At 54.7% G+C, this 57,671-nt stretch carries 44 protein-coding genes, 1 pseudogene and 1 riboswitch (2 of these 46 running past the window's edge); of the genes and pseudogenes, 28 read left to right on the top strand and 17 right to left on the bottom strand.

Features of this window, described 5'->3' with window-relative positions; all coding sequences use genetic code 11:
- Positions 1-1,025, bottom strand: partial view of a cache domain-containing sensor histidine kinase gene (locus HQN87_RS19540; protein ID WP_173136793.1) — the 5' portion only. 814 nt of this gene lie to the left of the window's left edge; the window shows 1,025 of its 1,839 coding nt (coding positions 1-1,025); its start codon is at positions 1,023-1,025; the stop codon falls past the left edge of the window.
- 131 nt (positions 1,026-1,156) lie between these two features.
- Here HQN87_RS19540 and HQN87_RS19535 point away from each other — a divergent pair, with 131 nt between their 5' ends.
- From HQN87_RS19535 to HQN87_RS19525, 3 genes are read left to right on the top strand one after another with little or no spacing between them, the layout of a single operon-like run.
- Positions 1,157-2,038 carry a carbohydrate ABC transporter permease gene (locus HQN87_RS19535; RefSeq protein ID WP_173136791.1) on the top strand — a complete coding sequence of 294 codons (882 nt, stop codon included), beginning with the start codon at positions 1,157-1,159 and terminating at the stop codon, positions 2,036-2,038.
- Positions 2,038-2,871: a carbohydrate ABC transporter permease gene (locus HQN87_RS19530; protein WP_173136789.1), complete on the top strand. Its 834-nt coding sequence runs from the start codon at positions 2,038-2,040 to the stop codon at positions 2,869-2,871. Before HQN87_RS19535 ends, HQN87_RS19530 begins: the two co-directional genes overlap by 1 nt.
- 58 nt (positions 2,872-2,929) lie before the next feature.
- Positions 2,930-4,240: an ABC transporter substrate-binding protein gene (locus HQN87_RS19525; RefSeq protein ID WP_173136787.1), complete on the top strand. Its 1,311-nt coding sequence runs from the start codon at positions 2,930-2,932 to the stop codon at positions 4,238-4,240.
- Positions 4,241-4,385: 145 nt separating this feature from the next.
- Here the strand turns inward: HQN87_RS19525 and HQN87_RS19520 are convergent, their stop codons facing one another.
- Positions 4,386-5,222: an AraC family transcriptional regulator gene (locus HQN87_RS19520; protein WP_173136785.1), complete on the bottom strand. Its 837-nt coding sequence runs from the start codon at positions 5,220-5,222 to the stop codon at positions 4,386-4,388.
- A 120-nt stretch (positions 5,223-5,342) separates the two neighbouring features.
- Between HQN87_RS19520 and HQN87_RS19515 the strand changes: the two genes are divergently transcribed.
- Entirely contained in the window at positions 5,343-7,373 is a 2,031-nt protein-coding gene (locus tag HQN87_RS19515) for a beta-galactosidase (protein WP_173136783.1), read from the top strand.
- Positions 7,374-7,877: 504 nt separating this feature from the next.
- Here HQN87_RS19515 and HQN87_RS33215 read toward each other — a convergent pair.
- The 4 genes and pseudogenes from HQN87_RS33215 to HQN87_RS19500 form a co-directional block, all read right to left on the bottom strand.
- A pseudogene (locus HQN87_RS33215) lies at positions 7,878-8,022 on the bottom strand (transposase); the annotation flags it as partial.
- Between the two features lie 216 nt (positions 8,023-8,238).
- A complete protein-coding gene (locus HQN87_RS19510) occupies positions 8,239-9,423 on the bottom strand; it encodes a Ger(x)C family spore germination protein (RefSeq protein ID WP_173136781.1) in 1,185 nt (394 codons plus the stop codon).
- A complete protein-coding gene (locus HQN87_RS19505) occupies positions 9,416-10,519 on the bottom strand; it encodes a GerAB/ArcD/ProY family transporter (RefSeq protein ID WP_173136779.1) in 1,104 nt (367 codons plus the stop codon). Before HQN87_RS19505 ends, HQN87_RS19510 begins: the two co-directional genes overlap by 8 nt.
- Positions 10,520-10,547: 28 nt before the next feature.
- Positions 10,548-12,215 (bottom strand): spore germination protein, encoded by a 1,668-nt coding sequence (locus tag HQN87_RS19500; RefSeq protein ID WP_436836477.1) that lies wholly within the window; start codon positions 12,213-12,215, stop codon positions 10,548-10,550.
- 192 nt (positions 12,216-12,407) lie between these two features.
- On the opposite strand from HQN87_RS19500, the gene HQN87_RS19495 reads away from it, so the two are divergent.
- Both HQN87_RS19495 and HQN87_RS19490 read left to right on the top strand, forming a co-directional pair.
- Positions 12,408-12,965 carry an SLOG family protein gene (locus HQN87_RS19495; RefSeq protein ID WP_173136777.1) on the top strand — a complete coding sequence of 186 codons (558 nt, stop codon included), beginning with the start codon at positions 12,408-12,410 and terminating at the stop codon, positions 12,963-12,965.
- An 11-nt stretch (positions 12,966-12,976) separates the two neighbouring features.
- A complete protein-coding gene (locus HQN87_RS19490; protein WP_173136775.1) occupies positions 12,977-13,300 on the top strand; it encodes a YciI family protein in 324 nt (107 codons plus the stop codon).
- A gap of 11 nt (positions 13,301-13,311) precedes the next feature.
- Here HQN87_RS19490 and HQN87_RS19485 read toward each other — a convergent pair whose 3' ends face one another.
- On the bottom strand, positions 13,312-14,769 hold the full coding sequence (locus HQN87_RS19485) for an amidase family protein (protein ID WP_173136773.1): 1,458 nt from the start codon (positions 14,767-14,769) through the stop codon (positions 13,312-13,314).
- A 208-nt stretch (positions 14,770-14,977) separates the two neighbouring features.
- Here HQN87_RS19485 and HQN87_RS19480 point away from each other — a divergent pair, with 208 nt between their 5' ends.
- Positions 14,978-15,916, top strand: a complete 939-nt coding sequence (locus HQN87_RS19480) for a DUF6612 family protein (protein ID WP_173136771.1) — start codon at positions 14,978-14,980, stop codon at positions 15,914-15,916.
- A 94-nt stretch (positions 15,917-16,010) separates the two neighbouring features.
- On the opposite strand, the gene HQN87_RS19475 is transcribed toward HQN87_RS19480, so the two are convergent.
- The 4 genes from HQN87_RS19475 to HQN87_RS19460 form a co-directional block, all read right to left on the bottom strand.
- On the bottom strand, positions 16,011-16,751 hold the full coding sequence (locus HQN87_RS19475; RefSeq protein ID WP_173136769.1) for a hypothetical protein: 741 nt from the start codon (positions 16,749-16,751) through the stop codon (positions 16,011-16,013).
- A gap of 75 nt (positions 16,752-16,826) precedes the next feature.
- A complete protein-coding gene (locus HQN87_RS19470) occupies positions 16,827-17,330 on the bottom strand; it encodes a hypothetical protein (RefSeq protein ID WP_173136767.1) in 504 nt (167 codons plus the stop codon).
- A gap of 103 nt (positions 17,331-17,433) precedes the next feature.
- Entirely contained in the window at positions 17,434-18,846 is a 1,413-nt protein-coding gene (locus HQN87_RS19465) for a sensor histidine kinase (protein ID WP_216857369.1), read from the bottom strand.
- A complete protein-coding gene (locus tag HQN87_RS19460; protein WP_173136763.1) occupies positions 18,834-19,514 on the bottom strand; it encodes a response regulator transcription factor in 681 nt (226 codons plus the stop codon). Before HQN87_RS19460 ends, HQN87_RS19465 begins: the two co-directional genes overlap by 13 nt.
- Before the next feature lie 141 nt (positions 19,515-19,655).
- Between HQN87_RS19460 and HQN87_RS19455 the strand changes: the two genes are divergently transcribed.
- From HQN87_RS19455 to HQN87_RS19425, 7 genes are all read left to right on the top strand, one after another.
- Entirely contained in the window at positions 19,656-20,372 is a 717-nt protein-coding gene (locus HQN87_RS19455) for a YceI family protein (RefSeq protein WP_173136761.1), read from the top strand.
- A gap of 317 nt (positions 20,373-20,689) precedes the next feature.
- A complete protein-coding gene (locus HQN87_RS19450; RefSeq protein WP_173136759.1) occupies positions 20,690-21,688 on the top strand; it encodes a Gfo/Idh/MocA family protein in 999 nt (332 codons plus the stop codon).
- 53 nt (positions 21,689-21,741) lie between these two features.
- Positions 21,742-22,665 carry an ADP-ribosylglycohydrolase family protein gene (locus HQN87_RS19445; protein ID WP_173136757.1) on the top strand — a complete coding sequence of 308 codons (924 nt, stop codon included), beginning with the start codon at positions 21,742-21,744 and terminating at the stop codon, positions 22,663-22,665.
- Between the two features lie 542 nt (positions 22,666-23,207).
- Complete coding sequence (locus tag HQN87_RS19440; protein WP_173136756.1) at positions 23,208-24,086, top strand: hypothetical protein; 879 nt, start codon at positions 23,208-23,210, stop codon at positions 24,084-24,086.
- Positions 24,087-24,114: 28 nt separating this feature from the next.
- Complete coding sequence (locus HQN87_RS19435) at positions 24,115-24,633, top strand: NUDIX hydrolase (protein ID WP_173136755.1); 519 nt, start codon at positions 24,115-24,117, stop codon at positions 24,631-24,633.
- The gene (locus HQN87_RS19430; protein WP_173136754.1) at positions 24,630-25,379 is read left to right on the top strand and encodes a WecB/TagA/CpsF family glycosyltransferase; all 750 of its coding nucleotides are present in this window, start codon (positions 24,630-24,632) and stop codon (positions 25,377-25,379) included. The genes HQN87_RS19435 and HQN87_RS19430 overlap by 4 nt, the downstream gene beginning before the upstream one ends.
- Positions 25,380-25,438: 59 nt before the next feature.
- On the top strand, positions 25,439-25,771 hold the full coding sequence (locus HQN87_RS19425) for a hypothetical protein (RefSeq protein WP_173136753.1): 333 nt from the start codon (positions 25,439-25,441) through the stop codon (positions 25,769-25,771).
- Between the two features lie 355 nt (positions 25,772-26,126).
- Here HQN87_RS19425 and HQN87_RS19420 read toward each other — a convergent pair whose 3' ends face one another.
- Genes HQN87_RS19420 through HQN87_RS19410 form a run of 3 tightly spaced genes read right to left on the bottom strand, consistent with a single transcriptional unit; the run spans position 26,127 to position 29,067 of the window.
- Entirely contained in the window at positions 26,127-27,941 is a 1,815-nt protein-coding gene (locus HQN87_RS19420) for a hypothetical protein (RefSeq protein ID WP_173136752.1), read from the bottom strand.
- Positions 27,942-27,998: 57 nt separating this feature from the next.
- Positions 27,999-28,922: a hypothetical protein gene (locus HQN87_RS19415; protein ID WP_173136751.1), complete on the bottom strand. Its 924-nt coding sequence runs from the start codon at positions 28,920-28,922 to the stop codon at positions 27,999-28,001.
- Positions 28,915-29,067: a hypothetical protein gene (locus HQN87_RS19410; protein WP_155991665.1), complete on the bottom strand. Its 153-nt coding sequence runs from the start codon at positions 29,065-29,067 to the stop codon at positions 28,915-28,917. The genes HQN87_RS19415 and HQN87_RS19410 overlap by 8 nt, the downstream gene beginning before the upstream one ends.
- Before the next feature lie 244 nt (positions 29,068-29,311).
- Here HQN87_RS19410 and HQN87_RS19405 point away from each other — a divergent pair, with 244 nt between their 5' ends.
- The 13 genes from HQN87_RS19405 (at position 29,312) to HQN87_RS19335 (ending at position 54,513) form a co-directional block, all read left to right on the top strand.
- On the top strand, positions 29,312-31,135 hold the full coding sequence (locus tag HQN87_RS19405) for a vWA domain-containing protein (RefSeq protein WP_173136750.1): 1,824 nt from the start codon (positions 29,312-29,314) through the stop codon (positions 31,133-31,135).
- A 46-nt stretch (positions 31,136-31,181) separates the two neighbouring features.
- A complete protein-coding gene (locus tag HQN87_RS19400; RefSeq protein ID WP_173136748.1) occupies positions 31,182-34,571 on the top strand; it encodes a tubulin-like doman-containing protein in 3,390 nt (1,129 codons plus the stop codon).
- 4 nt (positions 34,572-34,575) lie between these two features.
- Entirely contained in the window at positions 34,576-36,999 is a 2,424-nt protein-coding gene (locus tag HQN87_RS19395) for an FtsZ/tubulin family protein (RefSeq protein ID WP_173136746.1), read from the top strand.
- A gap of 54 nt (positions 37,000-37,053) precedes the next feature.
- A complete protein-coding gene (locus HQN87_RS19390) occupies positions 37,054-38,325 on the top strand; it encodes a vWA domain-containing protein (RefSeq protein WP_173136744.1) in 1,272 nt (423 codons plus the stop codon).
- A gap of 29 nt (positions 38,326-38,354) precedes the next feature.
- On the top strand, positions 38,355-38,990 hold the full coding sequence (locus HQN87_RS19385; protein ID WP_173136742.1) for a beta-mannanase: 636 nt from the start codon (positions 38,355-38,357) through the stop codon (positions 38,988-38,990).
- Between the two features lie 265 nt (positions 38,991-39,255).
- Positions 39,256-40,518: a hypothetical protein gene (locus HQN87_RS19380; RefSeq protein ID WP_173136740.1), complete on the top strand. Its 1,263-nt coding sequence runs from the start codon at positions 39,256-39,258 to the stop codon at positions 40,516-40,518.
- Complete coding sequence (locus tag HQN87_RS19375; RefSeq protein ID WP_173136738.1) at positions 40,515-43,787, top strand: GAP1-N2 domain-containing protein; 3,273 nt, start codon at positions 40,515-40,517, stop codon at positions 43,785-43,787. Before HQN87_RS19380 ends, HQN87_RS19375 begins: the two co-directional genes overlap by 4 nt.
- Positions 43,788-44,938: 1,151 nt before the next feature.
- Positions 44,939-45,134: riboswitch (cobalamin riboswitch) on the top strand.
- A 193-nt stretch (positions 45,135-45,327) separates the two neighbouring features.
- Entirely contained in the window at positions 45,328-47,508 is a 2,181-nt protein-coding gene (locus HQN87_RS19370; protein WP_173136736.1) for an S-layer homology domain-containing protein, read from the top strand.
- Between the two features lie 764 nt (positions 47,509-48,272).
- Positions 48,273-49,280 carry a DUF4430 domain-containing protein gene (locus tag HQN87_RS19365; protein ID WP_216857368.1) on the top strand — a complete coding sequence of 336 codons (1,008 nt, stop codon included), beginning with the start codon at positions 48,273-48,275 and terminating at the stop codon, positions 49,278-49,280.
- Positions 49,277-50,221, top strand: coding sequence for an energy-coupling factor transporter transmembrane component T (locus HQN87_RS19360; RefSeq protein ID WP_173136734.1), 945 nt, complete (start codon positions 49,277-49,279; stop codon positions 50,219-50,221). The genes HQN87_RS19365 and HQN87_RS19360 overlap by 4 nt, the downstream gene beginning before the upstream one ends.
- Positions 50,137-51,993, top strand: a complete 1,857-nt coding sequence (locus tag HQN87_RS32090; protein WP_216857367.1) for an ABC transporter ATP-binding protein — start codon at positions 50,137-50,139, stop codon at positions 51,991-51,993. Before HQN87_RS19360 ends, HQN87_RS32090 begins: the two co-directional genes overlap by 85 nt.
- On the top strand, positions 51,966-52,652 hold the full coding sequence (locus HQN87_RS19340) for an ECF transporter S component (protein ID WP_173136730.1): 687 nt from the start codon (positions 51,966-51,968) through the stop codon (positions 52,650-52,652). Before HQN87_RS32090 ends, HQN87_RS19340 begins: the two co-directional genes overlap by 28 nt.
- A 151-nt stretch (positions 52,653-52,803) precedes the next feature.
- Positions 52,804-54,513 carry a methyl-accepting chemotaxis protein gene (locus HQN87_RS19335; protein ID WP_173136728.1) on the top strand — a complete coding sequence of 570 codons (1,710 nt, stop codon included), beginning with the start codon at positions 52,804-52,806 and terminating at the stop codon, positions 54,511-54,513.
- A 1,124-nt stretch (positions 54,514-55,637) separates the two neighbouring features.
- Here the strand turns inward: HQN87_RS19335 and HQN87_RS32775 are convergent.
- On the bottom strand, positions 55,638-55,769 hold the full coding sequence (locus HQN87_RS32775; protein ID WP_301953196.1) for a hypothetical protein: 132 nt from the start codon (positions 55,767-55,769) through the stop codon (positions 55,638-55,640).
- A gap of 92 nt (positions 55,770-55,861) precedes the next feature.
- Here HQN87_RS32775 and HQN87_RS19330 point away from each other — a divergent pair, with 92 nt between their 5' ends.
- The gene (locus tag HQN87_RS19330) at positions 55,862-56,989 is read left to right on the top strand and encodes a TolB family protein (RefSeq protein ID WP_173136725.1); all 1,128 of its coding nucleotides are present in this window, start codon (positions 55,862-55,864) and stop codon (positions 56,987-56,989) included.
- 128 nt (positions 56,990-57,117) lie between these two features.
- Here the strand turns inward: HQN87_RS19330 and qoxD are convergent, their stop codons facing one another.
- Complete coding sequence (qoxD, locus tag HQN87_RS19325) at positions 57,118-57,411, bottom strand: cytochrome aa3 quinol oxidase subunit IV (RefSeq protein WP_173136723.1); 294 nt, start codon at positions 57,409-57,411, stop codon at positions 57,118-57,120.
- A 1-nt stretch (position 57,412) separates the two neighbouring features.
- Positions 57,413-57,671, bottom strand: the end of a protein-coding gene (locus HQN87_RS19320) for a cytochrome (ubi)quinol oxidase subunit III (protein ID WP_173136721.1). It continues 338 nt past the right edge of the window; only the last 259 of its 597 coding nucleotides appear in the window; the start codon falls outside the window, past its right edge — the gene reads right to left on this strand; the stop codon is at positions 57,413-57,415.

The raw sequence follows: 57,671 nt of genomic DNA, 5'->3' as shown, positions 1-57,671 counted from the left end.
ATCTCCAGATTCCCGGTCTGCACCTGATTCATGTACCGGACCAGCTGCTTGATCGGGGCGGTGATCCGGAAGGAGACCAGCACGGTTAAGATAATGATCGTAATGAGCAGCAGAACCAGCAGCAAGATATTGATGCCTGCGGCCTCCTTGGCTTCCCGGAACAGATAAGAGACGGGGATCTGCTTGACGAGCGTCCAGCTATAGCCGATGCTGCTGATCTGCTGATAGATGAACACAGCGCCTTCCTGCTCGAAATAGCCCTGGGTCCCGGTGCTGTCAGCAATCTGCCTGTTGTACCACGCTGCATTCAGCGGTTTGCCCAGAGCCTTGGCATCCTGGCCGTATACCAGCTTGCCGCTGCTGTCCAGCAGATAGATCTGCTCCTGATCCTGGTCGTACAGCTCGTCCACAATATCGCCGAGGGCGGCCAGCTTGACATCAATCGACAGATAGCCGATGGCCTCTGAGGAAGGGATACGCTCAATCCTGCGGTGCATCGTAAAAACCGGCTCCGGCACGAACTGTGTTAACGGCAGGTTCAGCCCGTAAGCATTGCTCAGATGGGTGCTTTGCACCTTCACCGGGGGGCTGCCTGTAATCCGGGATTCCCGGTACGGCGTACTTCTCAGCCAGCGCTTGGGCGTGGTGTTGTCGGTAATCAATGTAGCTTTGGCGTCTTTCACGCCATATAAGTACACCTGCGAGATATTCGGAAGTGAAGTAGAAATGTAGCTGAGCGAGTTGTAAATGGCAATGTCGGAGGACAGATCGTCGTACCCGGCTTCAAGCAGCCGGTAGAAATCCCCGTCGGCGTATACGTTCAGCGACAGGCGGTTGATCTCCTGAAGCAGACTGTTAATGTTCTTGGAGCCCTGATACAGCAGATTCGTATTCTCATCAACCGCGCGGGTTCTTAGCGACTTGGTGGTATGAGAATAGCTGACGTACATAGTAGCCATTATGCAGATTAAGGTGGGCAGGAGCAGGAAAACAATCAGTTTCGTGCGGATACTGTTCCATTTCAAGGGGCTTGTCACTCCGATCAATATTTTACACCCTAAAGATCACTTGCGTAGGTGTAAGAGGCGCTCTAAAAAACAGATAATATCTTTAGATCATAAACAAGTAAGTGAGCAAAAGAAAGGGGGGCCTTTAAATGCGCGGCAATAAGTTGTCCCAGTTCGGTCAACAGGCATTTTTCGTTGGCCCGGCATTATTGTTTTTTACCTTGATCACGATTATTCCGTTTCTGATGGGGATGTACTACTCCTTCACAGACTGGAACGGGGTATCTGGTCAGGTTAGCTGGGTCGGCTTTGAGAATTTTAAAAAGATTTTTACCCATGATCCCGATTTCTGGTCATCCTTCTGGTTTACCGTGAGATTCACCGTGCTGGGCGTTATATTGACTAATGTAGTAGGCTTCTTCCTGGCCTATCTGCTGACCAAACCTTTAAAAACACGCAATATGCTCCGGACGATCTTCTTCATGCCGAATGTGATCGGGGGCTTGCTGCTGGGCTTCATCTGGCAGTTCATCTTCATCAAAGGCTTCGCCACCATGGGCGATATTACAGGCTGGTCCTTCTTCAATCTTCCTTGGCTTGGGGATGCGACAACCGGGTTCTGGGCGATCGTCATGGTATTTATCTGGCAGTCCTCCGGCTATCTGATGGTCATCTATATCGCTTCGCTGAGCAACGTGTCCAAAGAAGTGCTCGAAGCGGCCGAGATTGACGGCGCCTCCCGGATGCAGGTGCTGCGTAACATTATCGTTCCGCTGATCATGCCTGCGGTAACCATCGGTCTTTTCCTGGCGATCTCCTGGTCCTTCAAAATGTTCGATCTGAACTTGTCGCTGACCAAAGGCGGGCCGTTCAAATCGACGGAGTCTGTAGCCATGAACATCTATAATGAAGCCTTCCTGAATAACCGTTATGGTCTGGGTACGGCAAAAGCGCTGTTGTTCTTCCTCATCGTGGCGCTGATCACTGTCATTCAGGTTCGTATAACCAAGAGTAAGGAGGTAGAAGCTTAATGAATGCCAAGTCCAAAAGCCGATGGAATATCGGAATTGAAGTCATCATGATTCTGCTGGCGCTTCTGTTCCTCTCTCCGTTCTATTTCCTGATTGCGAACTCGGTGAAATCCTTCGGTGAAATTCTGAGCGACGCGGCAAGCTGGCCGCAGACCTTCATGTGGTCGAACTATGCGAATGCCTGGAAGCTGGCCCGCTTCTCTGAGGCTTTCCGCAACTCGCTGATTGTTACGGTGATCAGTGTGGTGCTAATCTCATTGTTCAGTGCGATGGCGGCGTACCGTATGGTGCGTGCCAATAACCGGTTAAATCAGATTCTGCTGCTGCTGTTCGTAGCGGCCATGGTGGTTCCCTTCCAGACCATTATGATTCCGATTCTGAAGGTCGTGAACATCCTGGGCGTTAACAACTCCTTCACGGGTCTCATTATCTCCAATCTGGGATTAAGCATTCCGATGGCGATCTTCCTGTTCCACGGCTTCATCAAGTCCGTGCCGCTGGAGATCGAAGAGGCGGCTACAGTGGATGGCTGTAACCCGATCTCGGCGTTCTTCCGGATTGTATTGCCTCTGCTGAAGCCGATGCTGATGACCATCATCGTGCTGAATGCCCTGGGGATCTGGAATGACTATCTGCTGCCATCCCTGATTCTACAGGCACCTGAACTGCGGACCATTCCGCTGGCGACCTTCTCCTTCTTCGGCCAATATACGAAGCAGTGGGATATGGCGCTTCCGGCATTGACCATCGGTGTAGCTCCAATCGTAATTTTCTATCTGTTCATGCAGCGTTATATTGTTGAGGGAATAGCGGCCGGCTCGGTGAAGGGTTAATCACCGGGCTCCCGTTCCACATATTAAGCAGTTACATTATTTCAAGGGGGAAATACAAATGATGAAGAAACGCTCTGCAGTGATGCTGTCCAGCGTGATGCTGATGTCGCTCGTGCTTGCGGCATGCGGCGGCAACAGCACTAATAATAATGCTTCGAATAGTGCTTCTAATGGAAGCGCTGGCAAACCTTCCGGTGAAGTGAAAACGGTTAAGATCTTCCAGTTCAAAACCGAAATCGTAGAAGGCCTGAATGAGCTGAAGGTTGAATTCGAGAAGGAGCACCCGAACATCAAGCTGGACATTCAAACCGTGGGCGGCGGCGCAGACTATGGTGCAGCGCTGAAGACCAAATTCGCTTCCGGCGATGCTCCTGATATTTTCAGTAACGGCGGGTACGCTGAAATGGAGCTGTGGGCTGACAAGCTTGAGGATCTGTCCGATCAGCCTTGGGTGAAGGATCTGATTCCACTTGCAGCGGAGCCGATGACCAAGGACGGCAAAACCTACGGGATGCCCATGAACCTTGAAGGGATCGGTTATGTCTACAACAAGGATCTGTTCGCCAAGGCCGGAATCAAGGAAACGCCCAAAACAATCACAGAGCTTGAAGAAGCCGCCAAGAAGCTGCAGGCCATTGACGTTACACCTTTCGGCAACGCCTATCAGGAATGGTGGCTGCTGGGTATCCAGGGCATTAGCGTAGCTTTTGCACAGCAGGATAATGTGGATGAATTCATCAGCGGTCTGAACGCCGGAACAGCATCCATTGTGGGTAACGAGAAATTCAAGGATTGGAGCAACCTGCTGAATCTGACGGTAAAATACGGCCAGAAGAATCCGCTGACTACCGATGCAAACACTCACCTGGCGCTGTTCGCCAACGGCGAAACGGCTATGATGCAGGAAGGCAACTGGGCACAGACTCTGGTGGACAACATTACGCCTGACATGAACATCGGAATGTTCCCTATGCCAATCAACGACGACGCTGCGATGAACGACAAGCTGTCGGTGGGGGTTCCTGCGAACCTGGTAGTGAACAAGGAATCCGGCTCCAAGGAAGAAGCCAAGACCTTCCTGAACTGGCTCGTCACTTCGGATATGGGCAAAGAGTATATCGTCAAAAAGTGGAAATTCATTCCTGCCCTGTCCACCATTCCGGCAACGCCTGAAGATATCGGTCTTCTGGGTGCGGACGTCTGGAACTACGTTCAAGAAGGCAAGGTCTACGGACTGCAGGCTTCCAAATTCCCTGATGGGGTGACGCAAGAATTCGCCAGCTCCATTCAAGAGATGATCGCCGGCAAAGTTGACGAAGCAGGCTGGGAAAAGAGCATGCAGGCCGCCTGGGATAAGCTTAAGAAATAATCTGAATGGATAAAGTGGATTTGCCCGGACGCTCCCGTCTATCTCAGCATATGAGGTGAGGCGGGGGCGTTCTTTCCGGTTGGGTGGCGGCGGAGCTGTGGAGCAAGAGCGGAAAAGACGTAGAGAAGGAAGAGACGGCTATCGGCTAGTGCAGCCTTCTGAACTGCTCCGGCGTAACGGCCGACTGCTTGCGGAAGGTGGCGACGAAATGGCTGACATCGCGGAAGCCGACCCGCTGCGAGATGGCTTTTACCGTAAGCTGGGGCTGGGCGACAAGCAATTCCTTGCTCTTGCGGATACGTAGCCGGACGAAGTAGGCATAGGGCGATAGCCCGAAGGTCTTCAGGAACAGGCTGTTCAGATATCTCCCGGATACTCCAAGCTGGGAAGCGAGATCATGGAGACCGAGCCCGGGATCGCCATAATGGCTGTCCATCCATTTCAGCAGCGGCTGAAGCTTGTCTACATTGCGGGAGATCGCGGTGTTATTATGCAGTTGCCCGTAGGTATTCAGGGTCAGCAGGAAGCGGTAGGCATCGCTGGATTCACCCAGGCTGAACATATCGCTTGAAGCATCGTGGCGGTCCAGCATCTCCTTCAGCATCTGGTGCAGCGGCGCCTCACTCTCCCAGCGGAAGAGGAGGCTGGTATTCATGCCAAGCGAATCCAATATATGCCGGGCTGATGTCCCGCCGAAGGTGAGATAATAGGTGCGCCATGCCTCGGAGGAGAGCGATTCATAACGATGCGGCGTACCCGGCATCAGGAGAATGCCGCTGCCTTCGGGAAGGGTGATCTTTTTGTTGTCGAAGTGGACAAGCCCTTCGCCATTCGCAGTCTGCAGCCAGTGATAGGTGTGATAGCCTTGCGGACGGGAGACTTTCTCCTGATCGGGGTTATAGCCCATACTGTCCAGGGTAATGGGGAGCAGCTGGCCGCTCTCCTGGGCGAATACGATTCTGCGGACGGCGTCTACTGACATAGAAGGGTCATCTCCTGTTGTTCCATATTATTATATAGGATTTCATTAATATTATATTTATAGCGACAAGAATAGAGATTAGAATAAGAATATACTTATACTATAAAGGATGTGCTAAGTGTGATCAACGAGAGGTTACCTAAGATTTGGTACGGTGGAGATTATAACCCGGAGCAATGGGATGCACCGGTATGGGCAGAGGACGAGCGGATGTTCAAGCTTGCCGGAATTGACGTTGCCACCATTAACGTGTTCTCCTGGGCGTTGATCCAGCCGTCTGAGGATACGTATGATTTCACCGGTCTGGATGAATTAATTGACCGCTTATATAAGAATGGAACCTATGTATGTCTGGCTACCGGTACCGGCGCCCATCCGGCTTGGATGGCACACCGCTATCCTGAGGTTACACGGGTAGATGTCCAAGGCCGTAAGCGTAAATTCGGCGGACGCCATAACTCCAACCCGAACAGCGCGGTCTACCGCAAATATGCAACCTTGCTGGCTGGCAAGCTGGCTGAACGCTACAAGGATCATCCGGGACTGGTGGCCTGGCATATCTCCAATGAATACGGGGGATATGATTATTCCGAGCAGTCTGAAGCGGCCTTCCGCGTATGGCTGAAGAACCGTTATGGAACGCTTGAAGCGCTCAACAAAGCCTGGAATACCCGGTTCTGGGGCCATACCTTCTATGACTGGGAGGAAATCGTAGTCCCGAATGAGCTCAGTGAAGAGTGGAACGGCAACCGGACGAACTTCCAGGGCATATCCCTGGACTACCGGAGATTCATGTCGGATAGCCTACTGGAATGCTATATCCTCGAGTATGAGGCCATTAAGCAGCACAGCACGGATATCCCGGTTACGACCAATCTGATGGGCTTCTACCCGGAGCTGGACTATTTCAAGTGGGCCAAATACCTGGATGTGATCTCCTGGGACAACTATCCGTCCCTCGACACGCCGGTCAGCCACACAGCCATGACGCATGATCTTATGCGCGGCCTGAAGAACGGCCAGCCGTTCATGCTGATGGAGCAGACGCCAAGCCAGCAGAACTGGCAGCCGTACAATACGCTGAAGCGTCCCGGCGTCATGCGCCTCTGGAGCTATCAGGCGGTTGCGCGCGGTGCAGACACCGTGCTGTTCTTCCAGCTCCGCCGGTCCATCGGGGCCTGCGAGAAGTATCATGGTGCAGTGATTGAGCATGTAGGGCATGAGCATACCCGGGTATTCCGTGAATGTGCCGAGCTTGGCCGGGAGCTGGAGCAGCTTGGCGATGAGCTGCTGGATGCACGCAGCGCGGCGCAGATCGGGATTATCTATGACTGGGAGAACCGCTGGGCCCTTGATCTCTCCAGCGGCCCGTCCGTAGCGCTGAATTATGTGAACGAGGTTCATAAATATTATGATGCGCTCTATCAGCAGAATATCGAAGCGGATATGATCGGCGTGGAAGAGGACCTGTCGAAATACAAGATTGTCATTGCACCCGTGCTGTATATGGTGAAGCCGGGGTTTGCCGAGAAGGTCGAAGCCTTCGTTCAGGCAGGCGGAACCTTCATTACAACTTATTTCAGCGGCATCGTGAATGAGAATGATCTGGTCACGGTTGGCGGTTACCCTGGAGAGCTGCGCAAGGTTCTCGGCATCTGGGCCGAGGAGATCGACGCCCTGCTGCCGGGCATGAGCAATGAGATCGTGATGAACAAGGAATGGGGCTCCCTTAACCGTTCATATGGCTGCGATCTGCTCTGTGACCTGATTCATACCGAAGGCGCAGAAGTCCTCGCTGAATATGGTACGGACTTCTATAAAGGAATGCCGGCCCTGACCGTGAACCGCTTCGGTGCAGGCCAAGCCTATTATGTGGCGACAAGCCCGGATTCCGCCTTCCTGCGCGGATTCCTGGGTAACCTGTGCGCTGATAACGGCATTGCTCCACTGGTCAGCGCACCGGAAGGCATCGAGTCTGTTCAGCGTGTGAAGGATGGCGTATCCTACCTGTTCCTGCTGAACCACGCCGCAGAGGAGCTTAGTGCGGATATCGGCACCGGCGAGCGGACCGATCTGCTTACCGGCAAGAAGTTCAGCGGCTCCACTGTAGTTCCTGGCCGTGGAGTGCTGATTCTCTCAGACAAACAGTAATCGGCTAGACCGACGTTAAAAAAGCAGCGATTCCCGTAATAGGAGAATCGCTGCTTTTTGTTTTTGTATACTCCAGCATGAAAATGAGCAGCGCGCCTAAAAACAGAACGTCGTCTGTTCATCTATTTAACAAATTTAACGAAAAACCTAACACAATTGGACTGTGAGCGCCGCGTAGGCCGAATGTAAACGAAAAACCGAACACAATTGGACTGTGAGCGCCACGTAGCCCGAATGTAATCGGAAAACCGAACACAATTGGACTGGGAGTACCGCGTAGGCCGAATGTAGACGGAAAACCGAACACAATTGGACTGGAGGCGCCGCGTAGGCCAAATGTAATCGGAAAACCGAACACAATTGGACTGTGAGCGCCACGTAGGCCGAATGTAGACGGAAAACCGAACACAATTGGACTGGGAGCACCACGTAGTCCGAATGTAATCGAAAAACCGAACACAATTGGACTGGGAGCGCCGCGTAGGCCGAATGTAATCGGAAAACTCGCATGGCCTTAGCGATTTGACGAACGAACAGATTCGCTGAGTATAGGCGTAAATCATGACTTTGGTCAGCATCTTAGGTTGATAGCTGTCGCGGTCTCCGCCGTGATAAGCAGCGTCAAAGTAGCGTCGTCCAGCCGTTTAACAAAGGACGATTTTTGTGATTTTAGAAAGATTGAAGAACCTTTTCCCGCTTAAACAGCGGAGAGGACGGAACGAATGTGGAAAAGCGATAGCGGTCGCCTTGGTCTCCGGATTCTCACCGATTAGGAAAATAAATAAAATCTGGAGATCACAGCGATTGGAACATCGGTCCGTTCACGCAGCGTCCATCCAAGTGCTTAAGTTGATCCTGCTTTGTGCTATAGCGTAAAAGAACCGAAGTCCGTAATCTTCAAATCAACTTCAAGGTGGATGGGCGTCCGGCTGAACACCTCGTCCCAGTGATCCTCCAGCTTGCGCCATAAGGCGGGTTCCTGAATCTTGAGCATGCTGGAGAAGCCGATGGCATCTGCTTTGTAATCCGACTGCAGCTTGTGAAATAGGCTCTGCATCATCTGCTCCAGCCGCTTATTGAACAGCTTCTCAGCTTTTTGGGGAAGATGTGTGGCCGCAGGGTATTCCTCTTCGTTCCAGGTCTCACTCAGCCGTCCTTCCGTGGTCAGCTTGACGTCGAAGGACAGATGGTCACCGTCTACTTTGGCAGTGATTTTACTTTTCAGAGACTTTACTTCGTAAGTGATCGGCTCATTGCTCCAATCATAGGTTTTGATGACACCGCTCTGCCCCCTATTGGTCAGCCAGGACAGGCATTCGGTATCCTCCTGACTCAGCGCTCCCACCCAGTGCCCGGTATTTCCCTTGATCACCCCGGCTCCGGAGAACTCCACCTCGCCGTTCGCTGTCACCAGGTTCTGCAGCGCATAACTGCGTTTGGAATACATGAAGGAATCCAGCTTGGATAAAATAACCGGGGCCAGTACCTTGCTGGTTCTCTTCTGATTCCGCATCATATCTCTGATGTGAAAGGCGGGAATGACACCCTTTTGCTTGGAAATCATCGTCTCCTCCGCCCGGCCGTGGCTGATGAATACCATCGTACTGGGGCGGATGTCATTGTCCCGAAGTACAAAATCCATTAGCTGGTTCATACTCTGCTGCTTAAGCAGCTCGCTGGACACGACAATCACCTTCAGGTGATGCCCGATAATGGGCCGTTCCCGCAGGATGGAATACTGGCGGAAGATCTCCAGCACAGAGTCACCGGTTCCTGTTACATTCATATAAGGAGACACGCTCCCGTCCGTACTCTCTATACCCCCTACAGAATTAGCCGGAACCACCTGAACCGTGGCTGTAATCCTATTCCGCTTGGTATAAGTCGAGCCTTGCTCCTCCAGCTTCTGCTCTGTGGGAGACAGCTCCGCAGTATCGAGAGCCAGCCCGGCGTATAACGCCAGATCCTCAATCTCCTTGCTGCTCCAGCAGGAGGTCTGCGTAGCAAGGATCATCAGGCTGGATAGCAGTACCAGAATTCGTCTACACATGCTGCTTCAGCCCCTTCGCCCGGATGAGCCACACAATGGACAGCAGGACAGGCACGAGCAGGAACAGAACCACGCCCATCCTGCCGATGGCATCCCCCAGTGCAAACAGGTCGCTTAAGGACTTCGGCACCATCGCCGAGATGAACAGAAGCGGAACCAAGGCATAGATAATCGGATGGACCTTAAGCTTGAAGATCTGTGAAAGGCCCAGCGAGGCCTGAAAGAAAAAGCTGCTGAAGTTGCAGAACATCTGCATCAGCCAGATGACCATGAACGGGAATTCCATCCGCTCGAAGAAAAATCCCGGCACCTCAAAGCTGCGCATCAGGTCGATGGTGGGCCAGGTGCTGGTGCTGGCGGAACCAATAGAAATCCCGCCGATGACTATAACAACGGTAAGGAGATAGATTCCCATCAGAACGGCAAGACCTCCCAGAATAGCTTTGACAGCTTGCTTAGGGTCCTGCATGAATGCTACAAGCGTCATAGTAACTTCACAGCCCGTGAAGATAAGCACTGTGGATTTCAGGCCTGCGAATACGGGGGCTACTCCATTCCCAAGCACAGGCCGCAGATGCTCAATGTCAAATATCCGCAGGCTGAGCAAGAAGGAGATTAGCAGAATCATAATGCTAATGGGAAACACAATAGTATAGACACGGGCAATAGAGTTGATCCCTCCAGACACCAGATAGGTGCTCAGCCAGAGAAAAGGCAGAATCACCGCCCAGATGGGGGTCCCCTCCAGCAGGAAGAACAGGGTGACCTCAGCCAGTGTGCGGATCTCAAAGCCGGCGATCGTGATGAAATACAGAATGAGCAGCAGGGATAGGGCTCCCCCGATGAACCGGCCGGTGAGCCGGCCGGCATACTGGAAGACGGTTTGTCCCGGGAACTGCTGGCTGATCTTCACCATGACAAGTACAGCGAGCATCACAATCACTCCGCCCAGCAGGACGGAAATCCAGGCATCCGGAGTTTTGACAGTCTGGCTTACACTGCGCGGCAGCGTAAGAATTCCCGCGCCCAGCAGCGTATTGTTCAAGAAAACGGCGGTTTGTGCAGCAGTGATTTTGTCATCAGTACGTATGAACATGATACGTCCTCCTTACGCGCGGGCGCGGTTATGACTTACGTTTGTTCTGCCGGGTCTTCATCATGACGGGTCTGCGTTTCATCAGAGCCATCGGGGCGCGCAGGAACAGATCCTTCCAGTCACTTATCCGGAAAGGGGAGATCGGCGACAGATAAGGCACGCCGAAGCTCTTGAGCTTGCTCAGATGGCAGCAGATCAGCAGGAAGAACAGAATGGTACCGTACATCCCCAGCACTGACGCAAACAGCATGCCAACGAAGCGCAGCATCCGCAGTGTAATCCCCGCACTGTACATGGGAATGGAGAAGGAGGAGATGGCGGTTACGGCAACCGTAATCACCAGGAACGGACTGACGATACCCGCCTGTACCGCAGCATCGCCGATAATCAGACCGCCGACGATGCCCATCGCCGGACCGATCGGCTTCGGCAGCCGGATGCCGGCTTCGCGCAGGATCTCGATGGAGATCTCCAGAATCAGCACTTCAATTAATGAAGGGAAGGGCACGCCCTGCCGGGTCTTGATGATTGTAATCGCCAGCTCCGTAGGAATCAGTCCCGGATGATAGGAGATGAACGAGATATACAGGGCCGGAGCCATCAGGGCCAGGAAGGAGGCGGTGAACCGCAGCAGCCGCAGCAGGGTGCCCGGAAGCCAGCGTTCATAGTAGTCTTCCGGCGACTGCAGCAGCATACTGAAGGTCACCGGCGCGATGAGCACGAAGGGCGTACCATCCAGCATAATGGCAATCCGTCCTTCGAGCAGGGCGCTGATGACTCTGTCCGGCCGTTCGGTGTTCTGAAGCTGCTGGAAGGGACTGAGGTAATTATCCTCAATCAGCTGCTCGATATAACCGGATTCAGCCAGGAAATCAAAGTCGATTTTGCAGATCCGGTTCTTGACCTCCTCCAGCAGGTCGGGATTGACGATATCCTTCATGTAGGCGAGCACAATGTCCCGCTGAATCGTGTTGCCTGCCCGGTAAGACTTCATCTCAAGCTGGTCATTGAAGCCCTGGCGGCGGAGCATGGCCGTATTCTCGCTGAGCACCTCCGAGAAGCCCAGCCGGGGGCCGCGAAGCAGCGCTTCGGAGACCGGCTCGCCAATCGTGCGGTTAGCAGATCCGGGCAGCTCTACCAGGAGCCCGCAGGGCAGGCCCTCAATCAGCAGGCCGCCATGTCCGAAGAGGAGGAGTTTATTGAAGTTGTCTATAGCCGCCTCTTCTTTAAGCTCACTGAAGGGGAGCAGCCGGCCGGCAATTTCTGCGGAAGACAGAGAACCGGCGGGCAAGTCGTACATCAGAAACTGCATGATTTGCATATTCAGCACCCGGTCATTCTGCATGCCGCTAATATGGATAAGCACGGCCCGGGCACCGGAATGGGCGATCGTGAATTCTCTGAAATGCAGATCGCTATTGCCTCCGATGGCGGCTCTCACTGCAAGCAGGTCCGAATTGTAGTTACCGCTGAAGGAAGCCGGGCGTGGTGTGTCAGAATGCGCAGGAACCGGCGGCTGTGACTGGCGGGCGGTTTTGGTGCCATGGCCAATCTGCCCCCGTCCGCTTCCTACGAACCGGTAGAGCGATCTGTATATATATCTAAGGAACAATGGAACAAGCAGAGCCGCACCCGCCTGACCAAAGACTGCCCAGCCGGGTACAAACGATACAATGGTAGCGAACAGTATGATCATCCCCAGCCGTAGAAATTAAGAATCCTTGACGCGAACATATCCTTGTTCATGAAGTTTTCCAAAGTTTGTTTGAATTTAGTCATTTTACCGAAAAATATAAATCAAAACCGGATGAGTTACAGGGTATATAATATTTAATAGAGCTGATTGTTCAGCACAGCGGAAATTATGCGTTCAGGAAAGAGGCAGCACATGAAAACGTTACTAGTCACAGGCTACCGTGCCCACGAGCTGGGCATTTATGACAGCAAGCATCAGGGCATTCCCTATATCAAAAAAGCGCTCACGAACCGGATTGTACCGCTGGTGGAGGAGGGGCTAGAATGGATCATCACGCCCGGACAATATGGCGTCGATCTGTGGGCCTGCGAGGTGGTACTGGAGCTGAAGCAGCAATACCCCGGACTGAAGCTGGGCATTATTACGGCACATGCGGCGCCGGAGGAGAAGTGGAAGGAAGAGAAGCAGAATGAGTACCGCCGTATTATTGCCGGAGCTGACTACTACGGTGCCGTAAGTAATGCGCCCTATGACGGAAGCTGGCAGTTCCGGGCCAGAGATGATCTTCTCTTCCGGAAAAGCGACGGGATACTGTTGTTCTATGACGAGGATGCTGCAGAAGGCACTGCGAAGTTCACCAAGGAGCGCGCCATGAAGCTGCATGCCGAAGGCGAGTACGAGCTGTATCTGATGCACGCAGAGGAGATTCAGAACATCGCTGACGAAGAGAGCCAACGGGATTATGAATAAGGGGGAGATTTATGAACCGGGAAGCAGTATACACTGAGGATGTTTGTTATGTTATTCTGCTGAGTCCAACAGCGCAGGACCGCAGGGATATGGATATTATCCGGGCGCATGTCAAGCATCTGCAGGAGCTGGAGCGCAGCGGACAGCTGGTGCTGTGCGGACCGTTCAGCGACAGTCCCGGCGGGATGGTCATTATCCGTGCTGCCTCCCGGGAGGCAGCGGAAGTCATCGCCCAGCGGGACCCGTATGTTACATCAGGTATCCGCAGCTACGAGCTGCGCACCTGGGGCCTGTCCCATGAAGGCAACAGGCATATGGGTATAGCCGCAGATTAGGGCGGGCCGGGTCAGATGAAGCTTTTCAGCGAGGGGGCCTTCCGCACCTTATAGTTCTGTTCATACGCGTAAGCGAGCCTGATCAGCACCGGCTCCTCATAAGCGCGGGCAGAGAAGGTTACGCCAAAAGGGGCCCCGGCTGAGGTATAGCCTGACGGTACAACGATGGACGGGTAGCCGGCTCTTGAGGTAATCCGTGCGCCGAAGTCAGCGGGAAACAATAGGGCGTCGAGCTGATGCTCACGCATCGTGGCGTCGATCCCCTGCTCCTTGCAGAGCCGGAGATCCGTCATGCGGTCACGCAGATATTGCGGCTCGGTGAAGGTGCCCGAGGTCGTATATTCAGCATCCAGCAGCGTAGCTTGCCCGAACTTCAGCGTTTGCACCGGATGGGCATGGTTGAAGTCTATAATATCCTTCAGGGTGCGCATGGGGGCACCCGGACCCAGGCGCGCCAGGTAAGCGTTCAGCGAGGTTTTGAATTCATTCAGCACCACGGACGAATAGCTGATCTCCCGCGCCGTGGTAATCTCTGCCGGATCTATGATAGTTGCTCCAAGCTCGCGCATTCTGTCCACAGAGGCATTGAACAGCGCCAGCTGCTCCTCTGTCAGCTCCTCGAAGTAATAATCGCGCGGAATTCCGATGCGGGCCCCTTGCAGTCCGTTGGCATCCAGGAAGACAGTATAATCCTCATGAACCTTGCCTCTGTTAGTGCCCATGGCGGCATCCTTCTCATCCTGCCCGAGCAGGGCATTCAGCAGAAGCACAGCATCACGGACCGTTCTAGCCATAGGTCCAGCGGTATCCTGCGTACTGGAGAGCGGCAGAATGCCGGAGCGGCTGATCAGCCCCACCGTGGGCTTAATACCTATAATAGAGCCGAGGTTGCCGGGGTTGAGGATGGAGCCGGAGGTTTCTGTTCCAACGGATACCGTGCAGAAATTGCAGGCGACCGCTACCGCAGACCCGGCGCTGGAGCCGCCTGTCGGAGTGGAGATATTGTAGGGGTTAAGCACCTGCCCGCCCCGGGAGCTGTAGCCGGAGGGCATGCCGTTCGTCATGAAGTTGGCGAATTCCGTCATGTTGGCTTTGCCCATAATGATAGCTCCCGCCTCGCGCAGCCTGCTGATGATGAAGGCATCCTCTCCGGCAAAAGAATCCGCCAACGCGAGCGAGCCCGCACTGGTATGCATGTTGTCCCCGGTATTAATGTTATCCTTCAGCAGCACCGGGATGCCGTGCAGCGGTCCGCGCGGACCCTGAAGCTGGCGCTCCGTGTCGAGGGATTCAGCGATGAACAGCGCATCTGGATTAATCTCCAGCACGGAGTTAACCGTCAGGCCGCTTTTGTCATGATCGGCTATGCGTTCAAGATACATCAGGACTAATTGTCTGGAAGTGATCTCTCCGGTATCCAGAGCAGCCCCAATCTCAGATATAGTAGCCTCTACGATTTCAAAACTCATGCGGGTTCACGCTTCTTTCCCTTTATGATTGTGTAGTTTCTCCTACATCTAAACACAGTTTTGGCTGTGTTCATAGTGTTGTTTTTGCCGTCCGGCGGACCTTCACTTTGCGTGTTAACTTTAAAAGGTGATTAAGAAGTACCCTACTGTGGTTAAATACATGACATGATTTAACAAGACTTGCCAATATCACTAGGAGGAATCGAACTTGAAGAAATGGACTACGTTATGTATGGGTGTTGCTCTATCCGTTGCCCTGGCTGCCTGCGGCAATAATGAGGAGGCCAAACCATCGGAGGGGGCTGCAACCGCCGCTCCATCTTCAGCTGCTGCAACCACGGCGCCTGAAGCTTCCGCATCGGCAGCGCCTGCTGAACAGACTACGGATGGAGTTCCAACGGTAGATGAATTGATTCAGAAGACGGCTGCTGCCGGAGCAGAGCTGAAGGGCTTCGCTATGGATTCGCAGGTGAAGCAGAAGATCGTGATGAAACAAGGGGATCAGAACACAGAGCAAGCTACAGATATGACTATTAAATCTCAATTCACGAAGGACCCGCTGCAAATGCATCAGGAGATTGAGATGAAGCTGGCAGGCCAAGGCGATCAGAAGATGGAGCAGTACGTGACTGCGGACGGCTTCTACTCCATGACGAACGGCCAATGGATGAAGATGCCTTCTTCGATGAGTGAGCAGGTTGTTGCCGCGATGCAGCAGTCCGCAAGTCCTGAGAAGCAGCTGGAGCAGTTCAAGGCGATCTCCGAGCAAACGAAGATCACTGAGGATGGCGATAATTATCTGCTGGCCGCAGAGGTATCCGGTGACAGTGTCAAGGAACTGGCGAAGAGTTACATGAACCAGGGCGGCAGCGCTGACCCGCAGATGGCTGCGATGATGGAGCAGATGAACATCAAGAGCATGAACATCTCTTACGCTGTAGACAAGAAGACGTATTATCCAACCAAGACGGATGTTACCATGGTCATGGATATGACCAGCGGAGAACAAACCATGTCGATGGATATGAATATGACTGCAACCATCAAAGATCATAACAAGGTTACCGAAATCAAGATTCCGCAGGAAGCACTGGATGCCAAAGAAATCGAGATGCCGGCAGCTCCCGCAGCTCCGACAACTCCTTAATCGAGCGTATCGAGCTGAACAATAGAACAACAAGCAGAAACGGCGTTGCCACCCTCTTAAGGGGCGGCAACGCCGTTTCTGCTTGTAAAGCGGATTATAGACCAAACGGCGAGATACTGTTCAACAGTCCGAAGGCTGCTCCGGCAATGACGGATGCGATCAGCTTGTAGAAAATATATCCGGTAACCATATTGGCGATGGCAATCAGATACAGCGTGTCAAATCTGCGGCTGGTGGTATGGAGCGGATATTGGAACATCACCGTGTTGATGCTGATGAAGACAAACAGGAAAGACAGCACTAGCAGTGTAGTCGAGAAAGAGTGCAGGCTGATCATCAGCGACAGAATAGCCAGTACCAGCAGCGCCACTGCTGGAACGAGTAGAGTCCCTAGCCGTGTGATCAGCAGTTTGAGCTCGAAGCTGACCTTCTCCACCCGGAGTACGGCATAGGTAGCTGCACAGGCAACAGCAAGGCCTACTGCAGTTAATAGAAGCGGCTTCAGAAATCCGGGACCGAAGACTGCCGAGACGTCCCACTTGATGAACCAGGTAAGGAAATACAAGGCTGTCAGTACTGCCGTCAGACCCATTGTGATCAGACTGTTCATGAAATGAGCCGCCGTGACTTCTTTCATGGTGCTGTACGGACGGGTAAGGGCGTTCAGATAAAAGCTCCAATACTGTTTGCCTACCTGCTGCGCCTGCTGTACACGTTCATCTTGGAGCAGGGTGTTCCATTGCTCGGATACTTTACGCTGGGGCTGAGGTCCTCCAGGCTCCTGGCCCGGCCCCCCTGGGTTCGAGAAGGGCGTTCCGCCTTCCGGGTTGTTCATTGCTGTTCCTCCTTGTTGTGAAATATATGGAAATCACCATTCACTTTAGTATAGCATATGCTATAGCTGGAGCTGTCAGTCTTCTGTGCGGACAAAACCCTCTTCAGCCAAGTATTCCTCGGCCTCCTCTACCGTTTCAAACGCCATCTCCAGCTGGAGCCCGGCATAAAGGTACCACAGATCCTCCTCGAATCTCAGACTCAGCGTATGTCCGTCTTCGTTGTTCCACAGCGATTCCGCTTCGGCAGCACCCTGCTGCGCTTTTTTCTTTCTTTTGGCTGGAGCAGGGGCCACGGGAATGTACATCAGCAGCGAAGTGATCGAAGCATCCAGCAGCTCGCGCAGCGCAGCCTCCGAATAATCGCGGATATTCACCAGTCCCTTATCATCGGTCTCGTAGCCCCGCAGCAGACCGGCATAGACAAAGCCGTTGCCGTTAGGATGAATATGCGAAGCCACCGTCTTCTTGTCATGCCGGCTCTGCTCCAGGTGGTAATTCACCCGTCCTAGCGAGACCTTGCGCGCCTCAAGCTGGGGATAGGAATCAAGAATCGCTAATTTCTGTTCAAAAGTAAGCATATACAGCCTCCGGTTTCCATTTGAATATAAATCATCAGTTGATTATAGCATGGCAGTGGGGGCTGAACTACATAGCAGCTTGCTGTGCCCGCTCCCCAAGGCTTCACACTACAAGCGGCAGCCGCAGCACGAAGGAGCAGCCCTGCTGCGGAGTGCTGCCAAGCTCCAGAGTGCCACCCATCGCCTCGGCCAGCAGCCTGCTGAAGGTGAGGCCAAGCCCGAGTCCGCGCAGCACGCTCTGCTTGCCGGAGCTGCGGAAGAAGGCTTCGAATATCCGCTCCCGGTTGTCCGGATGGATACCCGGCCCGTTATCCGAGACAATGATTTCGGCCATTCCCTGCGGTGTGGCTGTAAGCGTAAGCTTCAGCTGAAGCCTGCGGTCCGGGGCCTTCGCCTGCACGCTGTTGTTCAGCAGATTCACGATAATCTGCTGGATACGCAGCGGATCACCCCGCAGAAGGAGGTGGGCCTCCGGCAGATGAAGGATGGGCTCACAGACGTCTTCACTCTGGGTCAGCTTCCATTGATAGAGAATTTCCTCCAGCAGCGGGGCAGCCTCCAGCTTGTCGTGGCGGACGGCAACCATGCCGGCGGTCAGCGCATTGTAGTCCAGCAGATCGGCAACCATATGCTGCAGCCTTCCGGTTTCAAGCAAAGCGATATCAAGGAATTCTCCGGCCTCTTCGCCTTCAACGACTCCCTCGCGGACCGCATGAAGCAGTCCTTTGATCGAGGTAACCGGGGTCTTGAGTTCATGGGACACTCCGGCCAGCATAATGGCCCGCGACTGCTCGAACTGCTGCAGCTTGGCGGCCATCTCCTGGAAGGAGACCAGCAGTTCATGAATCTCCCGCTCTTTGGCTCCGGTCTCAAGCACAATATTATACTGGCCGCTGCTGATCTGCGCGGCGGCAGCGGCCACCCGCTGCACCGGCTTGGCCAGCTTGATGGATAGGAGGTAGATCGTCAGCCAGCTTAAGATGATCAGAAAGACGATGATAATGGAGAAGAAGGTAATCTCCTCCTGCGGGATGTGACGCAGGGAGCGTTTGGACTGCATGACCAGTACTTGCCCGAGTGTGGCCTGGTCTCCCCGGATCTGTGCCGCAGCAGCTTTGTATTCCGGAGTACGTGAATCGGTCAGGCTATCGTTCAGCTTATAACGCATTTCTTCTCCGGTCATCGGTGGCGAGGAGTATAGCAGTTCGCCCGCAGGTCCGGTGATGATTACGCACATCTCTGTGGTCACTTTGAAAAAGCGCTTGCGGTCCTCAACCAGCTTATCTAGGCTGGGGTTAATGGCTAATTTGCCGTCTGTACCCACGCTGCGGTCGGCAATCTCCTGTGCCAGCAGACCGGTAGTCTGCATCCGGTTGTTCATGGCCTCCTGCTGTATCCACCAGAAGGTGAACAGCGCGGTCAGCAGCAGCCCGATGCTGATGATCAGCAGATAACGCAGCGTCCAGTACGAGAGGATGGAGGTATGCTTCCTGGCTCTCTTATTCATGTTGTCCATAATTGATAACCTGTTCCTCTCAGGGTGCGGATTTCGCCTTCACTGTCCGGCCAGTGGGAGAGCGCCTGGCGCAGTCTTTTGATGGAGAGATCGACGGCCCGGTCACTTCCCTCATAATCCATCTCCCACACATGCTCCAGCAGCTGGTCCCGGGTGCAGATCTGATTCGGGCGCTCGGCCAGGAACAGCAGCACCGACATGTCACGCGGGCTAAGGCTGACCTCCGCCCCGTTCAGAAATATACTGCGGGCCGAGTAATCAATGAACAGGCTGCCGAAATGGCGTTTGCGGCTGCCGTCCGACCACTGGGAGGGGCGGCGCAGCACTGCATTCACCCGTGCGACAACCTCCTCGGGAATGAAGGGCTTGGACATATAGTCATCGGCTCCCCCGTCCAGCCCTGCGAGCCGGTCCTTGATGCCGTCCCGGGCAGTGAGCATGATGACAGGGCAGCTGCTTTTCTCGCGGATCTGTGCGAGCAGCTCGAAGCCGTCTATCTCCGGCAGCATAATATCGAGCAGGATCAGCGAGGGCGGCGCTTCCTCGAAGGCTTCCAGGGCACTCCGGCCGTCTGCGGCACGGGTAACGTGGAAGCCCGCTTTTCGCAGATAGGCACTAAGCACCCGTGCGATGGCCTCCTCATCCTCTACAATTAGAATTGATTTCATAGCATTCAATCTCCTAGTTAAAATTACGACAATTCTATCATATTGCCGGCTTGTCTGCTTTGACTTATTCCCGACATATTGCTTTGTTAGAATAGGAATCAAGCCTGATAGGGATACAGAGAAATAGGATGGAGGAATACAATGAAGAAGAAAACCATTGCCTTAAGTGCAGCCGTAGTCGTCATCGCAGGAGCCATCACAGCATTCGTGTTACTTAACAATAGTCTGGGCAATAATGTTGAGATCGAATCTGTTATTCCTGAGCAGAGCCAGGGAACGGAGACCCAGAAGGCGGGAACTGCAAATGCGGCCGCAGCAACAGGTGCTGCGGTTACGGCAGAACAGCTGAACGGTGCCTGGACCATTGCCGAACCGTCCAAAGTCTACTTGTCCGTGACCACATCCAAAGAAACCGTGAACTTCGTTGACCCTTCCGTTAAGGGAACCTGGAATGTACAGCTGGAGGATGCCAGCGCCATGACGGGCGAAGGGACGGTAGAGATGAGTGCGCTGGATTCCGGCAACGGCCAGCGGGACGAGCATGTCAAGGGAACGGACTTCCTGTCCGTTGCGGAGTTCCCGGAGTCCACCTTTGTGGTGAAGTCCTTCTCCGAGCTTCCGAAGGAATGGACGGAGGGCACAGCAATGCCGGTTCAGTTGCAGGGTACGCTGACAGTTAAAGGCATAGCGAAGGAAGTTACGTTCGACTCACAAGCCGTATACAGCGGCGGACAGCTTAAGCTGTCCGGCACCACCATGGTCACGTTTGAAGATTTCGGCATGAGCAATCCGCATTCCATCGTGCTGGACACCGAGAATAACCTTGAGGTGCGTCTGGAGCTTGTACTGAGCAAATAATATAAAGTTGCAAGAATGACAAAGGGAACTCTCCCCGTTACCGTGGATTCGCGGCTGCGGGGGGAGTTTTTTGATGTAATAGGAAAATAAGATATCGAGGACATCCTCTAGCTCCGCCGGAAGTGGGAGGTACTTAAATAGGAGAGGGACAAATCCCTCTGATTGCGCAAGAAAGGCCAAAAGTGGTCTGCATGGCAAAATCAAAATGGAGCGATATGACTAAATGTTGGGTCAGGCAGGATGGGAACATGTACACGCCGGAGAGATTTTGATAGAATCAGAGGGACCTGAGCTTCATTAAGAGGAGGATCACACTAATGACAGAAGATAACGCTTACACGATAAAATGGGGCATTCTCAGCACAGGCTGGATCGCCCATCAGTTCGCAACAGATCTGGCCCATGCCAGCAATGGCGTGGCTTATGCGGTAGGCTCACGTACGCAGGCAAGCGCAGATGAGTTCGCCCGGAATCACGGCATCCCGGTGGCGTATGCAACCTACGAAGAACTGGTGAACGATCCTGAAGTAGACGCTGTATATATCGGAACGCCGCATCCGTTCCACAAAGAGAATGCGCTGCTCGCGCTGCGTGCAGGCAAGGCTGTGCTTTGCGAGAAGCCTTTTACTGTGAACAGCGCCGAACTGGAAGAAGTCGTAGCCTATGCCCGGGAGCAAAAGCTGTTCCTGATGGAAGCCATGTGGAGCCGCTATCTGCCTGCCAATGTCAAGGTTAGAGAATGGCTGGGGGCAGGACGTATTGGTGAGGTTCGGCTGGTTAAGGCGGATCTGGGCTTCCGTGCGGACTGGAACCCGGAAGGGCGTCTGCTGAATCCGGCTCTTGGCGGCGGGGCACTGCTGGATGTCGGGATCTATCCTGTCTCCTTCGCCTCGATGGTCCTCGGGCCCCATCCCGAAGCGGTATCCAGTACCGTTCATATCGGGGAGACCGGTGTGGACGAGCATTTCTCGCTGCTGCTATCCTACGGCGATGGTGTATCGGCATCACTGAACGGCGGCATCCGTCTGAATATGCACGAGGAAGCCTATGTCTACGGAACCGAAGGTCATATCATAGTCAAAGGCACTCTGGTCAATCCGAAATCGGCTGAGCTCTATGTGGACGGCGAATTGGTAGAGACCTTTGAAGATGACCGTTCTTCGGTCGGGTATTCCTTCGAGGCGGAAGAGGTGGGCCGCTGTCTCCAGGCTGGGCTTACCGAGAGCCCGGTGATGACATTGGATGAATCCGTGGCGCTAATGAAGCTGCTGGATAAAGTCCGTGAACAGTGGGGGCTGAAGTATCCCGGTGAATAAACCCGCTGTTCGTGTTATCCATCTATAAGCTGATGAGGAAGGGGGGATATCAGATGACATTGATTGCTGACCGCTATCAGGGTTGCCTGCAAGGTCTGGCCGCTGGCGATGCGCTGGGAACTACTGTGGAGTTCCAGGCACCTGGAACCTTCGAGCCGCTTACGGATATTGTGGGCGGCGGGGTTTTTGCCCTGCAGCCGGGTCAGTGGACGGACGACACCTCGATGGCGCTCTGCCTTGCGGAGAGTCTGCTAACGGTGCAGGCCTGTGATCCTGTAGATCAGATGAAGCGTTATGTGAAGTGGTACCGCGAAGGCGTCCTTAGCAGTACAGGGAAATGCTTCGATATCGGGAATGCGACGCGTGCAGCACTGCATCAGTTTGAAAGGAGCGGTGAGGGGTTCAGCGGTTCAGATGATCCTCATTCGGCCGGTAACGGTTCGATTATGCGCTTGGCTCCGGTGGTGATGTACTATGCGGAGCATCCCGCCGAGGCCATCCGCAAAGCGGCGCTTAGTTCAAGGACCACGCATGGTGCGGCTGAGTGTGTCTCTGCTTGCCGGTTGCTGGCGGCGTATATTCTCGCCGGGCTGCACGGCTGGAGCAAGCAGGATATGCTGGCTGCGGATGCTTTTGGCGGGTGGCTGCAGGAGGATAGTCTGACGCCGCATATGCTGAATATTAAGCATGGCTCCTACCGGATGAAAGAGCCGCCGGAGATTCAAGGCTCGGGTTATGTGGTTGAGTCGCTTGAAGCGGCGCTATGGGCTTTTCACAAATCCTCCAGCTTCGCTGAAGGCGCACTGCTCGCCGTGAATCTCGGCAATGACGCCGACACCACCGGTGCAGTCTACGGCCAGATCGCCGGTGCGTACTACGGGCTTGAAGGCATCCCCGCCGAATGGAGCCGCAAGCTGGCGATGCGTGAGCGGATCAGCGACTACGCCGGGCGGTTGTATACCGAGCGGGTGAAATGACGGGGAATAGTTGGCATAACGGGTAAAATAACCGGGAGCTGGCATGAGGCAGGCTGGGTGCATCTGTAATGGGGCACTCAGCCTTTTTTTGCATAAGGAGAGAGAGGGGACGGGACGGGGCTACAGGAAAAAGTAAGGAGGCGGAAAGTGCTGGTATGGCTGCGGCTCTGGCGACTCTGGCGACTCTGGAAACTCTGGAAACTCTGGAAACTTTAAGGTGCCCTTAACTCCATTAAGTGGAAAAACGTCATTTAATTCTGGGCGAACCCGTAATGTAGGGGCAGTAGTTGGAAAAATGCAGCTTACTTCGGCTTGATTTAGCTGATATGGCAGATATGGCTATAATTAAGTGTTGAAAATCCAACTAAATCCAATAAAGCAGAAATGCCAGAATCAATAAGTGTTGAAAATCCAATTAATGGTTCGTCCGTAAGGACAAGACTGCGACTCTCCTAAAATATGTTATAATACTCGGACACCCTTAGCTGTGCGGATTAGTTGCAGGCTGAGGCTATTCATTTATGCGGAGGGGGCGTGTATTGTTGACTGCAAGTCTATCCAATCTGTTACTGAAGCCGGATAACCACCAGCAGAATAACGAATTACTTCAGGAAATCGGCAGCTATATCCTAACCGACATATTGAATCATCCGCTTATCGTAGAGGATTCCATGAATATCAGCATACTGCTGGATGGATCAACCGCCCTCGGAATCGTAGATGACATCTCGGATATCGATATTATCCTTATTTGCCGGGAGGAATGTTATGAATCCATTACTGGACGATTCGAACGAGCGGGGCTGATCCCGGAGCAGAGCAGTCTATTTGTTGATGTGCATCTGCCCGGCGGGAAGACGGGACACTATACCCTTTTGAGATTATCCGGGCTGGAGCAGGCACTATTGAAGGGGCAAATGGATTGGCTGTGGAACGCCTCTGTCTCCTGTATATACCATGACCCGCTGGACGTGAAGGCGCTGTTCGCGCAATTCCTCCCGCTTCCTCCGGAGCTTCTAATGAGCATACGGAAAAATGCCTACATAGACCTTCGAAGTGCTGCCAAAAGCCTGGATAACCCGGTGCGCCGCGGAGCTGCCTTTCCGATTCTTTTTCAGGCGGTGGAGGTGTTCAAGTGGGCTCTACGTTGTGCGATCACAGTGGAGGGGTACCCCTACCCGTATGACAAATGGCTTGTGCCAGTAGCGGAGCAGCTCCCGGTGGGGAAGAGGGTACTTGATTGTATGAACGACTTCTGGTTATATCTCAGAGAAGATGCATCCTATGTGGCAATGTATCAGGAGGATAACAGCTTTGTGAAGATGGAGAAGCGGGTCCGCAAGGTGCTACTGGAGGAGTTACGCCTGCGCGGCATAGAGGAGCCTTGGCTGGTGGAGTGGTGGAAGTATATGGAGGGATGATTGTCATATTTGCTGGAGGCGATCCTTAATGCAGTTAAGACAAATGGCTGTGGCATTGTTATTCAATGAGCAGCAAGAGATATTATTTCTTCAAAAGAAAACAGAGGCTACATTCCTCTCCGGGCATCTCGTCCCTGTTGGCGGGCATCTCGAAGAGCAGGAAATCAGTGATCCGCAGAAGGCCTGCCTGAGAGAGATTGCGGAAGAAACCGGATTAACTTCTCACAGTATTAATGATCTGTCACTGCGTTATATTATTCACCGGGTGAAGGAGAATCGGGAGATTCGTATTCAGTATGTTTTTATAGGCAGGGTAGTAGTGGGCAGTAGAATACTTGAGAGTGACGAGGGACGGCTGATGTGGGTGAACGGCAGTGCGCTTAATCAATATCCTGTAACCGCCTCCACCAGAGAAGTGATAGCACATTATCTTGAGACAGGGATACATAACAAGCAGTTATATACGGGTACGATGCATTCGGTTCTGGGAGAGCCTGCGATACAGTGGGCAATTCTGCAGGATTGGGAAGGACAGGTGATAGAATGAAGGACAAGGTTTGCATTCTTGGAGTTCCATTCTCCAAACTTACGCTTGAACAGACGACCTCGCTGCTGGACGAACATATTATGGACGCTCAGGGAGGAATGTTTCATCTCATTACGGCGAATCCGGAGATAACACTTGCGAGCCAGACAGATGAACAACTCCGGGAGATTATCGGCTCGGCAGATCTGATTGTGCCTGACGGGATCGGCATTGTGATGGCGGCAAGAAGACAAGGAGAGCCTATTCCGGAACGGGTAACCGGCTACGATTTGCTGCTGAGCTTACTTGCACAGGGTAATGAGCGTGGGTGGAGTTTTTATTTTCTGGGGACAGATGAACTAACGAGCGTACAGGCGGTGGAGCAGATTACCCTGCGCTATCCGCAGGTGAAGATTGCCGGAAGGCATCATGGATTCTTTACACTAGAAGAGGAATCCGATATCATCACCGATATTCGGCAGGCCAAGCCGGAGGTTCTCATTCTTGCCATGGGTGCACCCTATTCCGACAAATGGCTGTATAAGAATAAAGAAGAATTGCGGGGGGTTAAGGTTGTGTTTGGTGTTGGAGGGAGTCTGGATGTGATTTCGGGCAAAGTAAAGCTGGCACCGGCCATCTGGAAAAAGCTTAATCTGGAGTGGGCGCACAGGCTGTTGTTCTCACCTGTCGCCAAAGGCCAGAAATCACGCTGGCGCAGACAATCTGCTCTGCCCAAATTCGTCTTCCGGACGATGATACGCAAGTAATGTAAACCGCCCCTCCATTTTGGGTAATATAGTTATAAGAGAATTGAGGAGGAGACGACATGGGCAACCCGCTGAAGGAATTCAAGAGCAGCATCAATGGCCTGAAGCAGTCGCTGGACGGTGTGAAGCAATCAGTGGACGGGCTGAAGGCCCCGGTGGATGAGTTCAAGACGAATGTGCAGGAGACGCTGGATGAGGCGAAGCTGAGACAAGAAGGGGTCAAGTCAGAGCTGGGACGGATGAAGCAGGCGGTGAAGGAAACGCAGGCCGTACTCGTCGAGGTAAAGGACACCCTTACGGCATCGGCGGATGTGCTGTATACCAGGAAGCGATATGTAAGACTGTTCGGCCGTAAAAGAAAACCGCTAACCGCCAAGGCCCGGCGTTTGTAAACCAAGCACCTGCCTGCGGCAGAGCAGCTGCTTCGCCTATGAAGTTATCGTTCCAATGTAAGCAGCAGTTTAACAGGGGATGGAAGTTTGCCTTGCCTGAAGACAGCAAGCTGCGCGTTAACCAGCCCCATGCAACAAGTGGAAACGGCCACGCTGTCCTCCAAAAGGATGACATACGTTTCAGCGAGAAAGATGAGGGATTTTTATTGCGCGAAGCCTATAAATCCTTATATTGCCAAAAAGACGCAAGAGTCAAACGGTATAAATACCGTTCCGCTCTTGCGTCTTTTTGAATGATGCGAACTGGAGAGCCGTTAGTTCAGCCGGTTACGCCGCTTCCGCAAGCCCCGCAGAATCAAGGTAAGGTCAAGCTTAGACTCCCCAGCGAATCTACCATAAACACAGGTACAGACTGCTCACCGATCTCAGTCTCTACATTATTATAGCTGTTCTCGAACTGGCCGCTGATCATGGCTGGTCCGGTGAGCTGGCCTACCTCGCCCTGGAGCACCAGGTAACGGCCGTTCGAGCGGGCAACGGTTCTTCCGGCAGAGTCGATATACATTTCCTCGCAGGATAACGTTACTTTCTCATAAGGATGAAGCTCAAGCTGCGAAGCATCTATCGTGGTATAGGTGAACTCCTGGTAGATTTCCAAGAATTCATAGACCCCGTTCACCTGACGGAAGATGGCGGTCCGATCCGCTGCGCCATCTGTCAGATCCGTATTCATTACCCGAATGGAGCCGTCCTCTGCCATTAGCTCGTAGCCGCTGCCGGTGAAGCTGAACAGCAGGGCGATGCCCTCCGGCCGGATCGTATAAGCAGTGAAGGTGCTGCGTTCGTTAGCTGGGCTGCCGGTAGCCACAACTACCGGAACCTCAGAGTAAGCGGACAGCGCTTCGTCAAAAGCAAGACTGCTCAGTGCCGCCGCATCCGGGATGACGTCTCCGGTACGGGTGGAGACCGTCCCGTCTCCGCTCATCTCAGCGTAGACCAGCCTGCTGCCGGAATCCACTCCGGCTACAGCAATCTGGGCCCCGTAGCGTCCGGTGACGGAGGCTGTAAGGGAGTAGCTGCCCGGGACTTCGCCGCCCGGAAGCAGTCTTACCGGCTCGGCGGTATTCCAGGCCAGGGTTGCGGCAGCGATGGCCCCGGAGGTATCCTGCACCGGGGCCAGCCCGGTATAGAGCCTGATCGCTTCGGCATACTGGCCGCTGCGCACTTGCCGCGCTCCGGCGCGAAGCAGCCGGGTAATGCCGTTGTCGATCAGCTTCAGCACCTTGGAGGAGGTAATGCCTGCTGATGCGGCATAGCTGCGGTAGCTGAGCGCGTGTCCGGCGAAGGCTGCGGTATAATCGCCGTCCAGATCTTTGTTCAGGATGAGCGCTGCGCTCTCCTGCACCTGCTTCCTGATCCAGGGCGCCGTATAACTATGACTCCTATAAGCTTCTTCCATAGATAAGGCACTGTCCAGCATAGGCCCGAAGCTTCCGGCTGCGGCGAGCGCCTGGAGTCTGGCGGTATCATGGGCCTTGAACTCCGCCGCCAGCAGTTCTTCCTTGGCTGCTTCTCCTCCGTAATAGCCATCCGGAATCTGCAGCAGGCGCCATTTGAAGCTGTCGGTATTATCGCTATTGCCGCTGCCCGTACCGGCGGACGTTCCCGTCTGCGGTCCCGCCGCGAGTCCGGCAAGAAACTGCTCCTTGAACTGCCGGAACCCTGCTGTCATCTTGTCCGAAAGGCCTGATTCGGCTGAGAGCTGGCGATAATAGACCTCATAAGGCCCGCCCGCAATCATATACTTGCCCTTCAGGCTGAGCAGGGCGGCATAACTCTCCATGTATCCGGTGAAATCCTTAACGGTCAGCTGGTCTTCCAGGGTTAAGGAAAGTCTGCTCAGACTGCTGCGTATATCCGTAATCGGGGCAAGCTCTGCAAGTCTTGCGGCAACCTCTTCTTCCTTATAGGAAATCGCCGTATTGGCCGCTGCCAGCCGGTACCGGTTCTCGGCGGCGATCAGCTCTCCGGCAGCGTATAGCCGCCCGGCTTCCTGTATGTCCTGAATCTTGTCCCTGATCCCCAGAGCCTTCTGTCCGAGCAGGACCAGCATGAAGATACACAGAATGATCATAATATTCCGCAGGGTTAAAGCCTGTTTGATCGTCATATAATATAGCCCCTTTATTCATATATAAGGATTAGAGCGGCAGACAGCTTCTAAACCTTACATTTCAGGGTCCCAGCGGTATTTAAGCTCACGAATTTCCTCGACCTTGGCATCCAGCCCGTTCCAGGGCTCGTAGGGGTTGGCGGCAATGAGTCTGGATAAGCGCAGGAAGCGGTCCTTGGGCAGATCCTGCACATATCTCCCGATCATTCCCGAATAGAGCAGCGCGTACCGCTTCATCCGTACAGCCGCACCGGCAACGGCGGTCAGAATGATCAGCCCTCTGTCCATTTCGAGGATCTGCACCTCATAATTCTTGACATAGCGCAGGGTGCGGTCCTTGATCAATTCGGGCCGGACCTTGGCAATTTCGCCAATATATTCAGCCAGCAGCGGCTCGAAGTCCTTCAGCAGCAGCTGCTCCAGCTCCAGATTCATGTCTTTGCGAAGCTGGAAGCCGTGCAGCAGGGCGACACGCTGGCGGGAGATCCGGTCTCCGCGCAGCAGAATGGAGATCTCGCGCAGCTTCTCATAAGCGAGCACATCGTTCTCGCGCAGGACAGACACGGCTTCCTGGCGGTTGAGCTCCAGATCCTCCTTAATGCTGAAGATGTTACGGCCGAGCAGTTTGTTAAGGGCGTACAGATTTTCGTTCTGCCGCACTTTTCGCTGCGTATAGTAGACCAGTCCCGCTAATACGATGCCGCCTGCACCGCATAATATCATCTCCTGGAGACTCTGACCGAAATAGATTCCCGCCAGAGTGAGCAGGAGAATGAACAGCAGCCGGGTATGCATCCGGCGCCCGGCCAGGGCTGCCGCATGCTTCTCCACCGGAATCAGCGCGGCCCGCCCGCAGCGGGTGCAGCGTTCTTCGCCAAGTGCAGTGTAACGGCCGCAGCGGCGGCAGATGCGGAGCTTCCCGAAGGCGTAGCGGGGTGCCTTGAAGGGCCGGAAGATGGCCGGTTTCTTTTTATTCACGGGCCGTGTCCCCTCCGTTCAATGCAGCAAGCAGCCGCTCGTCAATATCCTCACGGGTCAGCGGCTTCCGCTGGCGTGAAGCATAAAGAATAATCTGAATAACAGCATAAAGAAACGTTATCCCGAGTATGGCGTATGTAATCATGGAAGTCGTCCTTTCTGTGATGGTTACGGTCTTTTAATCAAATATTCAGGATTGCGGCGTATACTTAGAATAGTTCATCCGGCTCAGAATGGCGATTGTAAGTGAAGGAAGTGCCGGTCCAGCGGTCACTGTGTTGAAGTTTACAAGGTTTAATTATATCATAATGACATGTAATTGACAGAATTTAGCTATGCTTTTCGGATCTGCCAGATCCGCCGAATTTAACACAAGAGGAGCCCTATTTATGCTTCGTACAGAACGTAATTACAGAACGGCCAAGAATAGACTGCAGCGCATCTTGCCTGCACTGATCATGATCCTGTGTCTCACCGTATCCCCTTTCTACGCTTCGAGAGCGAACGCTGCTTCTGCCGCGCCCTCGCATATCGACGCTGTACTGCTGATTGATGTCAGCAACTCGATGAACAAGAGTGACAAGAACAAGATTGCCAATGAAGCGATGAAGATGTTCATTGATATGCTGTCTGCGCAGGGCGACAAGGTCGGCATCGTGGCCTACACCGACAAGGTGCAGCGTGAGAAGGCGCTGCTTGGTATCAATTCAGCCGGTGACAAGCAGGATCTGAAGGATTTCATTGACGGGCTAAGCCGCGGGCCTTACACAGATCTGGCAGTCGGGATGCAAGAGGCTGTGAAGGTGCTTGAGAACGGCAGCGATCCCGGCCATGAGCCGATGATCGTCATGCTGGCGGACGGCAATAATGACCTGAATGAAGCCAGCGGCCGGAAGCAGTCCGATTCCGATCAGGAGCTGAAGGCAGCCGTAGAAGCGGCCAAGCAGAAGGGTTATCCCGTATATACCATCGGGCTGAATGCCGATGGCAAGCTGAACAAGAATATTCTGACGGGCCTGTCCGATCAGACAGGCGGCAAGGCGTTCACGACGAATTCTGCGGATGATCTGCCGCAGATTCTCAGCGAGATTTTTGCCAGCCACTTGAAGCTGAAGGTTGTGCCTGTGCCGTCGATTACGGCGAACGGCGATTATCAGGAAGTGACGGTCAATGTGCCGAACGGCAGCGTGCTGGAAGCCAATATCTCAATCATGTCCTCGAAGCCGGTTACGGCGAAGCTCAGTGATCCGTCAGGGAAGGAAGTAGCGATCCCCTCGGATCAGGTCCTGCTGTCGAAATCGTCCACCTACACGCTGATCAAGCTGCTCTCTCCGGACGAAGGAGACTGGAAGCTCCGGGTCAAGGGGGTGCCGAAGGACAAGATCGACATCAACCTGGTATTCAACTACGATCTGGAGCTTAAGCTGGATGCCCTGCCTTCCCAGTCTTATCGCAAAGGCGACACGGTAGACATCTCCTCCCATCTGTTCAGCAACGGGATAGAGGTAACGGAGAGCAGCCTGTACAAGGAGATGAAGGCAGTACTGCTTGCGACCGATGTGGATACCGGCCAGGTGCAGGAGATTCCGCTGGACAATTCGGGCGCCGAGTTCAAGGGTGCTTTTGAAATAAAGGATAATCATGAATATGAACTGAAGGTCCGGGCAGAAGAGAGCAGCTTCTACCGCGAGAGCGATGTGCTGACCATTAACGCCAAGACGGGAACGGTGGCTACCACCCCGCCGTCAACAGGCCCTGCTCCGGGCGATAACCCGGTAACAGATGAGAAGTCATCGAACACGCTGTACTATATCATTGGCGGAATTGTTCTGCTGCTGGCAGCCGCTGCTGCATTCTGGCTGCTGCGCCGCGGCTCAAACCGCGGGTTCGTCGGACAGCTGGTTGTGGAAGTGCTGGACGGCAATACCGGAGAGAAGACTTATCCGCAGTATAAGAAGCTTGCCGGATTCCGCGGCAAATTCACGCTGCACCAGCTCTTGCAGCTTGCGCCTGAACTGAAGGAGAGCGAGAAGCTGGTCTTCACTCCGGGAACCAATGACCGGCTGCTGCTGCGCGGGGGCGAAGGGATCTCCGTGGAGCGTTCGGGGCGTGCCGCCGATACCTCACGGGGGCTGGAGATGAAGAGCGGTGACCGGGTTACGGTCTCGCTGCAGACGGTAGACAAGACGATTTTACTGGAATATTTGATATAAGAGCTAACAGCAGACTATGCTTCATACAACTTTAGGGGGAAAACCTATGAAACCGGTAGTAAGAGAACATATTCAGCAGCTTGATGTGTCGCTGGGCGGCGGGATCGTCAGCGACAAGATCAGAGTGGACACCATTGACAACCCGATTCTGATCATCGGACTTGGCGGCACGGGCATAGATGCCCTGCTGCGGCTCAAATACCAGATTAACCGCCGCTTCAAGCTGCCGGAAGACCCGTTGTCCAAGAAGAAGCGGGATAAGCCCGACAACGTGGAATTCCTGGCGTTCGAGACTAATGAACAGGACCGCGGCAAAAAATACAAAGGCATCGGCCTCGACCCGCAGAATGAATTCGTGCTGCTGGCCAATGCCGAGATTGGCGGCCTGCTGCAGAACCGCAGCATTCTGGATTCTTATATTACAGACTGGCTGTCGCCGGAGCTGAGCATCACAGACGGCATGAACGGGGCCGCCGGGGTGCGCCAGGCCGGGCGCCTGCTGCTGTTCACGAAGATTAACCAGGTGGTTGCAGCCATCGACAAGAAGATCAAGACGCTGTCCGTGGGCACCAGCAAGAAGCTGATGGTCTTCCTGCTCACCGGCTTGTCCGGCGGAACCGGCAGCGGGGCATTCCTGGACATCGCCTATATCGTACGCGGTATTATTGAACGGGATTACGGCGCAGCCGGAATTGACCGTGTGAACACGCTGGGTTATCTCTTCACACCGGATGTGAATCTGGCGAACAAGAGCCTCAGCGAGCATACCCGCGAGTATATCCGCAAGAACGGCTATGCTGCGCTCAAAGAGCTGGATTACTGGATGAACGTGGACAGCCGGGGCGAACGGTTCCGCCAGCAGTACGGCAATATCCTGAACGTGAATTCGCCGCTGCCGCCGTTCAATCTCTGTCATCTGATCTCCGCAACCAATACCGAAGGCAAGCTGCTGGAGAACGCCTATGATTACTGCATGAATGTGACGGCCGAGAATATCACCAATTTCATGGCCAGTGAAGAGAAGGCCTCCGGCGAAGAATTCGCCATCCATGACTATATCAGCAACATCCGTACGAACATTGCGCAGATGAACAAGACGTATCCTGCGAACTATGAATATAACATTATCGGTGCGTCCTCGGCCGTGCTGCCGATTGAGGAAATGACGACTTATCTGGCTTACCGCCTGTTCGACAAGATGGACAAGATGTTCCATCACGCTCCCGGGCAGGAAGATGTGGAGAAGATGGCGCGCAAGCTCGGCATTGATCTGGACACCATGATCAAGACGTTCGAGTCCCGTGTGCCGGAGCCGCTGCCGGGCTATCAGAACAGTGAGCGCCTCAGCCATGCCAATGTCGTTAAGAATCAGGTAGTCAGCATGGACACGGAGCTGGAGCAGAACTTCCTGGCCCGTGCGCGCGAAGAATATATCAAAGCGAAGAAGCAGCTGCCGGGCGAGATTACCGGACGGTTCAGCGAAGAGCTGGAGCGCATCTTCCTGCATCCCGAGCAGGGTCCGTTCTATGTATCGCGGCTGCTCTATACCGAGAAGGGCTTCTGCATCCTGAAGCTGATCCAGTCGTATATCGAAGCGCTGCGTGAGAGTCTCCTGCGCCTGCCGCGTGATATTGAGACCGCACAGGACAGTGCGGAGGAGAAGCTGGGCGATGCGCGCAGCGCTTTTGTCTCCAAGGAGAAGAAGAAGAATGCTTATATTGAAGCCAAGATCAATGAATACTGGCTGCATGCCGATGTGGAGCGCACCGAGCAGATGATCCAGTTCTATGAGGATCTGTATGAGCTGCTGAATGAGGAGAACAGCCGGATTTACGGCGTATTCACAGAGATCCTGACGGCGCTCAGCTCGATCTTCGAGAAGAACGGCGACATTCTGATCAATGGTGAAGAGCAGGCTGACCACAAGGGCAACAAGACCTACTACTGGAATATCGTCAATGTGCCGGATATCTCGGCGACGATCTCCAAGGTCATGGACCAGAAGGACGGCGACGATCTGATCCGCGACTTCACACGCGAGATGCTGAAGCATTCGGGCCGCTGGGTCAAGGAGCAGGAGATCGACATCGTCCGTTCGATCTCGGAATTCCTCAGCGACAAGTTCGGCGATCTTATTACCCGCTCCATGGAGGATTTCCTGGTGATGAAATACGGGCGCGAGGAGCCGCTGGATAAGTTCGTGGAGCGGATTATTGCCGGACGTCTGGACGAGGATGCCGTGCCGATCTTCCATCTCAGCAACAGCTCGGGCAGCCTGCACTTCCCGTCATGGGGCTTCGTATCTGTGCCGGTGAAGGCGCCGGGGATTCTGAAGGGTATCCGCAATTATCAGAACAATGCGCTGGGCAAATCACAGTTCACGATCAAGGAGAGCCAGGTGAAGAACCGGATCTTCTGGCTGAATACGCGCAATGGGGTACCGCTGTTTGTATACACGCCGCTGCGGGTGTTCGAGGAGAATTATGAACGGACCATCCTGGACAAAGAAGGGATCGGCCGCCATCTGGTGATGACCGACAAGGACAACTGGACTTATCTGCCTTCACCGATTCCGGAGAAATCATGGGGCGATACCTATATGAACCCGCGGGTCCGTGACTATAATGCCAGAGTCCGTGCGGATTTCGCCCGGGCACTGGAAGCCGGTGTCATTATCGAGAAGGGCGTTGACGAGAATACGAGCAGCCGCTTCTCGGTGATCTTCACGAAGCCGTTTGACCTCACCAAGCTGCTCGGGGGATATGATCTGCAGCTCGACTCCCCGCGTCCGAATCTGGGGGAAGTGCGCAAAGCCGCTGAAGAGCTGAAGGCACTCCGCACCAGCGGGCTGGAACGTGAGAGCGTGAAGGATATCTTCGGCAGTATCAACCTGGAGCTGGCTCAGGAGAACCTGATCCGTTCACCGCAGCTCATTGCCCGTGTCCGTGAAGAGCTGGCGAAATACGACGCGCTCACGGCTAAGGCGGCGGAGCTGGAAGTACTGGTCCACCAGCATCTGGATGAAGACAAATGGATCGACCAGTTCATCGAAGCGCTGTACACCGATACCATTACCAAAAAAGGCGCGCTGTATGTCTATGACCGCGACGAGGACGAAGATGCCTGGGAGCCGTTCGCCAACCTGATGAAGGAACGCAGCTACGTGGAGTATGCCGTCTACCGCCATTTCCGTGCGCTTGATGAGAAGAGCCGCAGTGTCCTGCTGCGCAAGGCGGCACGCCGGGCCGGAGAGATGACGGCGGCGGAGGATGTGACTCCGCTGCTGTATAAGCTGGAAGGGATGTATGTATCGTTCCTGGAAGCGCGCGACAGCCTGGAATATGAGCGGGTTGAGCATGCGGACGGCGATGAAATGTACGGCTTCTACAAGAGCCTGACCGGCAAGCTCGGCAGCATCCGCAGAAAGCTGAAGTAAGCCTATGATCAGAGACCAGGCCTTACAATATGCAGAGCAATACGCTGCGCAGGAGGAAGCACAGCATAATAAGGGGGATGGGCGCAGCAGCATCCATTACCCCGCTCTGTTTCTGTTCCTCGGCGACAAGGTGACCCCGGCCATCGGTCCGGTGCTGGAGCGCTGCGAGCGCAAATGGGACAATGCAGGCGGTGTCATGGCGCTGCATGCGGGTTCTCCCAGCGGCAGCGGCAGTACGCAGGAGAAGGATGGCATCAAGGGATGGATCGGCAGCGGGAACAGCAGCGTTCATGAACGTGTGATGCATATGGCCCTGCCGAACACGGCGGGCCGTGATCCCCGGACGGTCCGGCGGGAGCTGTACCGTGAATTTCATGAGGACAGCCAGTACCTGGCCGGGATGAACCGGACGCTGCGCCAGTTAAGCAACAGCATAGCGGACTATGGACGGCTGTATTCATCCTTTGACGTCATCCATCTGTCGGTCGTTACGCGTGTCGATGACCCGCAGAATGTGCTGCTGCCGGAGATTGCCCTGCTGGCCCGGGCGATACTCAGCCAGTCGTTCAAATCGGTGCAGACCGATCTGTATGCGCTGATCAATGAGCGGGAGCAAGGGGATAACTTCGGCTATTCCAGCTCGGTAGGGCTGGCTTTTCTGCGTGAGCTGGACGGGATGCAGGCGGCGGATTATGCCTTAAGTGCTCCGCTGCTCGTTACGGAGGAAGGGCTGTCGATCCCTGTGAATCATGGCCCTTCCGCACTGTTCGATCTGGTCTATCTGCTCTCCGATAAGAATGAGCGCGGACTGATGTCGGTTCACGGGATGGACGACAATTATGAGATTATCGCCCATATCAGCCTGCTGAAGAACCGGGTCCGGCCTGCCGCCGATCAGGCCTCCGGTCATGGCGGCTATAATAATATGACCTTCAAAAGCGGCATCCGGGGCAGCACCGGCAGACAAGGCTACGCGTCGGCCGGATTCTCGGCGGTCCGCAGGCCGAACAAGCAGATTGCGCTGGCGGTGCTGTACCATGCCCTGCATTATCTGGCCGGGAGGCTGAAGACAGGCCAGACCCGGAGCCTTAAGGAGCGGCAGGCGCTGCTGGGCCTTGGAGCCGATTCCCTGCGGGCCCGTGCGGCGGAATTGCTGCCGGATGAATCCGGTCTCTCGGAGATGACCGGACTGATGAGCCATGGACGTCCGTCCTACTCGCAGCTGAAGATGCTGTCGCTGCGCGAAGCCGAGGAGCTGCTCTTCGGTGACGGGGCGCAGGCGTATTTCCGCAGCAACTTTACGGAGGTGTCTGCAAGAAGAGCGGAGGGCATCGACCCGGCCCGGGAGTGGGCAGGGGTTCTGGCGGCCGGGGAGCAGGGAGCTTCACCGCTGACCTTCTATCAGCTCGCGGAATGGACGGGGGAGAGAACGGGCGAAGGAGGCAGCGTGCTGCACGCCTTGCGCCAGCATATGGGCGGCCTGCGTTCCGCACTTCTCTCCGCGCAGGAGGAGCTGGAACGGCTCTATGCGGAGAGTGTGGAGCGCCAGCCGTTCCAGCGGGTACCGCTGCTGGACAAACGGACGGTGCGTAACTTCATTCATTATCTGTTCGGTGCCGTCTACGGCAAGAAATATGAGATTCTGCTGCTGGAAAGCGAGCTTGCCCTCTGTCTGCTATACGATACTGCCCTGGAGCAGCTGCACGCTACAAGCAAGGCCAAGGTCGCAGCGATGGAAGCGCTGGAGGCAGAACTGCACGGCATTGCGCTCGCCAGCATCGGCCGCAGCAACGAGACTGTGGACCAGAACATCATGGAGTATTACCGTGGTGTGACGGATGAGGTAATGAAGGATATCGAAACGCAGCGCGGTACAGGGATCTTCTTCAGTGAGCGGTTCATGGGGAGTCTGTCGGAGCTGCTGGACCGCGGCGGCGATGTAGTGGCTGACCGGCTGATCGGCATTTGCCGCCGGGAGCTGCTGAGCGCAGGACCGTTCACGCTTCCGTTCGAGGAAGAGCTGCTGCGGCGGGCCAATGTCGCGGCAGCTTATGAGAACCGGGGGATTGTCTCCAAGGAGGAGCTGTTCAAGCAGCTCTACCGCAGTCTGGAAGAGGAGGCTGCGATGAATGTCCGCCTGTTTGAATACACGCAGGAGCACCGGCATGAGGAGAAGTATTTCTTCGGCGACAGTGACTCCGAATTCCTGCGCTACGCCTTCGGAGCTGACGAGACCACCCGGATCTACCGGCTGGGACTGGTGCATGAGCAGCGCAGAAGCGGAGTGGAGAAGCTGAATCTGATGGGCGGCTTCCATCTGGAGGACCTGCTCTATTACCGCAACGGCAAGGTCTATTACGAGACCTATGCCGGCAACGGCTACTCGCTGCACGGGCTGGAAGAGGAAGAGCTGCCGGAGATGAGATAGGCGTAAGCTTCAAGCGCATGATTAATAAGATGTTCCCGGAAAGGATGAAATGCAATGCAGCGAAAAATCAATCTGCTCGTGCTGCTGTTCAGTCTGCTGGGCGGTGGCGTAGCTTTTGTTCTGGGCGAGCTGCTGCTGGACCGCAGGCCGTATGATCTGCCCCAGATGGTGCTGGTCGGCATCTATTTTGCCATCGTGGCCCTGTGTGTGGGGATAGGCTGCCTGGTAGCGGAGACCATCTCACCTAAGCTGAACGGGCAGTCCTGGAAGCTGCGTTACCTGGGCTCCTCGTGGAAAATGTTCCCGCTGATGGTCGTGCTGCTGCTGGGTGTCGGTACGCTGACAGAGTTTGTGTATGAGCTGAATTTCGGCGGCATTAAGCCGGTGAAGAATGTCGTCATGGTGATTGATGATTCCGGCAGTATGATGCAGAGCGATCCGTCGGACCGGCGTTATGCGGCGGCCAAGGATTTGGTAGGCCAGCTCAAAAAAGACAACCGGGTGGCTGTAGTCACCTTCAGCAATGAGGCCTCCGTCGTCCAGCCGCTGATCCCGCTCTCCAAAGCGGAGAACCGCGAGAAGGTCATGGAGGTCATCGGCAGTCTGAAGACCACCGAGGGCGGTACGAATATCAGCGGTGCGCTGGCAGAAGCGATGACTGTCATCCATGAAGACGGAGTGGACCGGGGAGCGATGGTCATTCTTTTGTCCGACGGTGTCAGCCAGTTCAATACCTCTACGGAGCTGACAGCCTACCGGGAGCGGGGCATTGCGGTGAATACGATCGGGCTTGCCCTGGATGATCCTTCCGGCGCCACTCTGTTGCAGGATATCGCGGGCAACACCGGCGGGCAGTATTATGATGTTGCCGATGCGAACCGGCTGGGGGAAGTATTCCAGCAGATCTATGACCGTCTGGGAGACCGGAGCCTGCTCACCGAGCGCAGCGACGAAACGGCGGACAGTCCTTATTATGCTGTGGTCCGTGTTCTGGCACTGATGCTGCTCGGCACGGCGCTGGGCCTGGGGCTGGGCATTGTGTTCGATAACCGCCATCTGGCCCGGAGCTTCAGTATCGGGGGTGCGGTATCGGGACTCGCTGCGGGACTGATTCTGGAAGCAGGCCTTAACGGAAATACAGTCTGGGACCCTATCACCCGGCTGCTGGCTCTGCTCGTGCTTGCTGCAATTCTTACCTTGTTCACTTATATAGTGCCGGTTGGAGAAGGGCGCCTGTTGCGCCGGGGAAGAGCGGCCGGAGCTGCCCATGCGCCTGCGGATGGCCCGGGTTCACCCCGCCGTAACCGCGGCAGTAAGGGATTCTAAGTGAAATGCAAGGAGAGGAGCCAGTTGCCATGAAGTACGCTGAGGTGGATGCATCCACACCGGTGATTACCGAGATTGTATCCAGAGTGGAAGACCGGTTCTGTACGCTGCGCTGGCGCTGGCCGGATGGCGTGCAGGCGGTCTGTATACACAAGGCCTCTGCAGAGGCACCGGACGATCCAGAGCTTCCGCCTTCGGGCATGAAGCTCTATACACGGGAAGAGTACAAAGCGAATAACGGCTACCGTGACCGGCTGGACGAGATCGGGCTGGTGGCGTATACCATATATGTGCGGCTTAGCGGGAACGGGGAGACGCTGCTGGTCCGTCAGCGGGACGGCGGCAACCGGACGACCGTCAGCGCAGGCAAAGCGAGAATCTACTATTCCATCCAGCACAAAAAAGGATTGTTCAGCAAACTGAAGACGGTGCAGATGACGATTACTGCCGAGGTTCCGGTCCCGAAGGAAGTGCTCTGCTACGTTAAAAAACGGGATGCCCACCCGTCCTCCAAAGACGACGGCGCACTCTTCCCGTTCGTCCAGGATTTCGCCCCCGGCCGGAACCAGCTCCCGCCGATTGAGGTCGGCAAAGACGACTTCATCCGTATTTTTTTCACGGACGGCCGTAAGTATGGCGTGTATTATGAGCTGGTCCCGGAATGAACAGTGCGGGAGCTCTAGAGATACAATTTGCTCCATTATAGTTGTACGAACTGCAGCTATTCGGACGCAAGCCGGCTGGAACGGTAATATAGCTGTACAAAGTGCAGTTATATTACACTGCAGGGACCACATACAAGCAGGATGTGAGCTATATAAGAAGATTAAAGTACAGCGGAATAATTCAAGAAATGTGCGTCTTATATAGCAGTTTTGTAAGCAGCTCCTTACCCGGGCGGTGCGGACAAAACTTTGAGGAGGATGAGAGATGTCTTTTTTTAGCCGTTTCATGAAGAAGAATCAGCCCGCCGCGAGGCCGCTGTATTACGATATCGTCTGCCCGTTCTGCTTCTCCCGCTTTGAGCCGGAGGAAGTGGTGTTCCGGGCCATGCACAGCCGTGAGGATGATGAGAATTACGCACTCGGTGAGGATGATCTGCTGAATAAGTACCGTGAGCGCTTCGGGCTCGATTCGGTGGACGATATGGAAGCGATTCTGAATCCGGCGGAGATCCCGGAGGAGTATCATCATTACACGGACCATGTGCTGACCGGGTTGACCGACCGCTATGGCGTGATGACCCGCAGACGGCTCTGCCCGTCCTGCCATAATGAGCTGCCGGTGACTGCCGGCAAGGTTCCTAGCAATATTATCTCGATCATCGGGGCTTCCCAGGTAGGGAAGTCTGTCTATATGACCTCGCTGATCCATACGCTGCAGCATACAACGGCAGGGCATTTCGACGCGGCCTGTATGCCGCTGAATGCCGAGATCAGCCGCAAGTTCCGCACCTTGTATGAAGAGCCGCTGTTCGAGCGGGGGGATCTGCTGGCATCTACCCAGAAGGAGAAGATGCAGGAGCCGTTTATTTTCCAGTTCGTATTCAAGGATGAATCCAAGCCCCCGCTGACGCTGGTATTCTTCGATGTGGCCGGTGAAGGGATGGTCGATCAGGATTACCTGGGCCTGCACGGCCAGCATATCAAGAACTCCGCAGGGATTCTGTTCATGGTCGATCCGCTGCAGATCCGTTCGGTCCGGGAGAAGATCCGCATCAACTTCGGTGACCGTCCGGGCGAATGGGTATCGCAGTATGATGAGCCGCGTGATGTGGTGCTGACCATGTTCGGCGATTTCATCGCTTATCAGGAGAAGAGCAAGACTGAGATTCCAACGGCGGTGGTTCTGGCCAAAAGCGATATGCTGCACTCCCTCAAGGATGAGGATGGCGATTATATTAAGTCTAACAGCAATGTGTTCAACAACTACGTGCACCGCAAAACGCTGAATCTGGACGAGTTCCACAACATCGACGGTGAAATCCGCCGCTTTATCGAGAAGGTGGACCGCCCGTTCAAGGATACGATGGATGTGTATTTTGCGAATACCGGTTATTTCGCCGTATCTGCGCTGGGCAGCAATCCGGTCAATCAGAAGGTGGAGGGCGTGGTCAGTCCGATCCGGGTGGATGAGCCGTTCATCTGGCTGCTGCACAAGCTGAATTATATTGAGGGGAGCGACGGGCCGTGAACAGATTCTCAGGGTCCATGATCACCCAGCAGATGTATACCCGCGAGCGCCGGGGCGTATACCGGGCGACAGAGGGATTCGATACGGTAGCGAAATCGGAGGGTCTGGACAATAATTTTGTCAAAAAAATTCTGCATCCCTTCTGTCTCTACGATGCACCGGCCGAGCTTACGGCACGCGGCGAGAAGGATGAGGAGCTGTATCCTGCCGCGCTGCACCTGTTCCACACGGAGAGCAATGAGACGGTGATCGGCCTCAGCCGGTATCTGGCGGCGGATTTCACCGGACAGCGGAGCGCTTTTTTTGCCCATAATTTCGTGGTGCCGCCTATCCGCTCGGAGGAGATTGTGGAAGGATACGGGGGCTGGCTGCATGCCGGATTCGCCCGGAGTTATGAGGGGGAGCCGGGCGGGACACTGCCTGAACTGGAGTCTATTCCGGTGGAACCCCGTGAGCGTACAGAACCTGCAGACCCGCGGACAGTGCTGAGCGGTCTCGGGTTCACCGAAGAGCTGTTCAAAGCCCTGCTGCAGGCGGTTATGCTGTCCGTAGCCGGGAAGAAGAAGATTTATGTAGCGCTGGATGTGCCCGTCAGTGAGTTGTCGCAGCGTGCGGTGGAGCTGACGGAGGTCCTCTACGCTTCATTGCCGTATGACTTCCGCCGCAGGCTGGGAGTGATCACTTATGCCAAGGAGCCGCAGAGCCGCAAATACATCCACCTGACCTTCGTGGAGAAGGGCTCGCTGCGTCCGGGGGACCGGAATATTGAGAAGGATTATATCTTCGATCTGGCAGGCTCCAGGATTCTGAATGCCGACTTCGGAGAATCCCAGCAGATTTATGCCGATCTGGCCTGGAATATGCTGGGGCAAAAGGGCGGGAATCTCAGGGATTTCGCCAAATTTGCCGACTCCCTGCTGCTCGGGGAGAGTGTGGACCGCAAGCTGTCGCTGGCCCTCTATAATGAGCTGGCTGTCTTTTATGAAATCGAGCAAGGCAATGAAGCCTTATATCCGGAGAATAAAAACGCTGTGCTGGGCGGCCTGCTCTCCTATCTGAAGCCGGAGGGGAAGCTGGACTCGCGGGCGCGGCTGAACGATATGTTCCTGGAGCGGTTCGACCGCGAATATGAGCTGATCCGTCAAAAAGGGATTCCGTCGCCGGAGATCCTGGAACGGTTCAAGGAGTATTTTGCGCTGCCGGGCCATAATTACCGGGTCAAAATTGTGGATTACTTCATCAACGGAATGCTGAACTGCCGATCCGCTGGACGGGAGGATGTGCTGGCTGCGGCGTATGGCATTATTGACAGCGATGCTGCCCTCAGTGAGGCTTTCTTCAAAAAAGTGCTGTCTCAATCGCTCTTCCGCAGAGCGCTGTTCGAGCCGTATCTGGAGTCCCGGCTTGCGGCGGCAGCCGGAACGGCGGATGTGCTCCGCCTCGTAGGCCACTTCGGCCGGAGTCTTCCGGAGGTGCTGCAGCAGGGTTCTGTGCGCGATACTCTCAAGGAATATTTACTGGAGAAGCTGCAGCGGGAGCCTGATCCGGTAGCGGCTGTAGCCGCTGTTCACGAATCGGTCCAGCAGGCAGAGAAGCAGCGCCGCAGAGGCGGCGGAGTGCATCCTGAGGCCTTGTCGCTGATGCAGGAGCTGGGGACCTCGGCCGACCGCTTCCTGCTGAACCGGATCTCACTGGACGAGCTGTCCATGGAGCAGCTGCTGGAGATTTCATTCCTGCGCTACCGTGATACGGCGGACTGGCAGCCGCCGCTCGATGCGATCGCGAAGCGCAAAGCCAACGCGCTGCGCGCGGCCTACCGCTGGTTCGGGGAGGAGCGGCCGGATGAGGAGATCTTTGACGGATTGTCCCCGCGGGAGCTCGACGATGTACAATTGCTCGGTGCACGCTGGCTCAAGGATTCGCGGAGCATCGAGCCGTTCGACCGGCTGCCGCTGGCCTTCTATCACAGCAGTGAACGCGAAGGCGGTCCGCTGGATTATGATGCGCTGCTGGACCTGGTGGCCCGCAAGGCGGGGAATGATAAGGAGACGGTATACCGGTTCCTGGTCTGGGCGCAGCATAACCGGCTGTTCAGCATCTCGAACAAGAAGCTGTGGCCGAATTACCGGCGGGCAGTGCTGAGATATTTCCTGAAGAGCGACCGCGAAGCGTTCAAGAACCGGGAGTTCCGCAAAAGCTATATCTCGGCAGCAACGCCTGCCATGCAGAGTGTCTATAATGAAGCCAGCGCCCAGCTCGCTTCGCCGCTGGCGCGGTGGATCAGCCGCAGCCGATTTCAACTCCTGATCTCCGGCAGCATTCTCGGGATCGTGCTGGTTATAGGCATCATCGTTATGGGTCAGCTGCGGCAAGGCGGTACGGATATCGCTGCGCCGGTTGCCAGTCCCAGCCCGCTTCCGGCAGTGACCGGAGAGGCCGGCGGACCGGCCCCGGTCTCTGTCCGGCTTATCGGCGCGAAAGTCAGCGGCGATGCAGGCAGCGGCGGGAATACCGGCGGCGATGAAGGCAGCGGCGGGAATACCGGCGGTGATGCAGGAGACGGCGGGAATACTGGCGGCGATGCGGGAAGCGGCGGGAATACTGGTGGTGATGCAGGAGGCGGCGGGAATACTGGCGGCGATGCAGGCAGCGGCGGAAGTGGCAAGCTGGTGTTCAGCTTTGCCGCTGCGGCGGACTGCTCGGCCTTCAAGCCGGAGCAGATCGGTGTGGTGTCCGATAACAGCGTTACGGACACTTACAAGGTCAAGGCAACGGTTCAAAGTTGCCAAGTTGAAGAGGGTGCCGGAACGGACGGCGGCGTGAAGGGTGAAGAGGGCGCTGGAACGGATGGCGGCGTGAAGGGTGAGACAGACGCCGAAACGGAGGGCGGCGTGAAGGGTGAGACAGACGCCGGAACAGATGGCGGCGCGAAGGGTGAAGAGGGTGCCGGAACGGACGGCGGCGTGAAGGGTGAAGAGGGCGCTGGAACGGACGGCGGCGCGAAGGGTGAAGCAGGCGCCGGAACGGACGGCGACGCGAAAGGTGGAGCCGCTACCGCAGGAGCGGCGGCGGGAACTCCGGCACGCGTATACGAGGTGACGGTGGAGCTGGAGCAAAGCGCGAAGCTGGCCGTGGGTGATATGATCACCGCCGGAGGCTATACGCTGAAGCTGCAGGCTGATCCGGACAGCATTCCGGGAAGTACAGCCACAGCGGCACCTAGCGCGGAGCCGTCCGCTTCCGCAAGCCCGGAAGCGGACGCGGAATGAAGCAGCGGGGGTTCCCTGGCTGCAAGCTGGGCTTAAGCTTTTAACAAACGGCTTAGAACGTCTTGTAATCCCTGTTGCTCCGGTATTTATCGAAGAGACAGCATTTCGCCGGGTGACGGGCCTTAGTAGAACAAAGATTTATACTAGTGTAAACTACTTTAGCAGCTCGCTGGTTGAGGGTTTGCCGTGTCCCGAACGATTGCGGTACTTACTTATGCTTAATGCACTCTGTACAACTAAACCGTCTGATCTATCACTGAATACACGCTTAGATGTATTTCGTACACTTAAACTAGCATCTGTAGCTTGGTTTCACCCATTCGGGCAAATTTAGTTGTACAGACTACAGTTATAGGAGGGAAGCCTTCCTTTTTACTGTTTTTAATTGCGCAGAGTACAACTATCACGGAATGTTCTCTTCTATCACCGAATGTTCTCTTCAAACTGAGCTTCATCCATTGCTGTATTACCTGAATGAAGTTCCTTTTTCGGTTCGGAGTCGTGACTAGCGGACTTATTCTGGCACCAGCAGATTGAAGTGAGTTGGATGTTAGGATATAAGTGTAAGTGCGCTGGTGTCGTATGCTTGCGTAACGTTGGCTATGGAGAGAAATTAGGGCTGCTTGTCCGTTAACACACTTGGAAGAATGCTCTCTATTGCACTTTGTACACTCAAATCAGCTATATTTCGTGTTATTGGGCGTTCTGTTGTATTGAGTACATTCGGTTTTGGGTATTTTGCCCGTATGAGCAGGATATGCCACATTCTAATGCATGAAATACAGCAGAAGGTGTTATCGGCACCTTTTATTCCAATTCTGATGTACATAATACAATCAGCCTTCTGCTGTTGACTCCGAAGATGCCCCACCGCTTGACCGGAAGCAGAAGAACAACCAAATTTGTCCTGAACAATACGAGTTGCCTGGGGAGCGGGTACGTACTGTTCAGGATTTTTGTGTTTTCGCGGAAACGAAGGTCATCCTTTTAAAGGACAGTGCAGCGTTTCGTCTTGGCGGAATGGAGCATTAGATTGTCGGCAATAGAAACAGCTTGTCTATAGACATACAGGGGAATAGTAGATATGATTGTTTGAGAATATTTAAATTTAATAAGCTTTGGGAAAAGGTGCGGATTCCTTAGAAACAATGTGTTGTTGCTATCAGAGGGCTTAGCGTTTCTAAGAGAGGATCTGCTTAAAAGGGAAGTCCGGTGCAAGTCCGGCGCGGTCCCGCCACTGTAAATACGGAGCGACTCCTGAAGAAGCCACTGTCTGCTAACTGGATGGGAAGGCGGGGGAAGCGGTGAAGTATGAGCCAGGAGACCTGCCTGTTCCGTTGTTGTTTCTATTCTTCGGGGGTAAGAATGTGGAAGCAGATGCCGATATAGGCTAAGGCTGCGGGTCGAAGAGAAATCGCCCAGGCAGCCGCCCTGTGTTGTATTCTTCCCCGGCCGCCCTGTACAGGGCGGTCTTTAGGTTGCCGCCGTACCGGCGGAGGAAGCAGGATTCATCCATTCTATTTCAGGAAAGAGGTTAGTTATGAAGAACCATTCTTTATCATCTAAGTTCACACGGCTGGGGTTGGCGGTAGTTATGCTGTTCGCCATTCTGGGAGCAGCCGTGGCCCCGGCAGGACAAGCTTCTGCATTGGCGGGGGCTGCTGCACAGGCAGGCGGAACTGCCGCATCGGCATCATCCGCTCTGTCCGCAGGTACGGCAGCCAGCGTAACCGATGCAGTCTATGCCACTGCGGAGTTCGTGCTGAAGAACGGAGTCCAGTCGGACTGGCAGGCTATGGGCCTTGCCCAAGCTGGCTACAAGGTTCCGGCCAGCTATCTGAAGGCGCTTGAAGGTAAGGTAGCTGAGGCTAAGGGTGTTTTTGCCAGAGCTACGGACTATGCCCGGATCACACTTGCCGTTAAGGCGCTGGGCGGCGACCCGGCGAATGTGGCAGGATATAACCTGATCGAGAAGCTGTACAACAACGATAAAATCACGGGCCAGACGCTGAACAATCCAGTCTATGTGCTGCTGGCGCTGGATTCTGGAAGCTATACCATTCCGGCAGATGCGAAATGGACGCAGGCCAAGCTGCTGGCAGAAATTCTGGCTAAGCAGAATACCGACGGCGGCTTCACTCTGACTACGGGTGCGAGTGATCCGGATATGACAGCGATGGTGCTGACCGCACTGGCTGGTCATAAGCAGGAAGCGGCTGTGAACACTGCCGGTCAGCGGGCGGCAGCCTGGCTTGCTAAGGCTCAGGACAAGAACGGCGGATACGGTGACAGCAGCGAGAGTGTTGCTCAGGCCGTGATTGGCCTGTCTTCCTTCGGCATTGACCCGGCAGGAGCAGACTATACCAAAGGGAATGTGAATCTGGTCAGCAAGCTTCTTAGCTTCAGTGCAGCAGGCGGCGGGTTCGCCCATACTGCAGGCGGCAGCTACAATCAGCTCTCTACAGAGCAGGCACTGGAGGCATTGGTAGCCTACAAGCTGCTGGGTACAGGCGGCAAGTTCTTTGATCTTAGCGGTACTGCTGTGAAGAATCCGCAGGTCAGCGTCTCGGTTACTATTGAAGGTCCAAAGGGAACCGTGGCTGAGGGCAGCGTGTACGCTGGAAATGTACTTAAGGCGCTTGAGAAAGCGGCAGCGGACAAACGCGTCACCCTGGTCAATGAAGCAGGCAATTACGTGACGGGGATCGGCGGTGTGAGCGCGGGTGCTTTTGGCGGATATGATGGCTGGATGTATGTGGTAGCCCGCGGCGGAGCATGGATCTATCCAAGTGTAGGTATGGGAGATTTCGTGCTGGAGGAGAATGACCGCATCGTTGTCTATTATGGCGGAGATAACACGCAGGTGGTAGATTCCGTGATCCTTACTCCTGCACAGCCGCAGCCTGGACAAGATATTTCAATCAAAATCACCCAAAAGAAATGGGTATGGAATGAAGCGACCTTCACCTCCGATCCGGTCACTTCACCGGCGGCAGGAGTGCAGGTAACCATCGGCGGCAAAACGGCAACTACGAATGCTGACGGCCTGGCTGTTGTTACAGGGGGCCTGCCAGCGAATAAATATACACTCGCAATTACGGGATATCAGAAGGACAACACACCTGCAATCGTTCGTCATACGCTGGCGTTGACCGTGGCTTCTGCTGCGTCTAGCCGTCCTGCTTTTGGCGATGTGAAGTCGATCTCGCCTTGGGCGCTGGAGTCGGTATACACGGCGTATGACCGCAAGCTGATGAATGGCGTGAGTGAGGGGACGCTGGTCTTCGCACCGAAAAAGAACATTACCCGCGCTGAATTCGCAGCGCTGCTGCTGCGGTTAACCGGCAAGGAGACGTCTGCGGCGGCTTCCGCTGGGGCCTTCAGTGATGTTAAGGCGGATGCATGGTATTATGGAACAGTGAACAAAGCGAAGGAGCTCGGGATCATCAGCGGAGTAACCAGCACCACCTTCAAACCGGACGGGCTGGTAAGCCGCGAGGATATGGCTGTGATGATTGCGCGAGCTTTTAAGCTGGATATGGCATCTGCCGGAGCAGGAGCAGGTACATTCACCGACGAAGACGAGATCAGCGATTATGCCTTGTCTGCGGTACGCACGGTGACTGGCCTTGGATATATGAGCGGAACCGGCGGCGCATTTGATCCTTCCGGTGCTGTAACCCGGGAAATGGCCGCTGCTGTGGCTGTTAGATTGCCTTAGGAGCAAGAAATCGGGTGATGGGCAGCGGCCGGAAGACTGAGGGTTCACCGCAGTGACGGCTTAGCTTGAAGTACAATCTTAGTGCGTCTTATGTAAGTGGATAAATGACATCTAATTGCAGAGGAAATTCAGCACACCCTGAAGCAGTTGGATAAACAGCACTTAAATTCGGCCAAATGGCAAAAGGATGGATGATTGGCTGAATTAGATGCTGTTAATCCACCTAAAGTCCGTGAAACAGTAGAACGGAAACAATTAAGTGTACAAAATCCAACTGCTGTTGCTCCAGTAGCAAATGACTGTTGAAGCGGCTAAGGCTGATGTAATGGGGTTACTGGTTACTGAAGCGGATAAGCCGGATGAAGTGATCTAAAGTAAAGTGATCTTGAAGTAACCCTGAAGCGATACTGAAGTGAACCTGAAGCGATCTGAAGTGATACTGAAGCTACTCTGAAGTGACCTGAAGTCACCCTGAAGCGATCTGAAGTGACCTGAAGCGATCTGAAGCGATCTGAAGTGACTTGAAGCTGACCTGTAGGGACCTGAAGTATCCCTGAAGCGACTAGCTTATGCTGCCGGTTGGGTGGCTGCAGACCGAAGGGGTCGGAGGGAAGCGGATATTCAGCGGTGGGATGGGTGGCACTTTGCCTGGAAACTGTTTAGAATTAATAGTAACTCGAAAAAGAAAACATAAGGTGTATGGAGGAACGGGGAACAGGCTGACTGCCCCCGTTCTTTTCCCTTTTTGTGGAGGTGTGAAGGTAATGTTCAGTCTATCAAAATCAGGCCGGGGCAGGCTCGCTACACTGCTTCTGCTCCTGCTGGTATTGCTGCTCCCCGGCTGCTCCAACGCGCAGCCGGATGAGACAGCCGGCGGGCCGCAGCCGCCCGCCGGGTCCCAGGCCGCGCAGACGACGCGGCCTCCAGACGAAGCGGCTCCGCTGCCGGGAGCCGCTGAGGGCACTGCCATACCGTCCGCTACGGCGGACGGCATGGCAGCTTCAACCTCCGGCGCTGCGCCCGCCGGAGCCGCTGCCGCTGACGTAACGGGGAAGCCTTCCGTTACGCCAGCTCCAGCACAGGCACGCGCCAGCGAGCCTGCCGCGCAGCCTTCGGCGGGCAGCAGCAAGCCCGCCGCGCCATCTTCGGCAGGCGTCAGCGAGCCTGCCACGCCATCTCCGGCGGGCAGCGTCAAGCCCGCCGCACCATCTCCAGCAGGCGTCAGCAAGCCTGCCACGCCATCTCCGGCGGGCAGCGTCAAGCCCGCCGCGCCATCTCCGGCAGGCAGCGTCAAGCCCGCCGCGCCATCTTCGGCAGGCGTCAGCAAGCCTGCCACGCCATCTCCGGCGGGCAGCAGCAAGCCTGCCACCCAATCCCCGCCGGTCAGTGCCGCAACGCCGCGCCCGGCAGACACAGCCAAGCCGGAGAACCGGGTGACCCTCTCCATTACCGGAGATGAGGAGCACGGGGTTATCCTGGCCGCTGCGGATTATGAGATCGTGAAGGACGAGAGTGTGCTGGAGCTGACTAAGCGGATTACGCGGAAGCAGAAGATCCAGATGGAATATCAGGGCAGCAAGGCTTTTGCTTATGTGGAAGGTATTGATAATTTGTACGAAAATGATCACGGCTCAGAGAGCGGCTGGATGTACAAGGTGAACGGAGAATTCCCGTCCAAGGCGGCAGGCAGCTGGATCGTTCAACCCGGAGATACCATTGAGTGGCTGTATACGCTTGATCTCGGCAAGGATCTGGGGGCCAAGGCACCATGAACAGCGGCTTCCGTTCCATGCATCCAGGGGTAGCGCTGCTGTACTATGCAGGGCTGCTGCTCTTCGCTCTGCTGGTGTTTCACCCGTTATTTCTGGCAACAGAGATGGCCGGACTGCTGGCGCTCCTGCTGCTGCAAGGCCAGGGAAGACTGCTTTTGCGCGGCTTGCCTTTTATACTGCTGATGGCTGCTTCGGTGGCCCTGCTGAATCCGCTGTTCTCGCACAGAGGGGCGCATATCCTGTTCTACTTCCTGGACCAGCCGATTACCCTGGAAGCTGTGCTGTATGGACTCATGATGATGATTATGCTGCTGACCATCCTGATCTGGTTCATTTCCTACAATTACACGGTAACAACAGATAAATTCATGTATCTATTCGCGGCGGCTGCGCCGAGAACGGCTCTGTTGACGCTGATGGCGATACGGTTCGTCCCGTTGTTCCAGCGGCGGCTGCGCCAGATTACCCTGATCCAGCGTCTGCGCGGGGTGGATACCGGCACGGGAAGTCTGAAGAAACGGATGAGAGACGGGATGACGCTGCTAAAAGTACTGCTCACCTGGTCGCTTGAGGAAGCCTTGCAGACAGGCGATTCTATGACGGCCCGCGGCTATGGCAGCACCAAACGCAGCACTTATAGTATATTCAAGGCTGATCTGCAGGATAAGCTGGTTATGCTGCTGTTAACGGTTAGCGGTATGGTTACGCTGCTGTTCTGGCTGCAGGGATACGGCAAGCTGGAGATCTATCCCCGCATGAACAACATGGATTTCGGCTGGCAGGATGCAGTGATGTACGGCAGCTTCTGCCTGTTCGTCCTGATCCCTGCGGGGCTGGAAGGAAAGGAGAAATGGTTATGGAGATCCTCAAAGCACAGCACTTATCCTTCCGATATCCTGAAGAAGACAGGGACTCGCTCCATGAGTTATCGTTCACAATAAAAGAGGGTGAATTCGTAGTGCTATGCGGCCCGTCAGGCAGCGGCAAAACCACCCTCCTGCGTCATCTGAAGCGAGAGCTTACACCAGTGGGCACGTTCAGCGGAACCTTAACCTACAGAGGGCAGCTTGTATCCAGTCTTCCTGCGGCAGTGGCTGCCGGAGAGATAGGGATGGTCTTCCAGAACCCCGAGGCCCAGATCGTGATGGATACCGTCTGGCATGAGCTGGCCTTCTCCATGGAGAATCTGGGAATTCCACCTGCTGTAATGCGGACCCGGCTGGCTGAGATCTGCGGATTATTCGGGCTGGAGCCGCTGCTGTACAAGTCCGTCCATGAGCTGTCAGGCGGACAAAAACAATTGCTGAACCTGGCGTCCGTCCTGCTGCTCCAGCCGAAGGTGCTGCTACTGGATGAGCCCACCTCACAGCTGGATCCTGTAGCTGCGCGGGAATTCATTATGGCCCTGCAGCGGCTGAACGAAGAGATGTCCGTGACGGTGATCATCAGCGAGCACCGGCTGGAGGAGGTGCTCCCGCTGGCGGATCGTGTGCTGATGCTGGAAGAGGGCAAGCTTCTTGCTGATGCGGCCCCCCGCCTGTTCGCCCGGTATGCCGGCAGTGGAGAGTTGACTTCGGGCCAGTATTATCTGCCGGCAGCTTCGCGCCTCTATTTGTCGCTGAGCCCGGAAGCGGATTCAGCCGCTCCGGAGAATATCCCGCTGACCATGCGCGAGGGCAGACGCTGGCTGCATTCCCTGACGGAGGGGGCGGAGAAGGCCGCCGCCGCTGCTGGTTCCATCGCAGACCGAGAAGACCAAGCAGACCAAGCAAACCGAGCAAACCGAGCAAACCGAGCAAACCGAGCAGATCATGCTCCCAGCCCTAAGCCTGCGTTAGCTCCTAATGCTCATGCACGCATTGATTCTGTCACTGCAGCCAGTGCGTATTCACCTGAAGTCCCGTCCACCCTATCCAACAGGCCCGACTCTGCGGAATTCCCTGCCGCTGCCGCGCCTCTGCTCACCTGCCGGGAAGTGACCTTCCGCTATGAGAAGGAAGGCCGGGAGGTACTGCGGAAGCTCTCGCTGACGCTTAAGCAGGGGGAATTGCTTGCGGTCATGGGCGGGAACGGGGCGGGCAAGTCCACCCTGTTGCATGTGCTGAACGGGCTGCTGAAGCCGCAGCGCGGCAAAACAGAGCTCGCCAAGGGCAGAACAACCGGCCTTCTGGCACAGAATCCGCTGCTCTATTTCAGCTATGATACGGTGGCTGAGGAATTGCAGCATATGGGCAGCTATGCCGGGCTGTCACCAGAGGGAGCTGAGCGTGAGATTGAGGCTCTGCTGGAGGTGTTCCGGCTCCGCGAGGTGCTGCAGAGCCATCCGCATGACCTCAGCGGCGGGCAGCAGCAGCAGACGGCTCTTGCCATGATGATGCTGATGAAGCCGGATATTCTGCTCCTGGACGAGCCGACCAAGGGGCTTGATCCGGCAGCCAAGGACCGGCTGGCTGTTCTGCTTCAGCAATTGCGCGGGCAGGGGGCAACTATCCTGATCGTTACTCATGATGTGGAGTTTGCCGCTAGACATGCTTCGCGCTGCGCGCTGCTCTTTGACGGGGGGATAACAGCAGAGGGAACGCCGGCTGAGTTCTTCAGCAGCAATTATTTCTATACCACGGCAGTGAACCGGATGGTGCGGGACTGGCTGCCGCAGGCATTGACAATGGAGGATGTGATTTCATTATGGCCCGCTTCCGCTTACCGCTCCTGACGGCTCTCGGCTTATTTGTGGCTGTACTTGCACTTGCCGCCGCGTTCACGGACCGGCATTATATGCTGCTTAGTGTAGTATTGCTTCTGGCAGCGCTGCTGCCGTTATTTATCCGTCTGGAGCGCCGCCCTCTCCAGTCCCGTGAACTGGTGCTGCTGGCTGTGTTATCGGCGATTGCCGCGGTCAGCCGGATTCCTTTTGCCGCGTTGCCTAGTGTGAAGCCTGTGTCGGCCGTTGTCATTCTCTCGGCTTATGTCTTCGGGGCAGAGGCGGGATTCGTCATTGGGGCAGTGGCCGCGCTGGTCTCCAATATATACTTCGGGCAGGGTCCCTGGACGCCGTGGCAGATGTTTGCCTGGGGCATGATCGGACTTACAGCCGGATGGCTGCGGACAAGCTGGTTGCTGAGCAAACGGGCCGGACTTTTGGTCTTCGGCTTCCTCTGGGGCTTCCTGTTCGGCTGGATTATGAATATCTGGGTCATTATCAGTCTGCCGGATGCCTTCAATTGGCGGCTGGTTGCCGCTACGTTTGCCGCAAGCTTTTATTTCGATCTGGCTCATGCCTTGTCGAATGTGTTCTTCCTGGCCGTGCTTGCCGGAGGATGGACCAAGGTCCTGCAGAGATTCCGCAAGAAGTACGGACTGCTTCAAGAGTGACGAGGGCGATTGTTGCTAAACTGTGTGGCTGAATAAAAAAAGATAAAATTCTTCTTTTTTCGACATTATTTTTAGCGGACCATCAACAATTCGACGTAATTCTCCGATAAATAATGTTACAGCAAGATATCGAGAAGGCGGGATTACGGGAATGAGACATCTGAAGATTAAGCATAAAATGATAGTGCTGATAGCAGTGATTATAATCCTGCTTATTGGAATCGGGACAACAGGTATCCTTACTACAACCAGGATGGCAGAGAGGTCCAAGGAGACTTACCAGCAGAATCTGCAGCCTATTTACTTCATTACCGAGATCCGGGGGAATAACCGGGCGATCGAAGCTTTTTTGCTGGAGGATCTGATTACAACGGATTCTGCGAAGAGCCGGGAGCTTAAGACAGCTATTGAGGCGAATATCAAGACCAACAATGAGCTTTTGGCCCAACTGAAGATGATCGACTTCAACAACGACAAGATTGCAGCTTATGTGAACGAGTATAGCCTGCTCCTGCCGGATTACCGTTCACAGCGTGATAATATTATACATCTGGCCGACAATGACCTTAATGATGAGGGTTATCAGGTTTTTACAGGCCAGGCCTTCAATGAACTGCGCGGCAAAATGGTCCGGCTGCTTGAAGAGACAGCGGCCCTGTTCATCCAGGATGCGTCTGCCCATAATACGGAGACTGTGGAGAGTGCCAAGAGCTCCGTTACTTTGAGCGGCGTTCTGATTACGATGGCCTTGCTGCTCAGTATTGTCCTCAGCATTATTATTACGCGGCTGATTACGAGACCGCTTAAGGAGCTGCAGGGGCTAATGAAGCGGGCGGAGGCAGGGGATCTGACAGCGTCGGCCTCGTACCAGTCCAAGGATGAGATTGGCCAGATTAATACGTCCTTCAATACAATGCTGGAAGGCCTCAAAAATATGATGCGCGGAGTCTCCGAGAGTGCCGAGATCCTGTCGGCATCCTCACAGCAGATGAGCGCCAGTGCCGATCAGACGGCACACGCCTCACTGCTGATCGCCGAAACCTCAAGCGGGATTGCTGCCGGATTCGATGTGCAGGCGGATAGCATTGCCATTACGACCCAGTCTGTGCGGACGATGACCTACGATATTGCTGAAGCCCTGCATAGCGGGAATGAAATGACTAATCTGATGGGACAGGCCGCCGCCTCCACGGACCGCGGGGTGGAAGCGGTGGAGCAGATTCTTGTCCAGATGCGGGAGATTGATTCCAGCGTCTCGGCGAGCCAGCGTATTGTCGGCAGTCTGGGCAGCCTGTCGGAAGAGATCAACACGATCATAACGACCATCAATGAGATTGCAACACAGACGAATCTGTTGTCTCTGAACGCTTCCATCGAAGCGGCCAGGGCGGGAGAGCATGGCCTTGGCTTCGCTGTAGTTGCCGGTGAGATCCGCAAGCTGGCGGAGGCTACTGGAAGAAGCTCGCTGCAGATTACGGAGATTATTAACCATATCCGGGAGCAGACCGCGAGTGCCGTTGAATCCATGGAGATTGGCTCTGGGATCGTCTCCCATGGGGTGGCACAGAGCGAAGTGGTGTCTGCGGCCTTTGCTGCGATCCAGTCCTCCATACAGGCTGCCAGTGAACAGACAGAACAGATCACGGAGGTGATCGGACATGTCGCGCAGGAATCGGAGAGCGTAGCCAAGTCCATGGCTGGAGTGAATGAAATCTCGCGTAAGGGAGCGCAGGATGTCCAGGGGACCAGCGAAGCGAGCAGGGAGCAGCTAACCGCGATGGGTGAGATGTCCTCGTCTGCCCAGTATCTGGCTACCTTGGCCGAGGATCTGCAGAAGCATCTGGCCCGGTTCCGGCTCTAACCACTAGAATAGACATCAACAAGGCCCGGTGCGGCCGGAGAACTCAGTAGAATCTGGGGTTTCTTCGGCTGGGCCGGGCTTTTTAATATGTATTTAATCTAAGGATTTATAAGATTCACTCTGACCCTCATCCTGTTCACTCTAACTCTCTTATTCTATGTCCCTCTATATCCTCCATGCCCCACTGAGAAAGGTCCAGTCCTCGTAAGGACTGTGTAGCCGTTCCCATTTGGGCTGTGCGCGAGGTCAAATGAACACCATACTCTGACTCCTCCCAGTGTGTATACCTAAGGGAAGGTGGTAGGAGGTGCATTAGTGCTCTTGATTTTCCCGGATACGGTCCACAGCAGCGAATGAGGAGCATAAGTGCACCTGATTCTGCCAGATACTCCCTGGAGGAGGCAAATGAGGAGCATAAATGCACTTGATTCCGCTGGATACGGCCCATGGGAGCGAATGAAGAGCAAAAATCCCTCTGATCCCGCCAAAAGTAGGCCGTCTAGCAAAATCAGATGTATAAAACCCTCTGATCCTCGCAAAAGTAGGCCATATGGCGGAATCAGATGTATAAATCCATCTGATCCTCGTAAAAGTCGGCCGCATAGCAGAATCAAGTGTATAAATCCCTCTGATCCCGCCAAAAGTGGGCCGCATGGCGGAATCAGATGTATATATCCCTCTGATCCCGCCAAAAGTATGCCGCATAGCGGAATCAGGTGTATAAATCCCTCTGGTCCCGCCAAAAGTCGGCCGCATGGTGGAATCAAGTGTATAAATCCCTCTGATCCTCGCAAAAGTAGGCCGTCTAGCAAAATCAGATGTATAAATCCCTCTGATCCCCGCAAAAGTAGGCCGCATGGCGGAATCAGGTGTATAAATCCCTCTGATCCCGCCAAAAGTAGGCTGCAGCGTGTGCAACAAATAGCAGTTAGTTTGCGTCATTAATGTTGCCCGGGGGCAAAAACCGGGTATTAGTAAGCAAGGCGCCAGCACTAGCCAGGCGCACATCCAGCATGTGTCCAGCGCCAATCCAGCACCAGCCCAGCGTACATCCAGCATGGGTCCAGCACCAATCCTGCACTAGCCCGGCGCACATCCAGCATGAGTCCAGCACCAATCGAGCACTAGCCCAGCATCAATCCCACACCAGCCCAGCGCACATCCAGCATGGGTCCAATCCAGCACCAGTCCAGCACCAATTGAGCACCAGCCCAGCGCACATCCAGCATCGGTCCAATCCCACACCAGCCCAGCACCTACCCCAGTCCACCAGCACATACATCATACATTCCTCAGTTCTCACACACCCATTCTTACCCTAATATCACTTTAAGGAGGCGGTTCCTATATGAACAATCACCCATTGAAGCTGGCCTTAGTTCCTGCCCTGCTGATGACGCTGGTTGCCTGTAGCAGCGAGCAGGGCGGCAATGCGGCGGTAAGCCCGAAGCCGGAGAGTAGTCCGGCACCGGTTGAAGCATCTGCCCAGCCGACGGCAGCGCCTGAGGCAACCCCGGCACCTTCTGAAGCTGCTGGTATAGCAGTAGGGGACATCAAAGAGTATAAGGATATAGCCATTAACGACTGGAAGGACGACACCACGGTTGTAGTGTCCAAGGAGAACGACAAGCTGGGCCCCATGAGTCTGGAGGAGCTGTCGGGGGCTTATCCCCACAGCCTGTATTTCTACCACCTGGATACCGGGGAATACGAGCTGATCAAAGAAAAGAAAAATACAATGCTGGGCGATGCCAGGCTGTCCTCGGATAACTTGTACCTGCTGTATAGCGAATTCTCGTTAGGTGATCCGGTCTATCACGTGATGGACCTAGGGTCGAAGAAGACCTTCAGCATCACGGGCGATACCATTGCCGGAGCGATGGGGGCGTCATGGGCCGATAAGGATACGGTAGTGGGTCCGGCTTACAGCGGTGGTGCCTACACAGCCAGTACCTCCGGGAAGATCGCTCCGGTCGAGGGATTAAGCGGGGAAGGCCTGATTGTTGTGAAGCAAATCAAGGATAAGATGTATTACACTTCCAATGCGAATGAAGCCTTGCAAACCCTGGACCTGAACACTAAGGAGAAGGCCACCTTGCCTGTTGATCCTGCTGGCAGCGTAATCCCTTCACCGGATGAAGAACAACTGCTAATACTGCAATATAAGGAAAATACCCAAACGCTGCTCCTTAGTGATGCAGACGGTAAGAATCAGCGGACTCTTGTGGAAGGTGCCGAGCTAGGCGCTCTTTCATGGTCCCCGGATCAGCGGCTGATTGCCTATAGCGTAGCCCTTGAAGAGAATGGTACAACGAATAATACTTTATATGTCTACGATCTTTCTTCTGACAAGTCTGTCCAGATTGCAGAGAGCAGCGGGACTATGACAACCTCCTGGAGCCCATCTGGCAAGCAACTTTCGTATACCGAGTGGAGCGAGGGTGGAAACAGCAGCAGTATAGTCCAGTTGAAGTAGAGCGGAGCCTTGAGTTAATGCTTGAAGGTCGGCCTATATAAATAAAAAAGCGGCCCGCTCCGGTAACATACCGGAAACGGACCGCTTTTATTAAAATTTCACCTGATAACTTATCCTTCTACTTCAGGTTAAGCATACCAGCCCCATACGAAGATGAACAGGGTGCCGAAGATGGTGACCAGAGCTACGAACATGGCGTAGGCGATGTTGAGGTATAGCTCTTTTTTGGAATCGGCCGATTCTCCAATGTGCATGAACACAAACAGCTGCAATGAGGCCTGTATCAGCGCTGTGACTAGCAGCACGACCATATTAGCACTGGAGGACAGATCTCCATAGATAACGATCAGCGCAGCGGCAGAGAGGACGAGAGAGGCCAGATAGCCCATCACATGGCGAATTGGAAATAGTTGCTTCATCATGTCACATCAGTCCTTTCAGGTAGACGAAGCTGAAGATAAAGATCCATACTACGTCTAAGAAATGCCAGAACAAGGAGAAGATGAACGTTTTGTTGGCGGTGGCCGGTGTAATGCCGCGGCGCCACAGCTGAATCATAATCCCCACTCCCCACAGGAAGCCAAAGCTGACATGGAGACCATGCGTTCCGAGTAACACGAACAGACTGGAGAGGAAACCGCTGGTTTGCAGGGTTGCACCCTCATGTACATACGTGAAGAAC

The organism is Paenibacillus tritici (genome assembly GCF_013204885.1).
Taxonomy (GTDB): domain Bacteria; phylum Bacillota; class Bacilli; order Paenibacillales; family Paenibacillaceae; genus Paenibacillus_AQ; species Paenibacillus_AQ tritici.
This window is presented reverse-complemented; position numbering and strand designations above follow the sequence as displayed.

Coding starts and splice junctions, on each gene's coding strand:
- HQN87_RS19535 (WP_173136791.1), top strand. CDS start 1,157: ATGCGCGGCAATAAGTTGTCCCAGTTCGGTCAACAGGCATTTTTCGTT.
- HQN87_RS19530 (WP_173136789.1), top strand. CDS start 2,038: ATGAATGCCAAGTCCAAAAGCCGATGGAATATCGGAATTGAAGTCATC.
- HQN87_RS19525 (WP_173136787.1), top strand. CDS start 2,930: ATGATGAAGAAACGCTCTGCAGTGATGCTGTCCAGCGTGATGCTGATG.
- HQN87_RS19520 (WP_173136785.1), bottom strand. CDS start 5,222: ATGTCAGTAGACGCCGTCCGCAGAATCGTATTCGCCCAGGAGAGCGGC.
- HQN87_RS19510 (WP_173136781.1), bottom strand. CDS start 9,423: ATGTGTAGACGAATTCTGGTACTGCTATCCAGCCTGATGATCCTTGCT.
- HQN87_RS19505 (WP_173136779.1), bottom strand. CDS start 10,519: ATGTTCATACGTACTGATGACAAAATCACTGCTGCACAAACCGCCGTT.
- HQN87_RS19500 (WP_436836477.1), bottom strand. CDS start 12,215: ATGATCATACTGTTCGCTACCATTGTATCGTTTGTACCCGGCTGGGCA.
- HQN87_RS19495 (WP_173136777.1), top strand. CDS start 12,408: ATGAAAACGTTACTAGTCACAGGCTACCGTGCCCACGAGCTGGGCATT.
- HQN87_RS19490 (WP_173136775.1), top strand. CDS start 12,977: ATGAACCGGGAAGCAGTATACACTGAGGATGTTTGTTATGTTATTCTG.
- HQN87_RS19485 (WP_173136773.1), bottom strand. CDS start 14,769: ATGAGTTTTGAAATCGTAGAGGCTACTATATCTGAGATTGGGGCTGCT.
- HQN87_RS19475 (WP_173136769.1), bottom strand. CDS start 16,751: ATGAACAACCCGGAAGGCGGAACGCCCTTCTCGAACCCAGGGGGGCCG.
- HQN87_RS19470 (WP_173136767.1), bottom strand. CDS start 17,330: ATGCTTACTTTTGAACAGAAATTAGCGATTCTTGATTCCTATCCCCAG.
- HQN87_RS19465 (WP_216857369.1), bottom strand. CDS start 18,846: ATGGACAACATGAATAAGAGAGCCAGGAAGCATACCTCCATCCTCTCG.
- HQN87_RS19460 (WP_173136763.1), bottom strand. CDS start 19,514: ATGAAATCAATTCTAATTGTAGAGGATGAGGAGGCCATCGCACGGGTG.
- HQN87_RS19455 (WP_173136761.1), top strand. CDS start 19,656: ATGAAGAAGAAAACCATTGCCTTAAGTGCAGCCGTAGTCGTCATCGCA.
- HQN87_RS19450 (WP_173136759.1), top strand. CDS start 20,690: ATGACAGAAGATAACGCTTACACGATAAAATGGGGCATTCTCAGCACA.
- HQN87_RS19445 (WP_173136757.1), top strand. CDS start 21,742: ATGACATTGATTGCTGACCGCTATCAGGGTTGCCTGCAAGGTCTGGCC.
- HQN87_RS19435 (WP_173136755.1), top strand. CDS start 24,115: ATGCAGTTAAGACAAATGGCTGTGGCATTGTTATTCAATGAGCAGCAA.
- HQN87_RS19430 (WP_173136754.1), top strand. CDS start 24,630: ATGAAGGACAAGGTTTGCATTCTTGGAGTTCCATTCTCCAAACTTACG.
- HQN87_RS19425 (WP_173136753.1), top strand. CDS start 25,439: ATGGGCAACCCGCTGAAGGAATTCAAGAGCAGCATCAATGGCCTGAAG.
- HQN87_RS19420 (WP_173136752.1), bottom strand. CDS start 27,941: ATGACGATCAAACAGGCTTTAACCCTGCGGAATATTATGATCATTCTG.
- HQN87_RS19410 (WP_155991665.1), bottom strand. CDS start 29,067: ATGATTACATACGCCATACTCGGGATAACGTTTCTTTATGCTGTTATT.
- HQN87_RS19405 (WP_173136750.1), top strand. CDS start 29,312: ATGCTTCGTACAGAACGTAATTACAGAACGGCCAAGAATAGACTGCAG.
- HQN87_RS19400 (WP_173136748.1), top strand. CDS start 31,182: ATGAAACCGGTAGTAAGAGAACATATTCAGCAGCTTGATGTGTCGCTG.
- HQN87_RS19395 (WP_173136746.1), top strand. CDS start 34,576: ATGATCAGAGACCAGGCCTTACAATATGCAGAGCAATACGCTGCGCAG.
- HQN87_RS19390 (WP_173136744.1), top strand. CDS start 37,054: ATGCAGCGAAAAATCAATCTGCTCGTGCTGCTGTTCAGTCTGCTGGGC.
- HQN87_RS19385 (WP_173136742.1), top strand. CDS start 38,355: ATGAAGTACGCTGAGGTGGATGCATCCACACCGGTGATTACCGAGATT.
- HQN87_RS19380 (WP_173136740.1), top strand. CDS start 39,256: ATGTCTTTTTTTAGCCGTTTCATGAAGAAGAATCAGCCCGCCGCGAGG.
- HQN87_RS19370 (WP_173136736.1), top strand. CDS start 45,328: ATGAAGAACCATTCTTTATCATCTAAGTTCACACGGCTGGGGTTGGCG.
- HQN87_RS19365 (WP_216857368.1), top strand. CDS start 48,273: ATGTTCAGTCTATCAAAATCAGGCCGGGGCAGGCTCGCTACACTGCTT.
- HQN87_RS19360 (WP_173136734.1), top strand. CDS start 49,277: ATGAACAGCGGCTTCCGTTCCATGCATCCAGGGGTAGCGCTGCTGTAC.
- HQN87_RS32090 (WP_216857367.1), top strand. CDS start 50,137: ATGGAGATCCTCAAAGCACAGCACTTATCCTTCCGATATCCTGAAGAA.
- HQN87_RS19340 (WP_173136730.1), top strand. CDS start 51,966: ATGGCCCGCTTCCGCTTACCGCTCCTGACGGCTCTCGGCTTATTTGTG.
- HQN87_RS19335 (WP_173136728.1), top strand. CDS start 52,804: ATGAGACATCTGAAGATTAAGCATAAAATGATAGTGCTGATAGCAGTG.
- HQN87_RS19330 (WP_173136725.1), top strand. CDS start 55,862: ATGAACAATCACCCATTGAAGCTGGCCTTAGTTCCTGCCCTGCTGATG.
- qoxD (WP_173136723.1), bottom strand. CDS start 57,411: ATGATGAAGCAACTATTTCCAATTCGCCATGTGATGGGCTATCTGGCC.